Below are 49,047 nucleotides of genomic sequence, written 5' to 3'. Positions count from 1 at the left end.
ACAAGACGAAGCCCTCGGGGTCGGAGTAGTAGCGCCGCCCCCCACGGTCATGCCAGCCCACCTTGACCACACCGTCGCCGGCGGCGTGGACCCACCTGCCGTCAACCGTAAAGGCCCCGGTCCAGAGCTGGCCGTCGTCGATGTCGAGGCGGTAGCGCTTGCCGTCGAGGTCGAGCCAGCCGCGCACCATCTCGCCCCTGGCGTCGTAGTAGTAGGTCCGGCCGTCGAGGGAGGCCCAGCCGGGCGTGACAGCCCCCGAGTCGTCGGCGCGGTACCACAGGCCGTCAACCGTGTACCAGCCGGTCCAGAGGTGGCCGTCGTCGATGTCGAGGCGGTAGCGCTTGCCGTCGAGGTCGAGCCAGCCGCGCACCATCTCGCCCCTGGCGTCGTAGTAGTAGGTCCGGCCGCCAAAAACCTGCCATCCAGGTTCAGAGGTATCTGGGGCATTGAACGGCGTAAATGCACTCTGGTCAACACCACCAATTATACCAGGAATGGAAGCACTACTTGTATACTGCCACCCATGAAACGACGGCTCATATGGATTGGCAAATGTAAGTCGATAGTTATACTGCGCAACCCACGAAGTCAGCCGCCAGATCTTAGGAGAATTGAGCGGTCCCTGAAGATAGCTCGTGTAGCTGTATACGTTAACATTGCCAATGCCGTAAGACTTAAGCGTATCAACATAGGCTGACACAATGGATTCGTAGACGCTGACTTCAGTTGGGGGCGTATGGCCTGTCCACGTCCACTCTTCAAGGTCATAAAAAATCGGAAGCGTGGGATCAGCCCCATATCGGTCAATCAGTGCCGCCGTCCAAATCGCCTCTTCTTTTGCAAAAGCATCATCATAGGCGTAACTATACAGATAGAGACCATATGGAATCCCGAGTCTTTCGCACTCTGCGATGTTCCTGGCTGCATAATCATCCTCATTACCAGTACCATACCCGATGCGAATGATTGCCGCGTCCACCCCTGATGCTTTAACCTGGTCCCAGTCAATTACGCCCTGCCATTCAGACACGTCGATAACGCGCGCCGCATGATCAAGATAAACGGTCCCATCACCATTATAAAACGTTGTATCGTCCCAATATGGAGACGTCGCAAAGCTCTGAATCCCATCTGCAGCAGACATTTGGCGGGGGTTGGGCATGTCGTCATAGTACTTACTGGCGTAAGCCTTGAGCTCCTCGTAGCAAGCATCTAAGGACAGAGACTCTGGCAGATACAGAGTCTCGTGCTCCCGGGGGGGCTCCTCCGCAGAGTCAGACACTTCCGTGACAGGCTCATTCACGCTCGTGCCGATAGCATCACCAGCCTGTTTAACATCGTCTCCTTGTGCACCGTTTTCCTCAGGCACCTCCAATGCATCAAGCACTTCTGTAAGCTCATGCTCACAATCCGTGTCGAGCATACCGTCAGGTTGTTCTGCTGCAGAGAGCTCGCCCCCATGCGACAGGATTTCACTCGCAAAGGCAGGAGATGCGCCGGCCATAAGAAGAGCGGCCACCAAGAAGAGACTTACAGATATTCTCATAGAGAAGTACATGCTCACTCCTCATCACGCGTTGGCTCCGAACAGAGATATGACGCATTTTGGGCATCATTAGGCAAGTATATACATACATTGCGGGATCGAACCGCCATCAGTGGTTAACGTCTGCAACGGGATGGACTGAGATGGTTGATCGGCTAGACAAGCTCATCAACCCCTTTTGTAATGATGCCCTCGGATGGGGGCATCTTATTGAAACAGGGCCGTAAAAGTCCAAACAATCCGTTCCTGTAGGAATAAACTGCCGGCGCGTCCTCGATGAAGAAGCCCGGGGTGAAACTCATAGAGTACGCGCCAGCAAACTTGATGAGAACAATGTCTCCCTCGGCAAGTTCCGCGCTGTCGTGGAGCTCGCACATCCTGTCGCTCTCCATACAAGTAAACCCGCAGAGTTCCTGTTTGGCGACAATCCCCTGAGAAGCAGTAAAGAGCTCCATGGGATACGAGGTCTTCTTCATCTCGTGGTCGATGTTCAGGCGGGAGAGCTCGCTCACCACGAACCGCGTTCCTCGGACGTCCTTGGCATCGACGACGCGGCCGACGTAATACCCGGGCGTGCAGATGACCGCCCCGCCGGGCTCGACATAAAGCGAGACGCGATTCCTATCCAAGCCCGAAAGCTGCTCAGAGATGGCGCGCGCATATTCCTCGTACTTGCCCTCGTTACGCTTGCCGCCACCGTAATAGCCTCCGCCCATGTCGACGTAGGCGAGGTCTTCGGCGAGGGCATAGTCATCGATGATCTTTGCGGCATGGGAGGCGAGCACGCGATACGTCCCTGGGAACCGGCCGTACGTCGTCACGTGCATGTGGAGGCCCACGACGCGAGCGCCGGGAATCCCCCTGATTTCACTGATTGCCCAGGCGAGGTCGCCGTCCTCATAGCAGAAGCCGAACCTGCCCGGCTCCGAGCCACCGATCGTCTGTCCGGGACAGAACCTCTCGAGGTCGATGTTAGCGCGCACCCCCACTCGAATATCCGCATCCCCTTCCTCAGAGAGCTCCCTCAGCCACCTGATCTCCCGGCGGGAATCCACGTTGACGACAGAGCCGCTCCGGACGGCGAAGCGGAACCACTCCCTCCCCTTCACCGGGCCGTTGAAGATGATCTGGTCCGGTGAGAAGCCGCGCAACAGGGCGAGGTGATACTCCTCGTCGGAGACGACCTCTGCCATGCACCCGCACTTCCGGGCCTCGTCGAGAATCCACGGGAAGGGATTTGTCTTGACCGAGTAGCCCACGCACGACCTCGGTCCCCATGACTCGGCCAGGGCGCGAGAGAAATCGAGGAGGTTCTTCTCGAGCTCCTCCGCGTCAAAGATGAAGCAGGGCGTGGCCAGCCCCTCGAGCTGCTCTCTGGAAAACATGGACCCCCCTTGCCCTAGCAGTACGCAGCCGAGTCGCCGTAGCGCTCAACGAAGAAGTCGGAGAACCTATTGAGGGCCATCTCGGTCTTGTAGTCCTCAAAGAGCTCCCTCGGGCCGAACTTGGGCTCATAGCCGAGGTTTCTCCTCGCCTTGTCGACGTTCATGAAGTAGTTGACGCAGTCGTGCATCTCGGGTCGATAGTCTTTCTTCGGGGCGGGGTCACCGGCGCCAAAAACGTCGATGATCGTCGAAACGAGCGTGTCCAGGGAGGTCATGCTCCCGGTGCCAACGTTGTACATTCCGCTTACGCCGGGGTCGGCGAAGAGCTCTCGCCAGGCCATCTGGCAGAAGTCCTTCACGTAGATGAGGTCCATGCCCTTCTCGGGGTCTCCCCAGACCTCGAGGTCCCTGCCCTCGAGAGCGCGCTTGATCATGAGGCGATACGAGCTGGTCGCGGGCTTGCCGTCATGGTAGAGGGTCTTGATCTCGGGCATGTAGCAGTAGATGTTGGGGAGTCGCAGCCCAAAGAACGCAATGCCGTACTCCCGCTCGTAGTTCCTGCAGATGTCCTCGGCGGCGCACTTAGTGATCGCGTAGACGGAGTGGTCTCCCGTAAGGGGGACGCGGCGGGGCATGTCGTCCATAAGCTCCGTCAGCTCGTTGAAGTACCCGTCGTAGTCCGAGATCGTCTGGGTATAGATGATTCTCGTCGCTCCGCTGCGACGGGCGTACTCGAGAACGTTGAGCGTCCCCATGACGTTGGACTGCACGTACGCGCGAGGGTCATAGCCCTCCATGTAGGCGGGAAGAGCTCCCGCAAAATGCACGACGGCATAGACGCCCTCGTCGGGAAGCGACCCAAAGGTGGACTCGTCATCGATGTCAACCTGCGCATAGGAAACCTTGCCGGGGTACCTTGCGCCGAAGAACGCGACGGGGTGCCTTCCCGTGGCAACGACCTCCCATTCGTCGGAGAGCTCGGAGGCAAGGTGGTCGGTCGTGTAGAGGCCGAGCGTTCCTGTTGCGCCGAAGACAACGATTTTCTTCTTGTCCATCATCACTCCCTTGGTTGGTATTCCTAAACTCCCAGTGAATAGACCAAAATCCCGCCCACGATAAGCGCGAGGGCAAGCGCCTTCCTTCGCGTAATCCGCTCCCCAAAGATAACCACACCGAAAAAGGTAACGTAGATGTAGCTGGTGGCCTCGAGTATGGGGCCTAAGGACAGGGGCACCACCTTATAGGAGACGACGGAGAGCAGGGTCGCGCACACGAAGATGGCGTACGCGAAAATGACTTGCGGATTGAGATATTCTGCCAGCACGGAGTCATGCTCCTTCATCGCCGACTTCTTGAGGAGAACCTGCGAGACGGCGCTTATGAAGACGCCGAAGAGATAGATTCCGGAGAAGACGAGAAGCCCGGCGCTCACTTCTCCTCACCGTCCTTCTCGTCCCCGTCGGTGGAGTACAGGACGACACCCGCCATAACAATCGCGGCTCCCACGACCATGCTGGCGGTAACCTGCTCGTGGAAGAACATAAAGCCCCAGACGATTCCCCAGACGACGGTCACCGCCTTATTGGCAAACGCGACAGAAAGCGGGAGTCGCTTGATAATCTGCTGCCACGCAATGGCATAGACAAAGAGCACGAGAAGCATGCACCCGTAAAGCGCGACGAACTCGAAACTGAGGAAGGGCTGCGAGGAGGCAAGCTTGCTGAATATGCCCGAAAGCGAGTAGACGAGGAGGAGCACGTGAAGGGCAGCGAAGATGCCCGCACTCGCCCGCCGCCTCACACCATTGCCGAAGCCTTCACTCATGGCTGCGCCAGACCCCGTCATACGCGACCATCTCGCTGTGATACAGCAGGTTCGACCCGTCCTCGGCCCTCACCCGAACGACGTCGAAAAGGCGGTTCGTGACATCATCTATCTCCTCGTACGAGCCCGCGGCAAGGTAGATCCTTATAACATAGGGCTTGTCGCCCACTCCATGGCGGATGAACTCGCCGGGGGCATAGTACGAAAGGACGTCACGCACCTCGGGCATACTCTCCGCCTCCTCAAGACCCTCGATCGACGCGATGGAGCCCTCGTACCCGTGAAAGTAGAGTCCGGCGCTCACGCGGTCCAGATACGGGGAATGCCCGGCCAGCCTTTCGCGAACACGATCTCGATCGTAGACGTAGTCGAGAAGAAGCTCCTCAACCGAAACGTCCGAGGCGAGCTCAAGAAGCTCGTGCTCGTACCCAAAAATTCTTCCGGCGCACTCGCACACCTGTAGACCCCGGCCCTCGCTCCAGAAGAACTGCATGCAGAGTGGTCCGTCTTCCATCCCGACGTAACGCGCGACCCTGGAGACTATGTCGCGGGCTTCCTCAATGACAATGTCCGTGAGTCGGCTGGGATACACGATCCTGCTCACGTGGGGTGTGGCGTGAGCAATCTCGTGCGACTTTTCGCGGTCCGCGATCTCAAGGACCACGGGCTCGCCGTCGACGATCCAGTTCATCATGTTGAACTCAAACCCGTCGTTGTACTCCTCCGCGATGATGTAATCCGCGTCAGAGAACGAGGAGGTCTCGTCAAAGTACTCGATAGCCTCCTCGGGCCCGTCGATGACGTGGATGCCGTGGGAGCCGTAGGCGTCCACCGGCTTGACGACGCACGGGAAGCGGAGGTCTTCAAGATCCTCCGGCGCGGTTTCCCTGCGCACCATCACCGACTTGGGATGCGGGACCCCCAGCTCATCGAACATGCCCTTCATAAGCACCTTGTCGCGTAGGAAGCGGAGATGCTCGGAGTCCAGATAGGTGGGGAGACCCGTTCTTTCGGCAATCGCGACAAGGTTCTCGGCGAGGACGTCCGAAAAGGACGAGATGATTCCGTCGGCACGTTCTCGCGCGCACATCTTCGCCACAGCCTCGGTGTCCCTCACGTCAATGGTGTACGCCTTGTCAGCCACTCTCTTTGCGGGTCCGTTCTCGTAGCCGTCGCACACTATTACATAGATGCCACGACGCTGAGCCATTCGAACGAGCTCAACAAACTCGTCCATAGACCCCAGAACAACGAGGCGATGACTAGTCTCACGCATCTTCGTCTCCCCCATCCTCGATAACTTCCTTAAGTACGTACTGGGGCGTCTTGCTCACGGTCATCGTGAGCCGACCGAGATACTCGCCGATGAGTCCAAGGAAAAGGATGATGATGCCCGAGCAGAGGATGATCGTCACCATGAGCGAGCTCCATCCCGTCTGGATGGAGGGGTCAAGCAACTTCTGCACCACGAGCAGCACCGCCCAGACCAGTCCGAGCAGACCGAGGACCGCACCGGCGATGGAGGCGAGCCTGAGCGGAACCATCGAGAAGTTGAGTACCGTTGACCACAAGCGGACGAGGGTCCTGAGCGTATACCCCGACGTGCCAACCTCGCGCTCGAAGTGCTTGACCGTGACGTTGACCATATTGTGGGTCGTACGAAACATGAGGCCTTGGATGTAGACGTAGGGCCCGTCATACTTGATCATCTCATCGGAGACGAAGCGCTTCATCACGAGGAAGTTACTCGCCTCAATGCCCTTGGGACGACCGGTGAGCACCCTCATAGTCCACAGCGTGAAATCGGACCCGAGACGACGCCACAGAGCCTCCTTGTGCTGCGGGTACTGGGCGAAGACGACATCATGCTCGCCCTTCTCAATCTCATCGAGCAGCAGTCCGCACTGGGAGGGATGGGTCTGCATGTCGTCGTCCATCAACATGACGTAGTCTCCATGAACGTACCTGAGGCCGGCGATGATGGCGCTGTGCTGGCCAAAGTTCTTGGCGAAGTTGACGCCGATAATTGACGGGTTATCTTTGCAGAGCGAGCGAATACGGTCGAAGGTTCCGTCGGTCGAGCCGTCGTTCACGAGTACAAACTCGTAACGATACCCCTTCGAAACGAGAACGTCTCGGGTCATGGTAACGACCTTTTCGATAGTGAGCTCGGAGTAGTAGCACGGAATGACTACCGAGACGAGTCTCCCCCCTGCCTTGAGGTTACTTCCTGCCATAGAACTCCCTGACGGCGTTGATGACGGCATCGCGGTCGCTCTCGGCCAGCCCGTAGTACAGGGGCAAGCGCACGAGACGATCTGATTCGGACGTAGTGAAGGTATCCTCGCCCGCAAAGCGCCCATAGCGAAGCCCGGCGGGAGAGGAGTGCAAGGGCACATAGTGGAAGACGGCACTGATCCCGCGCCTCCCAAGGAAGGAAATCAGCTTGGTGCGCTCCTCGAGATCTCGACACTTGAGGTAGAACATGTGCGCGTTATGGGCGCACTCCGCAGGCACCGTTGGAAGATCCACGAGACCGCGCTTCGCGAGAGGGAGGAATGCCTCGTGATACGCATCCCAGGTTGAGAGGCGGTCCTCGTTGATCTTGTCGGCAACCTCGAGCTGGGCCCAGAGGTACGCCGCATTCATGTCGCTCGGAAGGTAGCTGCTTCCGTACTCCTCCCAAGTGTACTTGTCCACCTGACCGCGGAGGAAGCGCTGCCTGTTGGTCCCCTTCTCGCGGACAATCTCAGCGCGCTCGTTGTACTTCTCGTGGTTGATGACGAGCGCACCTCCCTCACCCATCGAGTAGTTCTTGGTCTCATGGAACGAGTAGCAGCCAAAATCGCCGATGGTCCCAAGCGCGTGCCCCTTATAAGTGCTCATCACCCCCTGGGCGGCATCCTCCACGACAAGAAGGCTGTGGCGGCGGGCGATGTCCATGATCGTGTCCATCTCGCAGGCGACGCCGGCATAGTGGACGGGAACGATGACGCGCGTGCGGTCAGTAATGGCAGCCTCGATCTTTGCCTCATCGATGTTCATGGTGTCAGGGCGAATGTCGACGAAGACGAGCTTAGCGCCCACGAGCACGAAGGCGGTCGCCGTGGTGGAGAAGGTGAAGCTAGGGAGAATGATCTCATCTCCGGGCTTAATGTCACAGAGAATCGCCGCCATCTCGAGCGCCGTCGTGCCGCTTGTCGTGAGCAGTGCCTTCTGTGCCCCGAACCTCTCCTCGATCCACCCGTCGCAGCGCTTTGTAAAGGAGCCGTCGCCGCAGATCTTGCGGTTGACTGTCACGGCCTCGCGCACGTAGTCGAGCTCCGTGCCAACGTACGGAGGGACGTTAAACGAAATCATCTCTGGTTACTCCTCGGAAAGGATCCTGCGGTTGCCGTACATGCTCTCGAAGTACTGCCGATAGGAGCCGCTCGTGACATGGTCGACCCAGCGCTGATTGCCCAGGTACCAGGAGATGGTGCGGCCGATACCGTCTTCGAATGGGGTCTCGGGCTCCCAGCCAAGCTCATCGTAAATCTTGTCCGGAGCAATTCCGTAGCGACGGTCGTGACCCTTGCGGTCCTCGACATGCCTGATGAGGTCCGAACTGATGGCCGGGTCACCGAGCCGCCCGGAGAGCTCCGAGATAATTCGTTCGACGATGTACATGTTGTTGCGCTCGTTGTGGCCGCCCACGTTGTAGACCTCTCCGACGCGTCCCCTCTCGAGCACGAGATCAATCGCTTTACAGTGATCCTCAACGTAAAGCCAGTCGCGTACGTTGAGTCCATCCCCGTAGACCGGAAGAGGCTCGTGAGCCATGGCGTTGTGAATCATAAGGGGGATAAGCTTCTCAGGGAACTGGTAGGGACCGTAGTTGTTCGAGCAGCGAGTAATGTTGACGGGAAGCCCGAAGGTGTCCGCATAAGCGAGGACAAACATGTCCGCAGAAGCCTTGGAGGCGGAGTAGGGGCTGTGGGGGGAAAGCGGGGTACTCTCACGGAAGAACGCGTCAGGCTCGTCGAGCGAGAGCGTGCCGTAGACCTCGTCAGTGGAGACCTGGAGGTACCTGTGGTCGCCCGGTCCGCTCTCGCTCGTCCACGCGTCGCGAACCGCGTCGAGCAGCGAGATGGTTCCGAGCACGTTGGTGACCGCAAAGACCGAAGGATTCTCAATCGAGCGGTCGACGTGGGACTCAGCGGCAAAGTTCACAACGTAGGTGGGATCATACTCGGCAATCAAGGCACGCATACGCGCGCGATCGCAGATGTCTGCGTGAACAAAGGTATAGCGCGGGTCGTCCTTGACGGGGGCAAGATTCTCCAGATTGCCCGCATAGGTAAGCGCGTCAACGTTCACCACACGCACTCCATCATGGTTAGCAAGGACAAACTGAACGAAGTTGCTCCCGATGAATCCTGCGCCTCCGGTAACCAGATAGGTCTTCATTTATCGAATTCCTCCTAGAAGGGCTGCTTGCTCGCGATACGCCTGAGATACCTGCCGTATTCGGCCTTGTCGTGTCGATCTGCCGCTCTGAGGACGTCTTCGCGGGTGATCCAGCGCGCATTGAAGGCGATCTCCTCGAGAGCAGCGATTTTCACGCCCTGGCTCCGTTCGATGACGCGAATGAACTCACTCGCCTCATAGAGGGAGTCGACGGTACCGGTATCGAACCAGGCGAACCCGCGGCCAAGCGTCGTAACGCTAAGCATCCCCTTCTCGAGGTATATGCGATTAAGGTCCGTAATCTCGTACTCGCCGCGCGCGGAGGGCGTAAGCGACTTCGCGTATTCGCAGACGTGGCTGTCGTAAAAGTAGAGGCCGGTAACCGCATAGTTTGATTTGGGGTGCTCGGGCTTCTCCTCAATGGAGAGGGCACGGCCGAACTTGTCGAACTCCACCACGCCAAAACGCTCCGGGTCCTCTACGTGATAGCCGAAGACCGTGGCACCGCGCTCACGACGAACCGCGTCGGCAAGGTAGCCGGTCATGCCGCTGCCGTAGAAGATGTTGTCTCCCAGAACGAGAGCGCACGAGTCTCCGTCGATGAAATCCTCGCCGATGACGAAAGCCTGCGCGAGACCATTTGGCTCAGGCTGGACGGTATAGCTCAGTCGGATACCAAGATCACTCCCACTCTTAAGCAGGCGCTCAAAGTTTGGAAGATCTTCCGGAGTCGAGATGATAAGGATGTCCCGAATGCCTGCCATCATGAGAACAGATAGCGGATAGTAAACCATCGGCTTGTCATAGACAGGAAGCAGCTGTTTTGAAGTCACCGAGGTGAGGGGGCTGAGCCGCGTACCAGACCCACCGGCAAGAACGACGCCTTTCATCAATTCTCCAACCTATTAGGCTATCGATGACAGATATTGTACTGGGAGTAAGGTTAGCACAGACAACAAAAGAGGATTCGCCTCCATCGATATCATCGTAAAGCACACAAGCAGAGATATGGAGTTGAACTACAACCTTTTCGAAAATTAGATCATTTGGAGCTGGAGGGTTTTCCCAAGCTCAAGCAACAGCTTCTTATCACGATCAGATACTAGAAGTATCAGCGGTGGAATCAATTCCTCAATTCGAAAAAACACGTAAACACTGATAGATTTGATGCGAGAATCGCAAGCTTCCACTCAAGAACGCATTCCTGAAACAGACTCGAACTCAACAAGGGGAGTACCCAAAACATAAACGAATGGATATGCGCTAGTCCCCCATTGCCTTCAGCCATCCTGCCCCTGTAACCTAATTATTGGCGACCCGCGTCCCCGGGTTCATGGACGACGGCCGGTCGTTGCCGATCGCCTCGTGGTGCCTGGCGAGCCTGGCGGCGTTCGCCTCGGCATCCCGCCTCATAGGGCAATGAGCGCGAACAGACCACCCATGTTCTTGCGATAGTCAACCCCGAACTCGCGAGCCAAGGAGTCGGCGAGCGTCTTCTGGCATGCCGCCGCGTCCATCGGCGCCGTGGTGTAGCGCAGGTGCAGGAGCGGCCAGACCTCGAAGCAGGGGTTCGACCAGAGGGCGTGGAACGTGCAGGCGGAGTCCGACGCCGCCGCACACTCCCTCTCTACCCGGTCGAACTCGTCCGCCGGGAAGTCGTCCTTGTCGAACACGAGCCAGACGTGGTCGAAGGGGTCGGGCGCGTATCGGCAAAGCTCCTCAGCGTACTCGAGCAGGCCGAGCGTGTGCTTGCCGCTGCCGCTGCGCCAACCGCGCCTTCCGGCCGCCATGGCCTAGCCCCATTCCTCGATGCGGGTAAGGTGCGGGTCGGCCCCGTAGCGGCCGGAGAGGTACTGCTTGTCGAACGCCGCGTTCTTGCTGACGAGGTTGCCGTTGGGCTCGTGCAGGTCGGAGAGCGACCAGAGCTGGCTCGCCTCGCTCTCGTCGCGCGCGGCGAACCAGATCTCGTCGCGGCGGAACACGTCGTTGCGCATGGTGGACACGTCCTGGCTGGTGAAGATCAGCTGGGCGCCGCCCTTGTTCACCTCGGGGTCCTTGAACAGGAGGATCACGTAGCGAAGGAGCTTGGGGTGAAGCTTCGCGTCGAGCTCGTCCACGAGGACGGTGCCCCCGTTCTCCAGCGCGCTCAGGAGGAAGCGGGCGAGCCCCATCAGCTTCTGCGTTCCCGCGGACTCCTCGGAGAGGCGCAGCTCGTAATCGGAGCCCCCGACCGAGTGCCGGACGTACACGCGCTGACGCTCGCCGTCCCCGTCGCGCTCGACGCGGAACCCGTCGACGTGCACGTCGACCGCCTTGAGGAAGCGGACTATCTTGGGAGAGTCCCTCTCGTCGAGCATGTCCTCGAGAACGTGCTCGAGGTAGCAGCTGTTGTAGTTTAGGTAGATGCAGTCGAGGAACCAGCTCGCTGCCTGGTGCACCGACTCCAGGTCGCTGTTCATGTACAGATACGAGAGGTACGGTATTGTCGGGTTAAAGTTCACAGATACCCCCGCGCGACGCAGGGACGGTCCAAGCTCAAGCTCCTCAGCCATTCAATTGAACAGCGTCGCCGAGCGGGAGGCCCCCACCTTACGCCGGAATAAATCCTCGCTGACTATCTCTGACGCACTGACCGCGAGTCCATAGCGATACTCATAGTCGCCGACACGGTAGTAGACCTCGAACTCCGAGGGCTGACGAGAGTGTGCGGCATCAAACGCAAACGGAGAGCAGCGCAGGAGTCGAGGCGTAGATCCCTCCGGCACGCCCTTGCCACGCATTAGAGAGAAAATCGGTCGCGCAACGGCGTTTTTGACGTATCCAAGCGCCTCGAGGAGGTTGGATTTGCCGCCAGCGTTAGGCCCGTAGACCGCGGCAACTGGAAGAAAACTCTGCGCATCGGAACTCGTTCGAAGGGACCGTGAGAACTCCTTCATGGAAGACGCCTACATCGTGAGCGTTGTCTCATCACGATAGGACCGGTAGTTGCTGAACGTAAACTGGCAAAGCATTTGCTTACCTGTCTCTCTAAAACGTCATTTAATCACAAATTTCAACTATTTATTCTAATTAAAACGCTTATATAGGTTCAATCAAGCTCTTTTACTGTCGGTAGCATCAACTCAGCCTTCGTCCAGAGATTTGCATTCCATAACGGGAGCCGTTCACGCGCCGAAAGCTGTGTTGATTACGTCACCATAGTTGAATTGCTATGAGAAGCCCTCCTCTAGCGACAAGGCAATAGCCAATAGCGCCGCAACAACCTAGCCGTCTCTGAGCAAGCCTCCTGTTCAAGGCTCCAATTTGGAAAATGGATTCGCGCCTACCCTCAACGGGTTCACCGAAGACATAGAAAACGGGACGAACACCGTAAAACCCTCAGGGCTCGCGATTCATGAAGCACTACGAAAATCACTTTGAAATTATATCAGTTTATTAAACAACATGTAATAGATGTAGCTTGCCGATTTCCGACAGGCAAGAATCAACTGATTGGAGGATTTACAATGACGGGCGATAAACGGGCAACATTGGTTGCAGAGGGACTCATAGACTATCTCAAGAGTAAGGGCTGGCATGCCTGCACCTACAAGGAGCTCGCCGAACACCTCAACAGGTACCACAAGGAAGTGCTTGAAGGCTCAGATCTCCGCCCCTTCCACTACCGCAACCTGAGCGACCCTCTCGGCAGGCTCATGAGGAGGTGCCGGGACGCCGGACTCCCCTACCTCTCCGCCTTCGTGGTGAGGTCCGACTCCAAGCGGAAGCATTTTGAGGGCGCGCCGGGTCTTGGGTTCTACGACATGTACGAGACGCTGGGCAATCCCGGCGCTCCGGACAACGAGCAGCGCCGAAGGATCGCCGACGAGGAGCGGGCCAAGAGCCGAAGCGTCTCGCGGGAGGAGTGGCGCAAGGCATTGTGCGGCAAGGTAAGCGCCTAAGACGCGCGGCACGCACCTGTTTATAATCAACGAAATGTGGATTGGAGAGTCATGAAATCGCAGCGGATAATTATCTTTACCTGCTCGGCAATTTGCGTCTGTTCGCTCGTGCTTTTTCTTTCGACTCTCCCTCCCATTCCTCCCCTTTCTGACAATGCTGCGAACGACCTTCTTCTTGGTATCTTCAGCGGCGCACTCGTTGCGATACCCGTTGCCTACATCGAATATCGAGAACGGTTGCACGAGCTTGATCAGCAATTCTTCCCTTGCGCTGCCGAGCTGCTAAACACCGTTGCGGGGATTTACGAAATTACAGATGGCGAGCCTTTCTCCAATAACCTCCTGATCGAATTGCTCGAGAGCATGGAGAGACGCCGTTACTTACACGCCCTCTCTCCGCAGGGGGATGCAGACCACATCAACAGTGGCCCTGAATTCAGGCGTCTCTTACCCGACTGCGACGAAAACGCTGCCAGAGAGGTAGCGCTCCGGGCAGTGAAATGCAAAATCTTCGAATTAGACCGGTCTTCCTGGGCATATCTCAAGCTTCGAGACTATCGCTACCAGAGGCTCAATTCGCTTGGGCGGGCATACGGCTACATGCTCTGTCGCTTTAGTGCCAGGCAGCGGCAGGTTAACAAGCTTCTAGATCAAGCAGAGGCAATTCGGGAAAAGACGGAGCTCCATGCATCTGATATTGGCAACATCTGCATCTTCAAAAACTGCGAGTATAAAGACATGCTTGAACAATTCGAAGACATCCAATCAATCGTTGATTATGCACATGAGCATGGATGCTCATTATCTGTAGTCCTGCGCTCGGCTGTTTCACTGCAAAACGCTTGGATTAGCCCAGCTCGAGCAGACCGTCAGCACGAGAGGAATAAGGCGGCCACGGCATTCTTTCAGTTGTTTTACCCTCTCGTCTCTTCGTCATCTTGGCTAGAAAAGGGAGAAGTTCCCTCGGAGCCGTGGTGGTAGAGACACGCTCATATCTGCTAGCTCAAGCTGATGCAAGCTGAATGGCGTAGGGGAACGGCGTACCGTAAGAACGTTGCAGGTTGGCTGTCTAGCGTCGTTGGCGTTCGTCTCATGAGCGAAGCCGATATACGGTGGCAGAGCCCCTACCCTCGCTTGCTCTCAGCCCTCAGACGTTTCTCGAGGAAGTAGATTCTCACGCCTTGGTACTCGCTCTTCTTGGTTGTCTCGGACTCGAGGGCGTCCAGCTGCTTTTTACAGTGCGCAGGCACAGACTTTCCTCTTTCGTCAAGCCTTTTGAAATAGCGTCCCAGCTCGTCAATTACTGTCTTGCGATTCTTTCTGAGCGTCTCTTGATTCAGGTTGAGCGTCTTAGTCAGGTCGTCCATTATCTCCGACCGCTCGCTCCTGATTCTTCCATCTCGGAAGTATCTAATGTCCACGAGAGTCTGCGGCTTGAGCGGGTTCACGGTCATATGCTTGTTCCCCCGAGCCCGGTCACAGGTCAGCCCGTTCTTGTCGCGCTCAAATCCGTCACACACGACGAGCTTGTTCCCGTAGTCGACCGAAAGCGGGTCGTCGGAACCACGCCCCTCCGCCTGAGCGTCGTATCTGGGGTGGCCTTGACCTCTTTGATCTTGAGCTCCAGCTCTATTGGCGCAGCGCCCTTCTGAATCGGAATCATAGGCAGTCGACAATCTCAAGCTCGAGCGCGGTACGGGCGGCAACGAGGTCCGTGTCGTTCGGCCCGATCCCCCGTTCAAGGTCGTCGAGCATCTTCTCCGCAACGGCAAAATCGGGCTGCTCCATGCGGCTCAGCTGGTCGAGCTTGTCGTAGAACTCGTCAAACTTTCGCTGTATCTCCTCGGGGCGCTCGGGGGCACCCATAACGCTTTCGAGCGTGCGCCCCACGTCGCTCCCATACGTCTGGTCCGGCGGTAGCTCGGCACTCTCGCTCATGCCGCCCTCGCCCCCGCTGAGAACCCGGACGTGCTCCGACCTCACCGACGAGACGACTATGGGGGCATGAGTGGTGACGATGAACTGCACGTTAGGAAAAATCGAGCGAAGGTCGCCGAGAATCTGCGCCTGCCAGAGGGGGTGCAGGTGGAGGTCGACCTCGTCAATAAGCACGACACCCGGGCTTTCCAGGACCCGCTCGCCCAGCATGGGGTTGAGCAGGGCCATGCGGTACGCAATGACCGCGATCATGCTGAGGGTGGTCCTGTATCCGTCACTCAACAGGCCCATGGGCATTCTTCTGACGCCGCCCTCGCCGTCGAGATACGTGACCTCGATGTCGTCGGTGTCAAAGTTGTAGGAGACCTCGACGTGATCCTTCTTGGTGATTCTCGCAAAGCACTGCGCGACAGCCCTTCTCACAGCTGCATAAAGGGCGCTTCTCCCGTCTGGCGAAAGACCCTGCGCCCGCCGTGCGTCCTGCACGGCCATTTTGAAGAACCAGGAGAGCATTTGATCCTCGTTCGTCTCCGCGTCAAGCGCGTCGCGATAGCAGTCCAAGCGAGAGAAGCGCTGCTTGCGCTCGGACTTGCGGCACTTCTTGGCCCACAGGCGCCCGGTTCCGTAGTACGACACGACGGGGAGCACGAGATTTGTGTCTCCCTCCTGTACGCGTTGGGCTATCTCCTCGGACCAATTGACCATAAAGCCGGCGTCACCGTAGGTTGTTTTTCCCTTTGAGGTGGTGAGGCTCCTGGTCCAGGTGCCGGACTGCATATTCTCCGAGATGTCCCCAGAATCCGTCGGCGCGACAAAGCCCCGAGCCGTGACCTCAACCGGATACTGCCCCTGCAGGTCAATCGTCTCGCCGTAGTCAAAGGTCTTCACGCGGACGTCCGAGCGAAGAATCGACCTGGTTGGGATGTTGTCAAACTTTATGAAAAGCGTACCCACCGCGACCGATGCGGCCGACAGGAGCGACGACTTGCCGGACCCGTTGTTGCCAATGAGGACGGTCATGTGGTCGTCAAAGTCTATGGAAAACTTCTCAAAGCGGTGGAAGTTCCTCAGGTCCAGGCTCTTGAGGCGAAGCACGAGCTCCATGGGTCCCCCAGACTATTGGGCGGTCGGTTTGCGTCCCTTTTATCAGTAGGGTGACAAGACAAGAAATGCGCGCCTTGTCACGCCGCGTGGGGCCCCGGTTGCCCGGGGTCCCATTCGTATTGTGAGGCGAGCCGCGCCGCCCGCCGTTCTTCTCGTCCGTCGTTCTCCCCTCTGAATTAACGCGCTAAATCGAGCAAGCGCGTTATTCTCAACTGCGAATATAGAAATCTGTGCCTAATCGAGCGCGTTAATTCGCGTCTACCATGAGTGCCTCGAACGAAGAGGAGTGTGTGGGACGCGGTTCTTGGGATATCGTGCACACTCTGGAGGTACCTGCGTACCAAAGTTCGCCAACGAGGAAATCAGCGCTGAGGACCTCGCCCTTGATCACCGCATGGACATTTCCGGCTCCGTCTATGCGCGCATGAAGGAGCTTGGAATCACTCAGAACGAGCTTGCCGAACTCTGCGACATGGACAGAAGCCAAATCTCACGCATTATCACCGGCAAGCAGAACATCACCCTGAGCACGCTCGCAAAGCTTGAGGTCGCCCTGTCCTTCAGGATGGACCAGGGGTTCACGTATCAAACAAAGCAGCTTTTCGTTCACGGTTTCTCAGTTTCTGTTCCGAAGCAGAAAGAGCAATCGAAACTCAACTGGAACACGTCCGACTGGACAACCACCACTAACTTCTCGGTGGCCAAGGTACTTACGTTTCAAGGGGAGGCGGCATGAGCAGCGGCGTACTCGCTCCTATCGTCATAGACCACCTCTGGGTCTCCGACATTCAGTTCAGCATCCTTGGCGACCCAGCAGAGAACATGAGGCTCAACGTTCAAGAGCAGCACCGCATAGAAGCTGCGACGAAGGACGAGTCGGGCAGCTATCACCTCGAGGGGTCGCTTCTCGTTACCGCCGACCTTGTTGACGAAGCCAGTCCCGAAAGACCCCTTGTCCACTCCCATGCCGAGATTCGCATCTGGGTGTCGGTTCCTGCAGCGATTGACAAAATCGGGGAAGATCCGCAGCGCTATCTAGCGGCAAACGCCATATCCATTGCCTATTCGCACGCTCGCTCCTCAATCATGGTCCTGGCCGGAATGTCGCCGATCCAGTCCTTTATCCTGCCGGCCGTTCTCCCCTACTCCATCCTCGACGAAGGCGCGAACGGTGAGCCGGATTCTTCTGAGGAAGAGTGAGGGAGCCATCTCCCGAACCTCGTCGCGCCAAGTGGGGCCTCGGTTGCCCGGGGTCCCTTTCGTGCTGGAGGGCGAGCCGCGCCGTCCGCCGTTCTTCTCGTCCGTCGTCCGCGCCTCTGAATTAACGCGCTAAATCGAACAAGCACGTTGTTTTCAACTGCGGATATAGAAACCTATATCTAATCGAGCGCGTTAATTCGGGACCACCATGAGCATAGAGACGGGAGATGGGTCATGGTTCCGCATCACAGAGAGATTCCGGACGTCCTGGCCCAAAGGATCTTCAGGGAGGCTGGAATTCGTTAGGACGCGCCGAGAGGAGCACGCATGCGCTTTGGGGTTTACGAGTTCGAGGTGTTCCAGGAAGAAGGCTACTACCTTGCCTTTCCCTACGACCTTGAGGGAGGCACCCAGGGTGAGAGCTTCGAGGACCTCTGCCTCATGGTTGCCGACTGGCTCAAGGTGACCATTGAGGAGTACGAGGTGAAGGGCCTCGAGCTCCCTGCGCCCACGTTCGGGAACGTGACGCGTCACGGGGGCACGAACATGGTCTTTGGCGTCTCCGCCGGTTTGGAGACCATTGAGAAGGTGACGGCGTCCGAGGCGGCGCGCATGCTGGGCGTCACGCAGGGCCGGATCTCGCAAATGGTCAGGGACGCGCGCCTCTTTGGCTGGAGGGAGGGACGCAACTCCTACGTCTCGCTCGACTCGGTGAGGGCGCGCCTCGAGGAGAGGCCGCGCGCGGGCCGTCCGTGCAGGGCCGTGGTTGGGGCGTAGGCCAAGGCGCCGCGCCCTACCCGAAGAGCTCCGCGTCCAGCGCGGCGAGCTCGGCCGGCGGCGCGGACGGGTCGCAGCCGAAGGACTCCGCCACGGCGCGCGCCTGCAGGCGACGTAGGCCGGCAGCGTCCTCGTCGCCGGCGGCCTCGTAGAGGCGCGCGAGGCGCTCGAGCGCGTAGCAAACGCAGGCGGCCACGGAGTCGCCCATGCCGGAGAGCACCATCATGGTCACGAGCGAGTCAGGCGCGAGCGAGAGCGCCGTCGCGTGGTCGAGCTCGAGGAGCTCGCCGATCTCCTGCTCCGTGGCAACGAAACCGTCCTTCTCGCCCGCCGCCGCGCGACGCAGCGCCCAGGAGACCCCCTCCACGAACTGACCGATTATCTCCAGGACGTAGTCCCTCTGCAGCATGAGCGCTCCTCTCGACGGCTCACAGCATAGCGCAGCGCGCTACAGGAGCGCGAGGGTGCGGCGACAGTTGGCGGCCACGGGCCCGAAGAGGTGCTCGCGGAGCTCGTCGGCGCCGGGGAGGTCCGCTGACTCCTCGAAGACCTCCTCCATGGAAACGGGAATCTCCTGCGCGAGGTCGGCCACGAGGGCGCGGCATGACTTCAGCGTGAGGCCCGCGCGATTGAGCAGCGCGGCGAGCTCGGGATCGCCCGCGCCCATATAGCACTCGAGCGCGCCGGCGCCGATGCGCCCCACGCGGTTCTCGCCTCCGACGGACATGGCAAGGCGCAGGCGGCGTCGCAACTTCTCATAGGCAAGGCCGGAGGCGACGTCGTACATGGGGGCGAGCATGGCGGCACCGCCGGCGCCCAGCAGCAGGGAGTAGTTCTTTGCGTGAGCGTCGGGCGCCCCGACGAGCGCGTTAAAGAAGAGCTGGTGAGAGAATGTGAGCAGGTTAAGCTTGCGACGGCTCGTTCCCGCCAGCAGTGGCAGTATGTCGCGCACCGACGGACCGCCGTCCTCGGTGTACTTGCAGTCCGGCATGACGGAGAGCGCCTGGCAGAGGTCCTCCTGGTGCAGGCGCACCACCCTGCCCGAAGCGTCTCTCACGCGGTCGTAGCGCTCAACAATCAGCGCGGGCTCGTCCTCGAAGAAGCGATAGTCCACATGCGCCGTGGCCACGCCGCAGCGCTCGGCCGTGCGCATGCACACGTACTCGTTGAGCGCCTGCAGCCTGAAGCCGACGACCCCGTTCTTGAATATGTGCGTGGTGGGCGCGGCGCCGCGGCACTCGTACCAGCGGCCGCCCTCCCCCGCAAGCGCGAACTTCCCTTGGTTGCCGCCGAGCGACCACCGCTCCTCGAGGCCCATCCACGAGACCTCGGGTTCGTCGCGCACGGTCTTGAGACGCAGCGCAATCTCGCGGTCCGTGAGCTCACGAAGATCGTCGCCGCGCGCGAGCGCCTCGTCCACGCGATCCGGCGCACAGAGCTGCACGGCACCCGGACAGTCAAGGCCAATGTGTGCGAGCAGCGTCACGGGGTTGTTGGCACTCACCCCGAGCTCGCGGCCAATGGCGCGCCGCTGGAGCTCGCTGTCTGGCAGCAGACCAAAGAGGTAGGGCCGCAGCACGTCGGGACCGTAGACGCGGTTTGAGACGGGCATAGAGAGCGAGAGGGGCGGACCCTGGTAGCCCTCGTCATAGGTGAACGTCATGAGACCGTGCTCGTCTTGGTGGACGGTCCCGGCAGCCACGCCGGAAACAAGGACGCGAAGGTCGAGAACGGCCATGGCTAGATCGCCTCCTCAGGAAGCGAGATTCCCATGTCATTGACGATGAAATCCCTGAGAGCGGCGCCGTAGTCGAGAAGTCCGAACTCACGGTTTCGACGTGTGGACACCGGCGCGACAAGGCTCCTCTGGGGTATCGGCGCAGAAGCGGCAACGCTCACAGGCGACGCGATCTTCTCGCCCTGCGCCGCGAGCGAGAGCCCAAGGGCGTCGAAGACCGCGAGCAGCTTGTCGAGCCTGATTCCCGTGGCGTCGCCCAGCTCGAGCGAGGCGAGCAGCCGCTCGGAGACGCCAGCCGCCGCCGCGAGCTGCGCGCGCGTGAGGCCCTGGGCCTCACGTGCGCGGCGCACGTAGATCCCGGCCTGACGGGGTGCTGAAATGGGCATGGTGTCCACGTTCTTCTCGCCTCCCTGTGCATGCAAAGTTTTGCGTATTAGTCTATCTGCAAAGTTTTGCATGTCAAGCGAGCCGGCTCATTTGCCGAGACGGAGCGTTTGCAGAAAACATCGCCAAAAACCGGAACGTTTTCTGCATTTGCTCCGTCTCGCCGAACATGGCGGCGAGAGAAGCGGGGGAGCCGAGAAGAACCGCGCTCCCCTACTCGCTGCGGAGGGCCTCCACGGGGTCGCGACGGCTGGCGGCGCTGGACGGGATGAGGCCCGCGACCAGCGTGAGCGCGACGGAGATGCACACGAGCGCCAGCGCCGAGCCCGCGGGGAGATTCATGATCCCGGCCACGTCGAAGTCCGCGAGGACCCAGGCGTTCACGGGCACGGACACTGCCACGACCACGGCGATCGCAAAGACGCCCGAGATCAGTCCCTCGATGAAGGTCTCGGCGTTGAAGACGCTCGCGACGTTGCGCTTGGAGGCGCCAATCGCGCGCAGGATGCCGATCTCCTTCTTGCGCTCGAGCACGCTGATGTAGGTGATGATGCCGATCATGATGGAGCTCACCACGAGCGAGATGGAGACGAAGGCTATCAGCACGAGCGAGATCATGTTCACGATGTCGGTGACGCTGCCCATGATGACGCCCACGTAGTCGGTGTAGGTGATCACGGCGTCGTCGTTGCCGGCGGCGCGCTGCTCGTCGTTGTAGACGTCGATGAGGTCGACCACGCGCTCCTTGGCCTCGAAGTCCTTGGGGTAGATCTGGATCGCGGCCGGGTCGTCCGGCGTGGCGTAGCCGAGCGTCTGGAGGTTGTTGTCGTAGGTGAGCTGGGACGCGTTGGCGTAGCTCTCCATGAGCGAGGCCAGGTCCTCGGCGTCCATGTTGAAGTGAATGGAGCTCGCGAGCGCCTGACCGTCCACGGAAAAGGCGCTCTGGAGCTGCGCGAGGCCGCCGGCCACCTGGTCGGCGTACTGGGAGAGCAGCTGCGTCATGGCGCTCTGGAGCTGCTCGGAGACGGCCGCGCCGATCTGCGCGGACATCTGCTGCACGAAGGACTGCAGATACGGCGCGAGCTGGCCTGAGACGTAGTCGGAGAGGATCTCCTGGACGCGCTCGCGCACGGCGGGACCGGCGACCTCCTCGATCTGCGCGAGGGTGGCCTGGGCCTCGGGGGTCTGGAGGTAGGTCGCGAGGTGCGCGACGAGCTTCTGCGCGAGGTCGGGGTCGTCGGGGTCGATGCCGTCGGCCTGCTTCATGAAGCCGCCGATGAGCTGGCTGGCGAGCTCGGTGACGTCCTCGACCTGCTCGGGCGTGAGCGCGGGGTCCGCGAGCTCGTCGTCGAGGATCGAGGAGAAGTCCGGCGCCGGCGCGCCCGCCACGAGAGAGTCCATGTCGATCTGGCCCGCGACGCCGGAGAGGTCGATGTCGAGGCCGGAGAGGTCCAGGCCCGAGGGGTCGAAAGCGCCCTGGAGCGCGCTCGTGTCGAAGGAGAAGGCCGAGCGCAGGCCGTCCTCGTCCACGGAGAAGAGGCTCCCCAGGTCGACGCCCTGGCGCGCCTCCTCCTGCAGGGTGTCGAAGGACTTGCCGGTGAAGATGTCGACCTCGGGGTCGGCGAGCTGCTGCTGGACGATCTGGGAGTCAGCGGCGCGGTCCATGAGCACCTGGGTGAGCGCGGGCGTGTAGGCGATGCCGGCCGAGAGCGCCTTGGCGTCGGAGCTCTCGTTGGGGCGCACGACGCCGACGACGTGCAGGTCGAGGCCGGCCTCGACGGCGCTCGCGACGAAGTCGGCGTCGGAGGACATGTCGGTCCAGCCGCCCGTCTCGGCGTTTCTGCGGTAGAGGTCGGAGGGGCTCAGCACGCGGAAGTCGAGCGCGAGGGCGTCGTCGTAGGTGAAGTCGACGTCCGCCTCGTCGATCTGGGTCTCCCCCGCCGTGCCGCTCATGGCGGAGTTCACCATCTCGGTCAGGTCTGCCGGGTCGAGCACGCCGATGCCGTAGAGCGTGTAGTCGGAGATGCGGCCGCTCTGGGTGAGCACGAGCACGCACTCGTCGGCGGCGGTGGCCCAGCGGCCGGCAACGACGTCGTACTGGGACTCGAGGAGCTCCTGGTCGTCGATCATCTCGTTGAAGACGCTCATCCCGCCGCCGGTCATGCCCGCCGTGGCGGTGCCGGACGCGCCGCCGGTCATGGCCGTGGAGAGCGCGTTGGGGTTGAGCTGGACCGCCCCGTCAGAGGTGTCGGCCTTGTAGACGAGCGGCGTGAGGCCGTAGTCGTACTGGATGGCGTTCACGTAGGAGTCGAGGTCGTCGGGGTCGGACTCGAGGTAGCTCTTGAGACCGGAGAGGTCGTTGGAGCCCACGGAGGCGAACATGTCCGTGAGCATGGTGAACTCGGGGATCTGGTCGGGGTCGTCGTCCTTCTCGCCCGCCTGCGCCTGGGCCGCGTCCTCCGAGAGCATGCCGGAGATGTCCATGCTCTGCTTGGTTATGGACAGCGGGTAGCTGGAGAGGGTGTCCTCCTCCACGCGGGCGATGTAGTCGTTGACGCCGTTGGCCAGCGCGAGGATCGCGGCGATGCCGATGATGCCGATCGAGCCCGCGAAGGCCGTCATGATGGTGCGGCCCTTCTTGGTCATGAGGTTGTTGAACGAGAGGCCGAGCGCGGTGAGGAAGCTCATCGAGGTGCGGCGGGCGGCCTTGGCCTCGCGACGCGGGGCGGAGGCGGGGTCGAAGGGGTCGGAGTCTGCGGTGACGCGGCCGTCGGCGAGCTCCACGATGCGCGTGGCGTAGCGGTGCGCGAGCTCAGGGTTGTGCGTGACCATGACGACGAGGCGGTCCTGGGCGACCTCCTTGAGCAGGTCCATGACCTGCACGGACGTGGCGGAGTCCAGGGCGCCGGTGGGCTCGTCGGCGAGCAGGATCTCCGGGTCGTTGATGAGGGCGCGAGCGATGGCGACGCGCTGCATCTGGCCGCCGGAGAGCTGGCTCGGGCGCTTGTTCACGTGGTCGGCGAGGCCGACGCGCGCGAGGGCGTCGAGGGCGCGCTGTCGGCGCTCGGCGCGGCCGACGCCCGAGAGCGTGAGCGCGAGCTCGACGTTGGCGAGGATCGTCTGGTGCGGGATGAGGTTGTAGCTCTGGAACACGAAGCCGATGCGGTTGTTGCGGTAGGCGTCCCAGTCGCGGTCCTTGTACTCGCGGGTGGAGATGCCGTCGATCACGAGGTCGCCGTCGTCGAAGTGGTCGAGGCCGCCGACGATGTTGAGCATCGTGGTCTTGCCGGAGCCGGAGGGGCCGAGGATTGCCACGAACTCGCTGTCGCGGAAGGCGACGGAGACGTGGTCGAGCGCCACCTGCGTGAATCCAGTCGTGACGTATTGCTTGCAGATGTCCTTGAGCTCGAGCATGGGGGTCGGGTCCTTCCGGGGCGTTCGGCAACGTTTCTACGGTACCCAACTTGGGTCGCGGGATGCGCCGATCTTCTCGGCTTCAGCGCGAATTCACGGAGCCGGGGGCGCGGGCGGCCAGTACGCGATTTCCCACGTTTTGGGCGGGCGTTTCGTTGGAAGTCGCGTATTGCGCTGCGTCGATACGTGATTTCCTGCGAAATCGAGGGCGGAAACAATGGAAACCGCGTACTGGACGAAAGACCGAGAGGCTTCGCAAAACGGGCGCTCGTGATGAATCGAGAGGTCGGGTCATGCAAAACTGACGCTCGTGATGAAGGAATTAGAGGCCGAGCGGGCCAAGGAACGGTGGTTCGTATTCTTATATTTCTTTTACCTCGCCATATGTTGTTTCGAACTTGTCTCGAAATGGGTGGAGGTCGAAAAGACTCATCACGAGCGAGCGTTTTGCATTCGGGCACGTCGAAATTCATCACGAGTGGGCGTTTTGCAGAGCGAGACGGCTCGTCGGCGGCGGAATCATCACCCGAACGCGGTCGTGGGGTCGGATAACGTGCAGATGGCGCTAGTACGGCGGAGGTGGGCGTGGAAGTGGGTGTCGGAGCCGCCGGGCACCTCGGTGAGGCCGGAGCCGACGAGCTCGAAGGGCGCGCCGGCGGGGCTGGCGAGAAACGCCCGGATGACGGCGTCGTTCTCCTCGGCGAGCACGGAGCACGTCGCGTAGACGAGCCGGCCGCCCGGGGCGACGTGCGCCGCGGCCGACGCGAGCAGCTCGGCCTGGAGGGCGGCGAGCTCGGCGGGCGCGGACGGGTCGAGCGACCAGGCGATCTCCGGGTGGCGGGCGAGCGTGCCGGTGCCGGAGCAGGGCGCGTCGAGGAACACGAGGTCGAAGGTGCCGAGGTCCTCGGGCAGCGCGCGGCCGTCGGCGCAAACGCGGCGCACGTGGTCAGCGACGCCGGCGGCCTCCATGCGGCGGCGCGCGAGCTCGGACTTGCGCGGGCTGACCTCGACGGCCGTGATCTCGCACGGGCCGCCCGCGGCGATCGCCGCATTTTGGAGCAGCAGCGTCTTGGTGCCGCGGCCCTGGCCGACCTCGAGCACGCGCTCGCCGGGCGCGGGCACGCAGGCGAGGGCGACCTCCTGGGCGGCGAGGTCGCAGGGGATGACGTCGGCGCGCTCGACGAGGCCCGACGGCGCGAGGCGAGACGGCGCGCCCAGACGGTACGACCGCGGCAGCGGGCCCTCCTGCGGCTCGCAGCCCGCCTCCTCGAGAGCGTGGAAAAGTGCCTGTCCCCTTTGCACGTTGGCGGCGACCCAGGGGGCGGCGGGCTCGAGGGCGGTCAGGGCGCGGGTGCCGACGCGCTCGGCGAGCCACTCAGGTAGCGCGCCAACGAGCGCCAGGTCAGAGGTGTCATAGGTGCCCGCGACGACGCGGGCGCGCGCGTCGGCGACGGCCGCGACGTCCTCCTCGGCAACGCGGCGCAGCACGGCGTTGGCAAGGCCCGCCGCCCGAGGCGCGACCGAGCGGACGAGCTCGACGCCCTGGCTCACGGCCACGTCCGAGCGCGTGCCCAGGTAGACCAGCTCGAAGGCGGCGATCCGCAGCGCGTCGCGGACGCGCGGCTCGAGGCGCGCGCCGCGTCGCAGATGGGCGTCGACCATGACGTCGAGCGCACCCTCGGCGGCGGTAACGCCCATGACGAGCCTGACCGCCAGGCCGCGGTCGCGCTCGTCCAGCTCCGACAGCGCCTCCGAGCCGCGCAGCAGGTCGCGCGCACGGGCGCCGCGCCGGCGCCGCTCGCCCGCGAGCGCGAGCGCCGCGCGCCGGGCCGCGGAGAGCCGCGCCACTACGCGCGCCCCCAGGTCAGGCCGTCGCCGCGCAGGCCCGCGGCCCACGCGGAGGCCTCCATCTCACGCTTGCCGTCCGGCTTCACGCGCAGGACCTCGAGCGAGCCGTCGGCGCAGCCGAGCCAGACGCGCCCGCGCCCCACCGCGACGCCGCCCGGCGCCACGTCCTTCTCGCCGACCCGCGCGGCGCACACGCGCACGCCGCGACCGGCCACCACGCAGCGGGCCGGGGCCGTGTCACCGGAGGCCTGCACGCGCAGGGCGTTGGCGCACGCGCCGTCCGCCGGGTCCAGCATGAGCTCGCGCTTCTCGATCTTGGCCGCGTGCGTCACGAGCGCCTCGTCCTGCTCGACCCAGACGGCCGTGCCGTCCACCACGGAGGGCAGCGTCTCCACGAGAAGCCCCGCACCCACGCGCGCGAGCTCGGCCGCGAGGGCCTCGGTGTCCTTCTCCCCCACCGTCACGCTGGCCTGCGCACAGTACGCGCCGGTGTCAACGCCGTGGCCGATCCGCATGATGGAGACGCCCGTCTCCTCGTCGCCGGCGAGGATCGCGCGCTGGATCGGCGCCGCGCCGCGCCAGCGCGGCAGCAGCGACGCGTGCACGTTCACGCAGCCGCCGGGCGCCATCGCGAGCACCTCGTCGGGCAGGATGCAGCCGTAGGCCGCCACGCAGAAGACGTCCGCCGCGGCGGCGCGCAGGGCGTCGGCGACCTCCGGCGTGATGCGCGAGGTCTCGACCACGGGCAGCCCCAGCTCGAGCGCGCGGGCCTTCACCGGCGACGGCACGAGCGCCCTGCCGCGGCCGCGCACCGCGTCCGGGCGCGTGAGCACGAGCGCCACGTCGCACGTCTCGGCCAGCCGCTCGAGCGACGGCACGGCGAACTCCGGCGTCCCCATGAAGACGACACGCAGCCTGGTGTCAGCCATGCGCGCCCCCTAGGCCTCGGTGTCGCCCGGGCGGGCGCCCGCGGCAAGGGCGGCCTCGTAGGCGCGCTCGGCCTCGGCGCGCGCCATCGGAGCCAGGTGGTCGAACATCGTCACGCCGTGGACGTGGTCGATCTCGTGCTGCAGGCAGACGGCCATGAGGTTGTCCGCCGCCTCGTACTGCATGAGGTCACCGTCCAGGTTGCGGGCGCGCACGACCACGTGGCTCGGGCGGCTCACGCGCACGCTCACGCCCGGGAACGACAGGCAGCCCTCGCTGCCCTCGACCTCGGGGCCGTCGGCGGTCACGACCTGCGGGTTGATGAGCACGTAGGGGTTCTTCTTGGAGTTCTTGCCGGCCCAGTCGACGTCGATGACCACGATCTGGCGCATCTCGCCGATCTGCGGGCCCGCCAGGCCGCAGCCGTCGGCGGCGTACATGACCTTGAGCATGCGCTTGGCCAGCGCGCGCACCTCGTCGTCGATCTCCTCGATCGGCGCGCACTCCTGCGCGAGGCGCGGGTCCGGCGAGAGCACGATCTCCTTGAGCTCGTTCATGGTCCTCCTTCTGCCGCGGCGGGCGGTCCCGCGCGGCCGTCGCTACATCATGTCGTACGCGTCAACGTCCACTGCCATGTTAATACCCCGGCGGCGCGGGATGCTCGCGGCGCACGAGCCGAGAAGCCCGCCCAGGTCGGCGTCGGCCGGCGCCTTCACCATGACGTGGCGGCGGAACTGGTCCTTGGCGCGCGCCCGCAGGCAGTCCGCAGGGCCGAGCACCTCCCAGCCCGCGGCGTCTCCCAGGCGAGCGCGCAGCGCCGCTGCGAGCTCGTCGGTGACGGCGCGCACGTCCTTCTCGGCACGTCCCCAGACGGTGACGTTGGCCAGGCGGCTGAACGGCGGGTAGCTGGCGCCCGCGCGCTCGGCGAGCTCGGCGTCGAGAAAGACCGCGCGGTCGTGGGCCGCCACGGCGCGGATGGCGGGGTGGCTCGCCCAGTAGGTCTGCACGATCACGCGGCCGGGCCGCTCGCCGCGGCCCGCGCGGCCGGCAACCTGCTCCAGCAGGTCGTAGGTGCGCTCGGCGGCGCGGAAGTCCGGCAGCTTGAGCACCGTGTCCGCGTTGATCACGCCCACGAGCGTGACCTCGGGGAAGTCGAGCCCCTTGGCGATCATCTGCGTGCCCACGAGGACCGCGCACTCGGCGGCGTCGAAGCGCTCGAGCAGCTCCTGGTGGGCGCCCTTGGCGCGCGTGCTGTCCGCGTCCATGCGGATGACCTCGACGTGGTCGGGCAGCAGCATGCGCAGCTCGTCCTCCACGCGCTGGGTGCCCACGCCGTAGGCGGCCAGGTAGCGGCTCCCGCAGTTGGGACAGCTCGTGGTGGGGTCCGGGAAGGCGCGCACCGGCCAGCTCCGCCCGCAGCTGTGGCAGACGAGCCGGTGGCCGCGCTCGTGGTAGGTCAGCGCGCACGAGCAGTGCGGGCACTCGGGCACGCAGCCGCACTCGCGGCACATGAGGAAGTTCGCGAAGCCGCGGCGGTTGAGCAGCAGCACCGCCTTCTCGCGGCGGCGCGCGACGTCGAGCAGGGCGTCGGCGAGCGGGGCCGAGAAGACCGAGCGGCCGCCGCCGCGGAACTGCTCGGCCATGTCCGCGACCGTGACCTCGGGCAGTCGCGCGCCGCCGGGCCGCTCGCGCATCTCGACGCGCGTCCAGCGGACGCCGCGGAACTCGCCGGCGCGGCAGCGAGCGAGGCTCTCGAGCGAGGGCGTGGCCGAGCCCAGCACGAGCGCCGCGCCGCGGGCGCGGGCGAGCTCGGCGGCCACCTCGCGCGCGTGGTAGCGCGGCGACTTGTCCTGCTTGTAGGAGCCCTCGTGCTCCTCGTCGATGATGATGAGGCCGGGGTCCGCGAGCGGGGCGAAGAGCGCCGATCGGGCGCCCACCACGACGCGGGCCCGCCCGCTGCGGACGAGGTCCCACTGGTCGAAGCGCTCGCCGGCGGAGAGGCGGCTGTGGAGGACGGCGACCTCGTCGCCGAAGCGGCTGCGGAAGCGGCCCACGGTCTGGGCCGTGAGGCTGATCTCCGGCACGAGCACGAGCGCCCCGCGGCCGTCCGCGAGCGCGCGCTCGATGGCGGCGAGGTAGACCTCGGTCTTGCCGGAGCCGGTCACGCCGTCAACGAGCACGACGTCGCCGCGGCCGACGGTGCGGGCGCGCTCGATCGCGTCGAGGGCGGCGAGCTGGCCGTCGGTGAGGCGCTCCGGGCGCGGCGCGGCAGCCGAGGAGAGCGTCGTGTCGTCGGTGCCGCGCACGCGTCGGCGGTGCGTGACGTCCACGACGCCGCGCTTGGCGAGCGCCGTCACGGCGGCGGCCGCGCCGGGGATGGTGGCGGAGAGCTCGGCCACGCGCTGCGGGCCCTGACGCAGGGCCTCGATCACGGCGCGCTGGCGGGAGGCGGAGCGCACGGGCTCGTAGTCGTTGGCGGCGGGCGTGAGGGCGGCCCAGCGGTCGTCCACGGCGCCGGTGCGCTCGGTCTGGAGCTCCCAGGGCGCGTCGTCGGCCGCGCGCGTGACGCGGACCTTCTGCCCCGGGGCGAGGAACGGCCGGACGGCCTCGGCCGGCGGGCAGGCGTACTCGCGCGCCATCCAGGCGGCCACGCGGGCGGCGACGTCGTCGAAGGCGCTCGGCGCGAGGACCTGCTCGACCGCGCGGATCTTCTCGGGCGCGACGCCGGCGGACGGCTCGTCGCGGACCGCGACCACGTAGCCCACGGCGGCGCGATTGGCGAAGGTCACGAGCACCGTGGCGCCGACGACGGCGTCCGCGGCGAGCTCGGACGGCACGGCGTAATCGAAGGCCGCGTCCAGCGCGCGCGTGGGTATGTCGAGCACGACGCTCGCGTAGGGCATGGTGGCGGGCCTCCGTTCTTCTCGGCAGTCCATTGTACCGCGGGCGCGGGGCCGGCCCCGGCTGCGGCAACATGGCGCTCGTGAATTCACGAGAGGCGTCTTTGGTGGCGTTTGGGCGCAGAAACCCCCGCTCGTGAATTCACGAGCGGGGGTTGGAGACAAAAGGCCGAGAAGGACGGGGCGCCGACGACCTTCATGCGTGGGGAAGCGCGCTAGACAACGGACGGCCCATACACCAGGGCAAGCACGTCCACCGTCTCCCCGTCGTAGCGATATACGATGAGAAACGTCGAGATGGCGATTTGGCGAAGCCCCTCCCCGTACAGGTCGGTGAGGCAGGGCCTCACGCGAGGAGAGCCCATCTCGGGAAATGTCTGGAGGCCGGTCAGCGCATCCCTGATTCGCGCGAGAACGCGGTCGGAGTACACCTCTCCGAGCGCCGAGACGAACTCCTCGGCGATGCGCAGCCTCGCACTAGGCACGCTTGCTCCTCAGCGCATCCGCGGCGTCGAACGCCTCGTCGACGGACGTCACGAACCGGCCGGCATCGATGTCCGCCAGGCCGCGGCCGACGGCCTCCGAGAGCCGGGCCTCGAAGGCGGCGTCCTCCCGCTCCTGGGCGATCCGACGCTCGAAGGCCTTCTCGCTGCAGAACACGTAGGCGCCGGCGCCCTGCTCGGTGATGCGGACGACCGAGTCCCGGGCGGCATCCTTGACCTGCGAGGGGTTGCGCTGAAGCGTCGTCATCGAGTAGATGGGTTCCATATGGGAGCATCCCTTCTCGTCGCTGCGGCAAGCTACGTATTAACAGATAATCGTCTGATATATTAGCAGATTTACAAGGGGCCTGCGCACGGGACGGAGCCCCGGCTGCGGCAACTTGGCGCTCGTGAATTCACGAGAGGCGTCTTTGGCGACGTTAGCGTGCAGAAACCCCCGCTCGTGAATTCACGAGCGGGGGTTGGAGACAAAAGGCCGAGAAGGACGGGGCGTCGCGGCGGCGCCGAGTTCACAACGCAAAGAGCTTCAGTTCCGACGCTTCTTGACAGCCTCGCGTATGCCGTCCTTGGCCGAGCGGGCAGCGCTCCCCCACCCGCTCGATAGGCGCTTGCCCCGCGCGGCCATCGCGCCCATCGGCACCGAGACGTTGATGCCCAGCAGCATCTTTGCCCCCAGGAAAAACGCCAGGAGCACTAGGATCGGAATGACACATGAGGTCACAATCATGAGTGCAAACTGCTCGATGAGGTTGTTCACCTGCTGAGTGAAGCCCTCAATGGCACCCGTGACTCCGTCAGCGACGTTGCTCGGGATGTTCACGATGAAGTCTACGATATCGAAGCCCTCCTCGGATCTGGCCTCCGCCTCGGCCGCTGCCTCCGCAGCGGCCTCTGCCTGCTGCGCCTCAATCGAGAGCTGATAGGTCTGGTCGAACATGTCGGTCACGGCAACGCTCGCGGGGACGATTAGGACCAGGACAATGCCGACCACGGTCAGGCGGATAGCAAAGTTGGCAAACCCAGCTGCGAAGACTGAACGTCTGAGCACTACGGCGCAGACCGCGAGCAGGGCCGCTATGGGAATCAGCCCGCCGAAGGTCACGACGCCAAAGACCGTAAGCAGGTACTTCTCAAGATAGAGCACGCCGAGCACGATGCCGAGCGACGCGCTCATATCCATGAGCTTGTCGGAGAGCGCGGAGCCCGTGTCGTCAGGCAGAGCGGAGATACCGGCAGAGAGTGCCGTCGAACTCGCAATCATAGCCGTGACGTTGGCCTTCTTCTCGTCGATGGTCTGCGTGATGCTCGTGTAGGTCTGCGGGTCCGAGAAGTGCGGTCGCGCCAGAAAGAACGAGCCGAACGCAGCCAAGACGAGAAGGACGCAAATCGGAACCCGAAAGCGTTCCACAAAGGCGAGGACCGGATCAGCGGCTCCCTCAACTACAATCTCGCCCTCAATGGGGAACCCGTCCTCCTCGAGACTGCCCGGAATAGGCTCCCTCAGCTGGGTCTCGCTCATGTTCGCTCCCTCCTCGTGAGACGCCGGCCTCGAACTGCCCTTCACGGCCACCATGATATACGTTGCGAAGCGCTCTCTCCTCGCCGCGAGAGGCGAAGAGAGAGCGACATTTATGCCGGTAAAGCGTCGAACGCTCCCACGTCAGGAAAAGGGCGCAGCCCCAAAGGGGCCGCGCCAGAATGCAATCGAATTGAAGCTGGAAGGGCTGCCTACGCGAGCGCCTCCACGGCGGCGCGGAGCTCGTCCACGCGGTCGCAGCGCTCCCAGGTGAACTCGGGCAGCTCGCGGCCGAAGTGGCCGTACGCGGCGGTCTTCTCGAAGATCGGGCGGCGCAGCCCCAGGTCGCGGATGATCGCGCCCGGACGCAGGTCAAAGACCCGCTCGACGGCCTTCTCGACGACCGCGTCGTCCACCGTGCCGGTCCCGAAGGTGTCCACCATGACCGAGAGCGGGTGGGAGACGCCGATCGCGTAGGCCAGCTGCACCTCGCAGCGGTGCGCGAGGCCCGCGGCCACCACGTTCTTGGCCACCCAGCGCGCGGCGTAGGCGGCGGAGCGGTCGACCTTGGTGCAGTCCTTGCCGGAGAAGGCGCCGCCGCCGTGGCGACCCATGCCGCCGTAGGTGTCGACGATGATCTTGCGGCCGGTGAGGCCGGTGTCGCCCATGGGGCCGCCCACCACGAAGCGCCCGGTGGGGTTCACATAGATCGTGGCGTTGTCCCATGCGATGCCCGCGGCGTCCAGCACCGGCGCGATCACGTGCTCCACCATGTCCTCGCGCACGGTGTCCATGCTCGCGATGGCGGCGTCGTGCTGCGTGGAGACCACCACGGCCGTGACCTCCACGGGCTTGTCGTCCTCGTAGCGCACCGTCACCTGGGTCTTGCCGTCCGGGCGCAGGTACGGCACCGTGCCGTCCTTGCGCACGGCGGACAGGCGCTCGGCCATGCGGGAGGCCAGGTAATGCGGCATGGGCATGTAGACGTCCGTCTCGTCCGTGGCGTAGCCGAACATCATGCCCTGGTCGCCCGCGCCCACGAGGTCGATCGGGTCGGTGGTGCGACCGGCCTGCGCGTCGAAGGACTCGTCCACGCCGGCCGCGATGTCCGGGCTCTGCTCGTGGATCATGTTGATGACGCCGCAGGTCTCGCAGTCAAAGCCGTACTTGGCGCGGTCGTAGCCGATGCGGCGGATCACGTCGCGCGCGATCGTCTGGACGTCGAGGTAGGCCTCGGTGCGCACCTCGCCGGCGACCACCACGGTGCCCGTCGTCACGAAGGTCTCGCACGCGCAGCGGACGTTGTCCACGTTGGCGGGGGTGCCGCTCGGGGCGACGTAGCCCTCGGCCTGGAGCTGGGCCTCCTTGGCGAGAAGGGCGTCGAGGATGGCGTCGGAGACCTGGTCGCAGATCTTGTCGGGGTGGCCCTCGGTGACGCTCTCGGAGGTGAAGAGGTAGCTGCGCGGTGCGATGGAACGAGAGGTGGTGGTCATGTGTGTCCTTTCTACGATCCCGGCGGCCGTTACCATTCCGCCGGCTGGCCCGTACATGATACCCGCGCGGCGCGGCGGCGGACCCGACTGCGCCGTCTCGCCACAATTCCGCGCGCCCGTCCCGGCCGGCGGCGCGGCGGCCGGCGGCGCGACGCCTGCTTTGCGATTGGTAACGCTTTTCGCCCGGATTTCGTTACCAATCGCAGTGTGGGCCGGGCCGCTTTGCGATTGGTAACGCTTTCGGGCCCGATTCCGTTACCGAACGCATTTCAGGTAGAGAGCAGCCTTGTGCCGCGACGGTGGATTCGCGGGCGAGAAGGACGGCGGGCCCGCGGCGGGCGCCGGCGACGGGAAGAAGCCCCCTCACGTGCAACCGCATGAGAGGGGATACCGTGCGCGTCTCGCTTGCCATACTCACCCGCGACCTCAAGCGCCTGCTCAGGAGCCCCGTGGCGCTTCTCGTCACGCTGGGCGTCTGCCTGATACCGTCGGCCTACGCCTGGCTCAACGTCCTCGCCAACTGGGACCCGTACGAGAACACCGCCACGGTGCCCGTCGCCGTGGCGGTCGAGGACACCGGGTCGGACGTGCCCGGGCTCGGCCCCGTCGACGCCGGCGCGCTGATCCGCGAGCGCCTGGAGCAGAACCACCAGCTGGGCTGGACCTTCGTCGACGAGGCGACGGCGCTCGAGGGCGTGCGCTCGGGGCGCTACTACGCCGCGTTCGTCATCCCGCGAGACTTCACCGAGACGCTCGCGGGCGCCGTCAGCGGGCACGCGCGGCCGGCGCGCGTCTCCTACTACGTGAACGAGAAGGCCAACGCCGTCGCGCCCAAGGTCACCGACACGGGTGCGACGACCCTCGAGGACCAGGTCTCCTCGGAGTTCGTGCGCGTCGCGGGCGAGGCGGTCGCCGGGCGGGTGCAGGCGGCCGTGGGCGGGGCGACGGACACCGCCGACGAGACGGCCGGCGACGCGCTTTCCATTCTGCGCGGCGCCGAGGGGGACCTCTCCGAGACGGCCGACGCGTTCGACGCCGCGCGCGGGGCCGTCGCGCAGGGGCGCGCCGCCGTGGAGCGCACGCGCGACGCCCTCGACGACGCGTCCGGCGGCGCCCGCTCCCTCGCACGGGACCTCGACGGTGCGCTCGGCACGCTCGGCGACACGCGCGCGAGGATACGCAGCTTCGCCCGTGACCTCTCGGCGGATTTGGGGACGGGCGCCTCGACCCTCTCCGCGCTCGCGTCGCAGGCGAGCCACGACGTGGGGCTCGTCGCCGGGGACGTGGGCTGGGCGCGGGGCAAGCTCGACGCCGCCGCTTCGGAGGTCGAGGCGGCCGGGGGCACGCTGCGCACCGTCGGCTCGGCGCTCGGGCGGGCCCGCGACGCGCTCGCGGCGCTGCCCCTGAGCGGTTCGCAGGCCGCGGCCCGCGACGCCGCCGTCGCCGCGCTCGACGAGCAGGTCCGCGCGCTCGACGAGCTCGCGGACTCCCAGGACGCCCAGGCGGCCGGGATGCGCGCCGTCTCCCAGGAGGTCGCGGTGGGCGCCGAGGGCATGGAGGGGTTCGCGGGGTCGGTGGCCGACGCCGCGCAGACGGGCGCCGACGCCCTCTCCGGGCTCCGGGCGGACCTCGCGCAGGACGTCTCCCCTGAGCTCGCGGCCGCGCTCGACGCGCTCGGGGACGCGGGCGGGCGACTCGCGGGCGGCGCCGACGCGCTGCCGGCCCTGATCGGCCAGGCCCAGGGGACGCTCGACCAGCTCGACGCCGTCCTCGAAAGTGCCTCCTCGACGCTCGAGGACGGCGCGGCCACGCTGCGGGACGCCTCCGCCGACGCCGGCGCCCTCGCCGACGACCTCGCCGCGCTGCGGGGCGCCGCGGACCCCGCGCTCGTCGCTGACGTCCTCGAGCTCGACCCCGCCGAGACCGGGGCGGCCCTCGCCTCCCCCGTCGACCTGGTCACCGAGGCCGTCTACCCGGTCGCCAACTACGGGTCGGGCGTGGCGCCCTTCTACACCAACCTCGCCTTGTGGGTCGGCGGGTTCGTCCTCGTGGCCGTCTACAAGCTCGAGGTCGACCGCGAAGGCCTGCCCGGCGGCGCGGCCCCCGTCACCGCGACCCAGGCGTTCTGGGGGCGCTGGCTGCTGCTCGCCCTTCTCGGCCAGATCCAGGCCGTGGTCTGCTGCGTCGGTGACCTTGCGCTCGGCGTGCAGAGCGTCTCCCCGGCGGCGTACGTGCTCGCGGGCATGGTCGCCTCGCTCGTCTACGTCCTCGTGATCTACGCCCTCGCGGCAACGCTCAAGCACGTGGGCAAGGCGCTCGCGGTGCTGCTCGTGGTCCTGCAGATACCCGGGGCCTCCGGGCTCTACCCCATCCAGATGCAGCCGGCCTTCTTCCAGGCCCTGGGCCCCTGGCTCCCCTTCACCTACGGCATCAACGCCATGCGCGAGGCCGTCGGCGGCTTCTACGACGGCAACTACGTCCGCGACCTGCTCGTCCTTCTCGCCTTCGCGCTGCCGGCGCTCGCACTGGCCACGCTCGCGCGGCCGCGGCTGCTCGACGTCGACGCCTTCTTCGACCGCGAGCTCGCCCGCACGGACCTGCTCGTCACCGAGCGCACGGGCGAGAGGGACGGGCGGCTCGGGGCGGTCCTGCGCGCGCTCGGCGAGTCTGCGGCGACGCGCGACGCCCTGCTCGAGCGCGAGCGGCGCTTCGAGCGGCTCTACCCTGCGCGGGTGCGGCGCGGCCTCGCGGCGCTCGTCGTGGCGCCAGCCTGCGCGCTCGCCCTCGGCGCCGCGCTGCCCGGGGCCCGCCTCGTCCTTCTCGCCGCGTGGGCGGCCTCGCTCGCCGTCACCTGCTGCTACCTGGTCGGTCTTGCCTACCTGCGGGAGCGCCTGCGCGAGCGGGGCGAGCTCGGTCGGATGGGGCGCCGCGAGCTCGTGGATGCGGCGCTGGGCGAGAAGGGCGGTGAGCGGTGATGCGCGCCTCCCTGGGCAGGGTCCTCGCGTTCGCGCGCCGCGACGCGCGGCGGCTGCGGACCGGGCTGGTCGCGGTCGTGGTGGTCGTGGGCATGGTGGCGGTCCCCTCGTTCTACGCCTGGTTCAACATCGCCGGCAGCTGGGACCCCTACGGCAGCACGGGCAACGTCCGCGTGGCCGTGGCGAGCGAGGACGCGGGCTACGCGGGAGAGCTTCTGCCCGTGAGCGTGAACCTCGGCGAGCGCGTGGTCTCCGAGCTGCGCGCCTCCGAGACGATCGACTACGTGGCGACCTCCCCCGAGGACGCCGTCGCGGGCGTGCGCTCCGGCGAGTACTACGCGGCCGTCGTGCTGCCCGAGGACTTCTCGCGCGGGCTCATGACGATGCTCTCCGGCGCGCCCGAGCGGCCGCGGGTGCGCTTCTACCAGAACGAGAAGGCCAACGCGATCGCCTCCATCGTGACCGGCAAGGCGGAGGACGCCGTGCGCGCCGACATCGACCGCGGCTTCGCGCGAGCCGTCACGACGGTGGGGGCGGGCGCGCTCGAGGAGCTGGGGCGGGCGCTCGACGGCGACGGCGCCCGGAGCGTGGCGGCGCGCCTCGACGCGGCGGTCGCGAGGTCGTCCGAGGCGCTGCGCGGCTCCGCGGGGGACGCGCGCGAGCTGTCCGGGCTCCTCTCCGCGACGGAGGGACTGGTCACGGGCGGCGCCGAGACGGCCTCCGCGGCGCTCTCGCCGGTCGAGGGCGCGGGCGACACCCTGCGCGAGACGGCGTCGGGCCTCGAGGGGGTCGGCACGGCGGCCGACGACGCGGCCGCGTCCGTGGGCGACGCGCTCTCCTCGGCCGAGGGGAGCCTGGACGAGGTGGGCGACGCGATCGACGGCGCCCTCGACGCCGCGGGCGCGCAGCAGGACCGCCTCCAGGGCGCCCTCGCCGACGCCCGCACGGCGCTCGACGACCAGGCCGCGTCCCTCGAGGGGCTGCAGGCCTCGCTCGATCAGGCGGACGGCCTTCTGGCCGACCTCCAGGGCAGCCTCGGCGCGGGCAGCGCGGGCGCCGAGCGCGTGGCCGCGATCCGCGCCGTCGTGTCGGGGCTCGCCGAGACGGCCGGCGACGTGGCCGCGGAGCTCCGAGACCTCTCCGACGGCGTCGGGCGCACGGCCGCGGACCTGGCGAGCGGCGCGAAGGACGCCGAGGCGGCGCGCGAGGAGCTCGCCGGGCTTCTCGCCGACGCGCGCTCGGCGATACGCGACGCGCGGGACGGCTACGACGAGGACGTGCGCGGGGCCCTCCAGGGCCTGGCCGACCGGGTGGGCGACGCGGCCGAGGGCGCCGACTCCCTCCGGGACGACCTCGCCGCCGCGCTCTCCGCGGCCGAGGGCGCCTCGTCGGGCGCCGGAGACGCGCTCGGGCGGGCGCGTGGTGCGCTCGACGACACGGCGGAGCGGCTCGACGCGGCGGCGGACGGCCTCGACGCGCTCCACGCGCACCTGCGCTCGGCGCTCGCCTCCGACGACCTCGAGCAGGTCAGGGCCGCCCTGGGCTCGGGGACCGGGGCGCTCGCCGACTTCGTCGCCTCCCCGGTGAGCGTGGAGCGCACCGCGGTCTACCCGGTCGAGAACAACGGCTCGGCCATGGCGCCGTTCTACACGACGCTCGCGACCTGGATCGGCGGCGTGGTGCTCGCCGCGCTCGTGCGCGCCACGCCGTCGGCGGCCGCGCTCGCCGAGACCGGCTGCTCGCACGCGGAGGCCTACCTCGGGCGCCTCGCGCTCTTCTGCGCGGTGGGCGTGGCGCAGGCCGCGCTCATCGCCGGCGGCGACCTCGCGTTTCTCGGCGTCCAGTGCGCGCACCCGGCGCTCTTCGCGCTGGCGTGCGTCGCGTCGTCGCTCGTCTACGTGAACCTGATCTTCTCGCTCACGGCGTCCTTCGGCGACGTGGGCAAGGCCGTGGCCGTGGTCCTCATGGTGGTCCAGGTGGCCGGCTCCGGCGGGACCTTCCCGCCGCAGATGCTGCCGCCGGCGTTCCAGGCGCTCTACCAGTGGCTGCCGTTCGTGCACAGCGAGGGCGCCCTGCGCGCGGCGATGTTCGGCCTCTACGGGCTCGACTACTGGCGCGAGCTCGCGGTCCTTCTCGCCTACCTGGTGCCGGCGCTCGTGCTGGGGCTCGTGGTGCGCCGGCCGGTCATCCGCCTCGGCGCGTGGTTCGAGCGGCGCCTCGAGGACACGCGCCTCATGTGAGCCGCGGGCCCTCGTCCTTCTCGCCCGCGCGGTATACTGATTGCGTATGTGACGAGAAGCACCATCGAGAGGAACGCCATGTCCGAGACCCCCGTTCGCGTGCGCTTTGCGCCCTCCCCCACCGGCAAGCTCCATGTGGGCGGCGCGCGCACCGCGATCTACAACTGGGCGTTTGCCCGCGCCAACCACGGCACCTTCATCCTGCGCATCGACGACACCGACCCGGAGCGCTCGACCGAGGAGAACACCCAGATCATCCTGCGCGCCATGCGCTGGCTGGGGCTCGACTGGGACGAGGGTCCCGAGGTGGGCGGCGACTTTGGCCCCTACTTCCAGACCGAGCGCGCCGAGATGTACCGCGCCGCCGCCCAGCGCCTGTGGGACGAGGGCAAGGCGTACCCGTGCTTCTGCACGCCCGAGCAGCTGGCGGCCGACCGCGCCGAGGCGCAGGCCCGCAAGGACCCGTTCCAGGGCTACCAGCGCCGCTGCCGCGACCTCTCCCGCGAGGAGGCACAGCGCCGCATCGACGCCGGCGAGCCCTACGTCCTGCGCATCAAGGTGCCCGAGGACCGCGGCGACGTCGTCGTGCGCGACGCCGTCCACGGCGAGGTGAGCTTTGCGGCGCGCGAGCTCGACGACTTTGTCATCCAGCGCACCGACGGCACGCCGACCTACAACTTTGCCACCGTCGTGGACGACGCCGCGATGGGCATCACCCACGTCATCCGCGGCGACGACCACCTCTCCAACACCCCGCGCCAGGTCATCGTCTACGAGGCCCTGGGCGCGCCGGTGCCCACCTTCGCGCACATCTCCATGATCCTGGGCGCGGACGGCAAGAAGCTCTCCAAGCGCCACGGCGCCACCAACGTGGAGGAGTACCGCGACGCGGGCTACCTCTCCGACGCCTTTGTCAACTACCTGGCGCTTCTCGGCTGGTCGCTCGACGGCGAGACCACGATCATCCCGCGCGACGTGCTGGCCTCGCAGTTCTCGCTCGAGCACGTCTCCAAGAACCCGGCGACCTTCGACCCCAAGAAGCTCGACTGGATCCAGGCCGAGTACATCCGCTCGATGAGCGACCAGGAGTTCGCGGACCAGATCATGCTGCCGGAGCTCGTCCGCGCCGGGGTCATCGGCGAGAGGGCCGAGTTCGACGAGGACTGGATGGGCGCGCTCGTCGCCATCGTGCGGCCGCGCACCAAGTTCCCGGCGGACGTGGTCACGGTGACGGCACCGGTCTTTGCCACCGCCGACACGCTCGTCTACGACGAGAAGAGCGTGGCCAAGGGCCTCGCCCGGGAGGGCATGGGCGCGGTGCTCGACGCCGCGCACGCGGCCCTCGACGCACTGGACGCCGAAGACTGGACGCCGGAGGCCATCGACGCCGCGCTCGAGGCGCTGCCCGAGCGGCTGGACGTGAAGAAGCGCCTCGTGTTCCAGGCGGTGCGCGTCGCCGTCTGCGGCAACCTGGTGAGCCCTCCCCTCGGTGAGACGATGGCGCTCGTGGGGCGCGCGGACTGCCTCCCGCGCATCGAGCGCGCCCGGCTGCTCGCCGGGTAGGCATGCGACCCGCCAAGGCCCGCGCCCTGGCGGGTCCTCGGTCCCGCGTTTCACCGTTTTAGGCAGATTTTGGCCGAGGGGCACAGTATCCCGGCCTCTCGAGCCAAGAAACCCGCAGCTCAGAGATTTGGTCGATAGCTCGATACTTCGCATGAGCTTCAAAAACTGCCTAAAACTGCAACTTTCGACATGCGACCGCAGCGCGGCCCGAACCACCGCCACCCTAAGGAGACCCATGGCGCCCACGCCACAGACCCTTGCCACGACCTCGGCGTTCGAGGTGCTCGGACCCGTCATGGTGGGCCCGTCCTCCTCGCACACCGCCGGCGCCCTGCGCTGCGCCCGCGTGGCAGCCTCGCTCGTGGCGAGCCCCGTCGCACGCGTGCGCTTCACGCTGTGGAACTCCTTCGCTCACACCCACCGGGGACACGGCACCGACCGGGCGCTCGTGGCGGGCATCCTCGGGCTGGACACCGACGACGAGCGCATCCGCGACGCGTTCGAGCTGGCACGCGTGACCGGCCTCGAGGTCGCCTTCGACGTGGCGCCCGACGACACCTCCGTCCACCCCAACACCGTCGACATCGACATGGAGTGCGAGGACGGCACGCGCTGCCAGGTCCGCGGCGAGAGCCTCGGCGGCGGGCGCGTCCGGATCAGCCGCGTCAACGGCGTGGGCGTGGACATCACCGGCGCCTACGCGACGCTCTTCGTGGCGCACCGGGACGCCCCGGGGCTTCTCGCCTCCCTCACGCGCCTGCTGGCGGACGCCGAGGTGAACATCGCCTTCTGTCGCACCTACCGCACCGAGCAGGGAGGCCGCGCGTACTCGGTCTTTGAGACGGACGGGGCGCCCGCCGGGGCGGTCCTGCCCCGGGTGCGCGCGCTGCGCGACGTGAGCTTTGCCACGTTCATCATGGTCCCCGGCTCCGCCTCGGCGACGGCGCCCGGCGTCACCGCCGAGGAGCTCTTCGACGACGGCAGGCAGCTGCTGGAGGCATGCGCCGAGCGCGGGCTCTCCGTCGGCGGCGTCATGGGGCTGCGCGAGCGGGGCCTCACGGGGGCGGAGCGCGCCGAGGCCGCCATGAGGCGCGTGATCGACGTCATGCGCGCGGAGACGAGCGCGCCGCTCTCCTGCCCCGCCTGCTCGCTCGGCGGCTTCATCGGCGGCGAGGCACAGCTGGTGAGCGCGGGCGCCGAGCGCTGGGCGGGCGCGCTCATGGGCACAGTTCAGACCGACGCCGTGGCCCGTGCGATGGCCGTGCTCGAGCGCTCCGCGGCGATGGGCGTGATCGTGGCGGCGCCGACGGCGGGCTCGGCCGGCGTAGTCCCCGGCTGCGTGCTCGCCGTGGCCGACGCGGTGGGCGCGGGCGAGAAGGACGTGGCGTCGGCGCTGTGGTGCGCGGCCGCCGTGGGCCTCAACATCCAGACGCACGCGTGCGTGGCCGGGGCCGAGGGCGGCTGCCAGGCCGAGGTGGGCTCGGCGGCGGCGATGGCTGCGGCGGCGCTCGTGGAGCTTCTCGGCGGCTCGCCCGAGCAGGCGCTGACGGCGGCGTCGCTGGCGATATCCAACCTGCTGGGACTCGTCTGCGACCCGGTGGGCGGCCTCGTGGAGGTCCCCTGCCAGGCGAGAAACGCGATCGGCGTGGCGGCGGCGTTCTCCGCGGCGCAGCTCTCGCTCTCCGGCGTGCGCTGGCTCGTGCCCTTCGACGAGGTCGTGGCCGCGATGGCCGAGGTCGGCCACGCCCTGCCCTCGCGCCTGCGCGAGACGGCGCGCGGCGGCCTTGCCGCCACGCCCGCGGCCCGCGCGGCCTGCGCCGGCTGCCGCGGCTGCGCGTAGCGGGCAGTGACGACTTTCTCGATTCCCCGCGCAGACAGTCGCTTTTACTGTTCGCAACCGAGAAATCATGCCAATATTGCGCCAAAACTGATAGCCTGCTTAAAGGCAGTAACGGAAAAGGGTCGGCACCCGAAGACGTCGATTCTGAACGCCGACAATCTCGTTGAGACCTCCATTTTGGATGCAATATCTGCGTCATAAGAAAGGAGGCATCGATGGAAATACACCTCCAGGAGATGAGGAAGCGTGCAGGCCTCAAACAGGCGGAGATTGCGAAAAGGCTTGATGTGAAAGTGCTAACCTATGGCCCTTGGGAGCGCGGCGGGGCGATGATGTCCCTCGAGCAGGCCTACAATTGCGCCGTCTTTCTCGACTGCTCAATAGACGAGATCGCGGGCATGCCGGTGCTCGGCCCCTCCGAGTTCCGCGACCCGCGCGATGCCGAGCTCCAGGACCGCCTCCTCGACACAGCCCGCGACTTCGCGGGCATGAGCCAGGATGTGGCCGAACGTGATCTTCCTACAGCGGAGGGGGCGAGGTAGCGTAGATGTCGCTTATCGACGAGTACATCGAGGAGGGGGAGCGCTTTCTCTCCGGCGAGGAGGAGGGCAGCGCCAAGGCCCTCGTAAAATTATTCTGCGGAGCGATAGCTGATGACGTCCCAACCTACAAGCACGGCCTCGCGCTCTATCGCGCCACAGTCAACGGAATGCCCGCGTACACCGACGGCGACGCGCGCAGAGACGTCGAGGTTCTGGTCGCGAAGATGCGGGCGCTGCGCGACAGGAGGGAGCACGAGCTTGAGGTGGCCAAGCTGAACGCTGCAGCGAGGGGAGCCACCGTCATCCTCAGCGACGTCGGGAACAGCAGGTCCGAGGCGTCCGCCGTCGTAAGCGTCACGATTTCCCAGGTGTCCGAGGCGGTCGACGCGGAACCCGGACTGACGGACGCGCAGAAGTCAGAGCTCCAGGAGCTCCTGGCCCAGGCAAAGGGGGCGGCGGCAAGGGGCGACAGAGGACTCTTCTCCCGCATCGGCTCCAAGCTCATGGAGGGCGTGGAGAAGGCCACCCCCGGCCTCATTGTCAAGGTGCTGGAGTTCCTTCTCGGCCTCGCGACGGGAGGCCTGTGATGGCAACTCTGGACAGGGGCTACTCGACGCTCCAAGCGCTACGAAAAAAGGCTGGATTCAGAAGTGCAACAGCGTTTGCCGAGAAGATCGGAATGAACGCCTACACATACACAAACTATGAGCAGGGAAAGGCGAACTTCACGCTCGAGAAAGCCTGGGAGTTCGCCGACCTTCTCGGCTGCTCCCTGGACGAGCTCGCCGGCCGCCAGTGGCCCCCCGAGGGCGCGTCGGCGCCCGCCGACCCCATGCGCGAGGAGCTCGTGAGGTGCTACGACGCCTCCACGGCCGAGAACCGCCACTCCCTCGTGGTCGCGGCGCGCAACGCCGCGCTGGCCTCGGGAGAGGCTGCCGAACGTGGAGCTGATACGGAGGCGGTGTAGGTAAGCGCGAAGACGCTCTTTCATCACCGGGAACAAAGGAAGGTGGATGCCATGTCAAACATCACACGCAGGTCTCTCGTCGCCGCGGTCGGCCTGGGAGCGCTCGGGCTGGTCGGATGCTCGGAACAGGACGGCCAGACGACGGGCGACCAGGGTAAGAATGAGCCCGGAGCCCCGTCCGTCGAGGTGACCGAGAGCGGCTTCTCCTCTCCACACATGGGGTTCGCGACTGCATGGGCAGTGGCCCGCAACACTAGCGACGCCTACGCAGTCGAGATGCCGCAGATCGAGATCACGGCCTTCGACTCCGACGACGCCGTCATTGGCTCCGACACACAGCCGCTCACGCTGCACACGAACCTCACGGCGGTGCCGGGTCAAACCTTCGCCGTCGCGTCCATCTTCGACGTCGGAGAGGGTTCGATAGCCCGCATAGAGGCGCGCGCAATTGCTCCCGAGGAGGGAGATTTCTTCGAGTGGGAGGGTGACGTCCCCACGTTCGAAGTCACGAGCACGTCGGAGACCTCCGACGAGGTCCTGGGCGTCTCTGCCTCTGGTATGGTCTCGAACGGGTTCTCGAACGCCGCGGACGTGCAGGTAGTCGCGATCCTGCGCGACGGCGACGGAAACGGCGTTGACGCCGCCTTTGGGTGGTCAGACGGCGTTGCGGCAGGCGGGTCCGGCTCTTTCGAGGTCCACTTCACCCAGGCGGCAGACTTCGCGACGGCCGACTACTACGCCCTGGCCGAGTATCAGGAATAGGGGAACAAGGGGGCATCGTCCTCGTGCTTCTCGCAACGGAAGGCCTGTGATGGAAGCTCTAGGCAAATCCCTAGACAAGGCGGTCGAATGCCACGACGCCTCCACGGCGGAGAACCGCCACTCCCTCGTCGTCGCCGCGCGCAACGCCGCGCTGGCCTCGGGAGAGGCTGCCGAACGTGGAGCTGATACGGAAGGAATGAGCGCGTGATGGGATTCCTCAGCTGGCTGTTCGGATCAAACAGAGGCAAGGGGAAGGGTCGCTCCCAGGCATGCACGACCGAGAGCCGTCCAATTCCCTCCCCTCGCCGACCCGTTCGCGAGGAGATTAATATCGATGGCAATTGCCAAACGAAGATATTCACTTACCTCGGAGTCGTCTTCAAGGGAATCAAGACGGGCGACGAGTTCTACGTCGACGTCGTAGACCATGATGTGGAGCTTCACAGCCGGTCGACCGGAACAACCATCGACACTGTCGAGTGGGGAACCACCGCCGTCTCGTACAACGGAAGGGTGTTCGGGTCGCTCGGAAGTGGCCTTGATTACCTCAAGGAGGTCGTCGCAGCAGGGTTCAGGCTCCGCCTCAAGGTCAAGAAGGTTGGAATGTATTCCGCCGGAATACCCGAGCTTGCTGCCATGACAATCGACACGAGAGCGCTGAGAGAGTGGTGGGACCAACAGTCGAAGACGTCTGCCCTCATCCCGATTAACGAGGCGAATCTCCTGGCGGCCGTTGACGAGAGGAGAGAGGCGAATAGACTTCGGACCATATCCGGAAGGGCTGGCATCGAGGTGACCGACGAGTCTCTCATGGCCACCCTATATCCCACGCGCGAAAGGTGGCTTGGCGGCGACTGGCCGAAAAGGAGCGCGTACTTCTCGCCCACCTTCGAGGTCCTTCCAACCAGAGAGGGATCCCAGGCGAAGCCGCACATTCTCATCCGGAACGGGAAAACAGGGCTCTATGAGGTTTCCGCAAGGAACGCGAAGGCATACCGGACAATCTCCGAGAACATTGATCGCCCGTGCAAGGGAAGAATCGCCTGCGACTACTACGACGAGGGTACTGATGGCGTCAGAATAATCCTCGTCTTTGAGAGCTCGGTCGGCGGAGCCGAAGGAACGGCGGAGCTCTTCCATCAGGCCTCGGGAGAGGCCGACGAAGGAGGCGGCCTAGGTGACGGAACGCCCGGTAGCCCAACATGAAGAAATTTTCTTCATGTTCAATTAACGCTTGCGCCAATGATTTGTTATCCTCTTATCGAATCATCCTTTTCGGTTAGCGAGGTATACATGAATATAGCAAACCCTGGCATGCAGTCCGTCGTAGACGCGCTTGGCGGCGAGGAGGGTCTCGCTGTCCTCGTAGAGGCTATCAGGCGGGCCGTCGAGGACAGGACCGCGGACACCGTCGAGTACATGGTCGAGGATGCCGGAGACATGGACTCCGTCCCCCACATCGCGAGGGATCTCGCGGCAATAGCCGTCAAGGGCAGACTCAAGACGCTAGGATTCGACGCGTCGGTCAGCCGCCGGGGCAGGAGCCACTGGAAGGACTTGCTCGCCACGGAGAGTGGCGTCCGAGTGACCGTGGCCAAGGTCGCCGTGGAGGGCACACGCCCCAGGAGCACGCCGTTCAAGGACAGCTTCAACTCGAACGGGCAGTTCCGTCTCGAGCTCGTCGGGGACGAGCTCGTACCCTCGCCCCCGACCGGAGAGCAAGCGAGCGCGATCATCACCTACCAGACGGCAGCAAAGCCCGGAAGGCCATCAGCTCTGACTCTGGCCTCCGTCGGCATCCTGCTCCCCGGAATCACAGAGGAGACCGACGAGTACCTATCACTCAGCCACCTCGTCCGTCGCGGCCGGACGGTCGAGCCCGCGGCAGTCGACATGCCCGTCGTCACCGTCAAGAGGGACGTCGAGAGGAGGGCGTCGGGCGATGGCCGATAGGGCGAGGAACAGCGTGCGGCGCGTCCGGGAGGCCCGCATGATGACGGCGAAGAGGCTCTCCGTCGAGTCCGGGGTCTCCCAGTCGACCATCTCCAAGGTCGAGAGGGGCGGCGCCGCTCTCACCGAGGAGGTGGCGGGCAAGCTCGCCAAGGCGCTCTCGACCACCCCGGAGGTGCTGATGGGCGGCACCGGCCACGTCGGCACCACCGTGTTCTTCAGGTCCATGAGCGCCGCGACGAAGTCCGCGCGGAGCGCCCAGGACGCGAGGTCGGAGATGGTCGACTCCATCGTGGCGGAGCTCGACTCCATCCTCGACTTCCCGAGCTTCGACGTCCCGACGATCGGCGCCGGGTCGGTTGACGAGATCTCCGGCGCCGACATCGAGCGTGCCGCGAGCGACCTCAGGGCAGCCTGGGGCCTCGGTGACGGACCGGTCGCCAACCTCGTCGCCTCCGCCGAGGCGCACGGCGTCGTCGTGTGCATGTTCCCGTTCGGGGTCGAGACGCTCGACGCCCTCTCGAGGATGGGGTCGACGAGCCGCCCCGTTGCGATGGTCAACACGGAGCTCGGGAACGCCTTCCGCTGGAGGTTCGACGTCGCCCACGAGCTCGGCCACATGGTGCTTCACCGCGGGATCCCGGGAATCGAGTCCATCCCGTCTGACGTCAGGAAGGTGGTCGAGTCCCAGGGGCACCGCTTCGCGGGGGCGCTGCTGCTTCCCGAGGGGCCCTTCAGGGACTCCCTCGTCGGCCTCTCGCTGGAGGACTTCAAGATGGCCAAGCTGACGTGGGGCGTCTCCATACAGGCGATGGTGAGGAGGGCGTACGACCTCGGCCTCCTCGACGAGTCGCAGTACACCTCCAGACAGGTCGCCATAAGCCGCAAGCGCTGGAGGAAGTCCGAACCCTACGACGGGGAGAGGATGCCCGAAGCCCCGACGCTCCTCAGGACGTGCGTCTCGCTCGCCGTGAGGGAGGGGCTGCTCGACGTGAAGGCCCTCATGGCGAGGTGTGGGGTGCCCGAGGACGTGTTCGAGGACGTCGTCGGCGTCCCTCGAGGCTTCGTCTCCTCCGGCGGGTTCGGGGCGGCCTCGAAGGTCGAGGTGAGGCCGAAGGGCGACCTCCGGTTCGTCTGACGTGCCGCTTGCTGTCATTTCGTGCGCGAACGTGTCACAAGATGTGTTTTCGTGCTGCAAAGTGTTGCAAAGGATGGGGAGATGGGTAAGAATGCAACCAACAGTACCCCGCACGCGACCCGTCCGACTGGCGGAGCGAACCAGGCGGGGTCGTCTTTTATTCCGATGAAGAGCCCTCTTTCGCTCAGGGATCAGCTCTCCCTCATGAAGGGTCGCGGCCTTCTCGTTGAGGACGAGGCCTCTGCCCTGAGTCATCTCGCGGAGTCCAACTATTACCGCCTTCGAGGGTACTGGCTCACGCTCGAGTCGGACGGCGCTTTCATTCCGGGAACGACTTTTGATGACATCTGGGAGATTTACCTGCTCGACGCCGAGCTGAGAGACTGGGTTTGGCGAGCGCTCGCGCCCATTGAGGTGAAGGCGAGGACATCGTTTGCCTACCATATGTCGATGGCCCTCGGCCCGCTCGCCCACGAGGACTCGAATAACTTCCTTAGCTCAAAGAGCCACGCGAGGTCAATGGGGAACTTCAAGAGGGAGCGCGACAGAGCGCTGGATGATGGCGTCCCCTGCGTCGTCCACAACATGGGGAAGTATGGCGATCTCCCTATATGGGCGGCCGTCGAGGTCATGTCAATGGGGACTGTCTCGCAGCTATACGGAAACCTAGCGGATTCGGCCGCATACCCGAATGGGACGAGCGTCAGAGCGGCCGTCGCCAGGGACTTTGGGGCTAAGCCCTTCATCCTCAGGAGCTGGCTCAGACATCTGACGTACGTTCGCAACATCTGTGCCCACCACAGCAGGCTGTTCAACAGGGTCATGACCACGCGACCAACGATGATCAGCCCCGACTCGGCATACAAGGGGGACAAGCAGTTCCCCACGCTCCTGGTCATCCGGAGAATCTTCGAGTCCTCGTGGCCTCAACGATGGGATGACCTAGGGACGGAGCTCTCAGCAATCGTCGGCCGACACCCAGGCGTCAGCCTGGCGCCCATGGGGTTCCCGATTGACTGGAAGAGGCCTCTGAGAATCAGGTAGCACAAGAGCGCCCCGCGCGTCCTGCCAGACGACACGGGGCAAGCGCCAGCCAAGGGAACACTTGAAAGGCAGGTACATTATGCCACGCAGGAAGAGAAGGACGCCAGAGCCCGACCGCACCTCGTGCGTGATCTACGCGCGGTTCTCGAGCGACAAGCAGCGCGACGAGTCCATCGAGGACCAGGTGCGCGTGTGCTCGGACTGGGCGGCGGGCCACGGCCTGACCGTGGTGGCCACCTACGCCGACCGCGCCCTCTCGGGCACGAGCGACGAGCGCCCGGAGTTCCTGCGCATGGTCGCCGACGCGCGCTCGGGCAACTTCGGCACGGTGCTCGTCTACAAGCTCGACCGCTTCGCGCGCGACCGCTTCGACGCCGCCGTCTACCGCAAGCGCCTCGCGGAGTGCGGCGTGGCGCTCCAGTCCGCCATGGAGTCCATCCCCGAGGGGCCCGAGGGCGTGATCCTCGAGGCCGTCATCGACGGCTACAACGAGTACTACTCCCGCAACCTCGCGCAGAACACGCTGCGCGGCATGATGGGCAACGCCGAGGGCTGCCTCGTCAACGGCGTGCGCGTCTACGGCTACCGCACGGGCGCCGACGGCCGCTACGAGGTCGACGAGGACGAGGCTCCCCTCGTCCGCGAGGCCTTCGAGCGCGTCGCCGCCGGTGAGGGCCGCAGGTCCGTCGTGGAGTGGCTCAACGCCTCCGGCTCGCGCAACACGCGCGGCAACCCCTGGACCACCAACTCGCTGCGCGGCGTGCTCACCAACGAGAAGTACCGGGGCGTCTACCTCTTCAACGGCGTCAGGGTCGAGGGCGGGATGCCGCGCATCGTCCCCGACGAGCTCTTCTCGACCGTCCAGGCCCTCATGGACCACCACCCGCAGCAGAACCGATTCGCCCTCTGCGGGAGGCTCTTCGACGCAGCGACCGGGACCCCGTACCGGGGCACGAGCGGCACGGGCTGCTCGGGCCGCCGCTACCTCTACTACTCCGTCCCCACCGGGGGCGGCCACGAGCGGCGCTACCCAAAGGACGAGGTCGAGGAGGCGGCCGTGAGCGCACTCGCCCGGGCCTTCGCCGACCGCGACCTCTCCGAGCGGATCGCGCGGGCCGCGGTCCTGGCCATGGAGAGCG

General features: G+C 65.2%; 45 protein-coding genes and 1 pseudogene (1 of these 46 only partly in view). 18 read left to right on the top strand and 28 right to left on the bottom strand.

The annotated features are described in order from the left end of the window. From INF26_RS03970 to INF26_RS03910, 13 genes are all read right to left on the bottom strand, one after another. A partial coding sequence (locus INF26_RS03970) for a GH25 family lysozyme (protein ID WP_269747146.1) occupies positions 1 to 1,558 on the bottom strand: 1,558 nt, incomplete at its 3' end. A gap of 143 nt (positions 1,559 to 1,701) precedes the next feature. Further along, positions 1,702 to 2,931, bottom strand: a complete 1,230-nt coding sequence (locus tag INF26_RS03965) for a type III PLP-dependent enzyme domain-containing protein (RefSeq protein WP_193529404.1) — start codon at positions 2,929 to 2,931, stop codon at positions 1,702 to 1,704. 14 nt (positions 2,932 to 2,945) lie between these two features. Then, positions 2,946 to 3,986, bottom strand: coding sequence for an NAD-dependent epimerase/dehydratase family protein (locus tag INF26_RS03960; RefSeq protein WP_193529403.1), 1,041 nt, complete (start codon positions 3,984 to 3,986; stop codon positions 2,946 to 2,948). 23 nt (positions 3,987 to 4,009) lie between these two features. Further along, complete coding sequence (locus INF26_RS03955) at positions 4,010 to 4,363, bottom strand: multidrug ABC transporter (RefSeq protein WP_193529402.1); 354 nt, start codon at positions 4,361 to 4,363, stop codon at positions 4,010 to 4,012. Then, positions 4,360 to 4,755, bottom strand: coding sequence for a transporter (locus INF26_RS03950; protein WP_193529401.1), 396 nt, complete (start codon positions 4,753 to 4,755; stop codon positions 4,360 to 4,362). Before INF26_RS03950 ends, INF26_RS03955 begins: the two co-directional genes overlap by 4 nt. Then, on the bottom strand, positions 4,748 to 6,046 hold the full coding sequence (locus INF26_RS03945) for an ATP-grasp domain-containing protein (protein WP_193529400.1): 1,299 nt from the start codon (positions 6,044 to 6,046) through the stop codon (positions 4,748 to 4,750). The genes INF26_RS03950 and INF26_RS03945 overlap by 8 nt, the downstream gene beginning before the upstream one ends. Further along, complete coding sequence (locus tag INF26_RS03940; RefSeq protein ID WP_193529399.1) at positions 6,024 to 6,992, bottom strand: glycosyltransferase family 2 protein; 969 nt, start codon at positions 6,990 to 6,992, stop codon at positions 6,024 to 6,026. The genes INF26_RS03945 and INF26_RS03940 overlap by 23 nt, the downstream gene beginning before the upstream one ends. Beyond that, positions 6,979 to 8,115 carry a dTDP-4-amino-4,6-dideoxygalactose transaminase gene (gene rffA, locus INF26_RS03935; RefSeq protein WP_193529398.1) on the bottom strand — a complete coding sequence of 379 codons (1,137 nt, stop codon included), beginning with the start codon at positions 8,113 to 8,115 and terminating at the stop codon, positions 6,979 to 6,981. Before rffA ends, INF26_RS03940 begins: the two co-directional genes overlap by 14 nt. A gap of 6 nt (positions 8,116 to 8,121) precedes the next feature. Next, entirely contained in the window at positions 8,122 to 9,204 is a 1,083-nt protein-coding gene (rfbB, locus tag INF26_RS03930; RefSeq protein WP_193529397.1) for a dTDP-glucose 4,6-dehydratase, read from the bottom strand. A gap of 14 nt (positions 9,205 to 9,218) precedes the next feature. After that, positions 9,219 to 10,094, bottom strand: coding sequence for a glucose-1-phosphate thymidylyltransferase RfbA (rfbA, locus tag INF26_RS03925; protein WP_193529396.1), 876 nt, complete (start codon positions 10,092 to 10,094; stop codon positions 9,219 to 9,221). A 519-nt stretch (positions 10,095 to 10,613) separates the two neighbouring features. Further along, the gene (locus tag INF26_RS03920) at positions 10,614 to 10,994 is read right to left on the bottom strand and encodes an RloB family protein (RefSeq protein ID WP_193529395.1); all 381 of its coding nucleotides are present in this window, start codon (positions 10,992 to 10,994) and stop codon (positions 10,614 to 10,616) included. Between the two features lie 3 nt (positions 10,995 to 10,997). Further along, the gene (locus INF26_RS03915; protein WP_193529394.1) at positions 10,998 to 11,663 is read right to left on the bottom strand and encodes an AAA family ATPase; all 666 of its coding nucleotides are present in this window, start codon (positions 11,661 to 11,663) and stop codon (positions 10,998 to 11,000) included. Between the two features lie 93 nt (positions 11,664 to 11,756). Continuing rightward, positions 11,757 to 12,140: an AAA family ATPase gene (locus INF26_RS03910; protein ID WP_193529393.1), complete on the bottom strand. Its 384-nt coding sequence runs from the start codon at positions 12,138 to 12,140 to the stop codon at positions 11,757 to 11,759. Positions 12,141 to 12,734: 594 nt separating this feature from the next. On the opposite strand from INF26_RS03910, the gene INF26_RS03905 reads away from it, so the two are divergent. Both INF26_RS03905 and INF26_RS03900 read left to right on the top strand, forming a co-directional pair. Then, on the top strand, positions 12,735 to 13,145 hold the full coding sequence (locus tag INF26_RS03905; RefSeq protein WP_193529392.1) for a hypothetical protein: 411 nt from the start codon (positions 12,735 to 12,737) through the stop codon (positions 13,143 to 13,145). Positions 13,146 to 13,196: 51 nt separating this feature from the next. Further along, on the top strand, positions 13,197 to 14,126 hold the full coding sequence (locus INF26_RS03900; protein ID WP_193529391.1) for a hypothetical protein: 930 nt from the start codon (positions 13,197 to 13,199) through the stop codon (positions 14,124 to 14,126). 143 nt (positions 14,127 to 14,269) lie between these two features. On the opposite strand, the gene INF26_RS03895 is transcribed toward INF26_RS03900, so the two are convergent. Both INF26_RS03895 and INF26_RS03890 read right to left on the bottom strand, forming a co-directional pair. Beyond that, positions 14,270 to 14,599, bottom strand: coding sequence for a hypothetical protein (locus INF26_RS03895; RefSeq protein ID WP_193529390.1), 330 nt, complete (start codon positions 14,597 to 14,599; stop codon positions 14,270 to 14,272). A 205-nt stretch (positions 14,600 to 14,804) separates the two neighbouring features. After that, positions 14,805 to 16,187, bottom strand: a complete 1,383-nt coding sequence (locus tag INF26_RS03890; protein ID WP_193529389.1) for an AAA family ATPase — start codon at positions 16,185 to 16,187, stop codon at positions 14,805 to 14,807. A 304-nt stretch (positions 16,188 to 16,491) separates the two neighbouring features. On the opposite strand from INF26_RS03890, the gene INF26_RS03885 reads away from it, so the two are divergent. The 3 genes from INF26_RS03885 (at position 16,492) to INF26_RS03875 (ending at position 18,164) form a co-directional block, all read left to right on the top strand. Continuing rightward, entirely contained in the window at positions 16,492 to 16,923 is a 432-nt protein-coding gene (locus INF26_RS03885) for a helix-turn-helix domain-containing protein (RefSeq protein WP_193529388.1), read from the top strand. Beyond that, positions 16,920 to 17,387 carry a hypothetical protein gene (locus INF26_RS03880; protein WP_193529387.1) on the top strand — a complete coding sequence of 156 codons (468 nt, stop codon included), beginning with the start codon at positions 16,920 to 16,922 and terminating at the stop codon, positions 17,385 to 17,387. The genes INF26_RS03885 and INF26_RS03880 overlap by 4 nt, the downstream gene beginning before the upstream one ends. A 327-nt stretch (positions 17,388 to 17,714) precedes the next feature. Then, positions 17,715 to 18,164: a type II toxin-antitoxin system HicB family antitoxin gene (locus tag INF26_RS03875; protein ID WP_193529386.1), complete on the top strand. Its 450-nt coding sequence runs from the start codon at positions 17,715 to 17,717 to the stop codon at positions 18,162 to 18,164. Positions 18,165 to 18,180: 16 nt separating this feature from the next. Here INF26_RS03875 and INF26_RS03870 read toward each other — a convergent pair whose 3' ends face one another. The 12 genes from INF26_RS03870 to metK all read right to left on the bottom strand — a co-directional run bounded on the left by INF26_RS03870 (position 18,181) and on the right by metK (position 32,887). Further along, a complete protein-coding gene (locus INF26_RS03870) occupies positions 18,181 to 18,573 on the bottom strand; it encodes a hypothetical protein (RefSeq protein ID WP_193529385.1) in 393 nt (130 codons plus the stop codon). A gap of 39 nt (positions 18,574 to 18,612) precedes the next feature. Next, positions 18,613 to 19,902: a type II toxin-antitoxin system HipA family toxin gene (locus INF26_RS03865; RefSeq protein WP_193529384.1), complete on the bottom strand. Its 1,290-nt coding sequence runs from the start codon at positions 19,900 to 19,902 to the stop codon at positions 18,613 to 18,615. 2 nt (positions 19,903 to 19,904) lie between these two features. Continuing rightward, a complete protein-coding gene (locus tag INF26_RS03860; RefSeq protein WP_193529383.1) occupies positions 19,905 to 20,288 on the bottom strand; it encodes a helix-turn-helix domain-containing protein in 384 nt (127 codons plus the stop codon). A gap of 211 nt (positions 20,289 to 20,499) precedes the next feature. Next, positions 20,500 to 23,700: an ABC transporter ATP-binding protein/permease gene (locus INF26_RS03855; protein WP_193529382.1), complete on the bottom strand. Its 3,201-nt coding sequence runs from the start codon at positions 23,698 to 23,700 to the stop codon at positions 20,500 to 20,502. 522 nt (positions 23,701 to 24,222) lie between these two features. Then, on the bottom strand, positions 24,223 to 25,548 hold the full coding sequence (locus INF26_RS03850; RefSeq protein ID WP_193529381.1) for an RsmB/NOP family class I SAM-dependent RNA methyltransferase: 1,326 nt from the start codon (positions 25,546 to 25,548) through the stop codon (positions 24,223 to 24,225). Then, complete coding sequence (fmt, locus tag INF26_RS03845) at positions 25,548 to 26,462, bottom strand: methionyl-tRNA formyltransferase (RefSeq protein ID WP_193529452.1); 915 nt, start codon at positions 26,460 to 26,462, stop codon at positions 25,548 to 25,550. Before fmt ends, INF26_RS03850 begins: the two co-directional genes overlap by 1 nt. A 24-nt stretch (positions 26,463 to 26,486) precedes the next feature. Beyond that, positions 26,487 to 27,032 carry a peptide deformylase gene (gene def / locus INF26_RS03840; protein ID WP_193529380.1) on the bottom strand — a complete coding sequence of 182 codons (546 nt, stop codon included), beginning with the start codon at positions 27,030 to 27,032 and terminating at the stop codon, positions 26,487 to 26,489. Between the two features lie 42 nt (positions 27,033 to 27,074). Next, the gene (gene priA, locus INF26_RS03835; protein ID WP_193529379.1) at positions 27,075 to 29,378 is read right to left on the bottom strand and encodes a replication restart helicase PriA; all 2,304 of its coding nucleotides are present in this window, start codon (positions 29,376 to 29,378) and stop codon (positions 27,075 to 27,077) included. Positions 29,379 to 29,590: 212 nt separating this feature from the next. Next, positions 29,591 to 29,860, bottom strand: coding sequence for a type II toxin-antitoxin system RelE/ParE family toxin (locus INF26_RS03830; RefSeq protein ID WP_193529378.1), 270 nt, complete (start codon positions 29,858 to 29,860; stop codon positions 29,591 to 29,593). Next, positions 29,853 to 30,143, bottom strand: coding sequence for a hypothetical protein (locus INF26_RS03825; RefSeq protein ID WP_226371823.1), 291 nt, complete (start codon positions 30,141 to 30,143; stop codon positions 29,853 to 29,855). Before INF26_RS03825 ends, INF26_RS03830 begins: the two co-directional genes overlap by 8 nt. Positions 30,144 to 30,404: 261 nt before the next feature. Continuing rightward, positions 30,405 to 31,397, bottom strand: coding sequence for a hypothetical protein (locus INF26_RS03820; protein WP_193529377.1), 993 nt, complete (start codon positions 31,395 to 31,397; stop codon positions 30,405 to 30,407). 209 nt (positions 31,398 to 31,606) lie between these two features. Further along, positions 31,607 to 32,887: a methionine adenosyltransferase gene (gene metK, locus INF26_RS03815; protein WP_226371822.1), complete on the bottom strand. Its 1,281-nt coding sequence runs from the start codon at positions 32,885 to 32,887 to the stop codon at positions 31,607 to 31,609. A gap of 392 nt (positions 32,888 to 33,279) precedes the next feature. Here metK and INF26_RS03810 point away from each other — a divergent pair, with 392 nt between their 5' ends. From INF26_RS03810 to INF26_RS08650, 13 genes and pseudogenes are all read left to right on the top strand, one after another. Beyond that, positions 33,280 to 35,862 (top strand): YhgE/Pip family protein, encoded by a 2,583-nt coding sequence (locus INF26_RS03810; RefSeq protein WP_193529376.1) that lies wholly within the window; start codon positions 33,280 to 33,282, stop codon positions 35,860 to 35,862. Then, on the top strand, positions 35,862 to 38,102 hold the full coding sequence (locus INF26_RS03805; protein WP_193529375.1) for a YhgE/Pip domain-containing protein: 2,241 nt from the start codon (positions 35,862 to 35,864) through the stop codon (positions 38,100 to 38,102). The genes INF26_RS03810 and INF26_RS03805 overlap by 1 nt, the downstream gene beginning before the upstream one ends. Positions 38,103 to 38,180: 78 nt before the next feature. Beyond that, positions 38,181 to 39,665, top strand: a complete 1,485-nt coding sequence (gene gltX, locus INF26_RS03800; protein ID WP_193529374.1) for a glutamate--tRNA ligase — start codon at positions 38,181 to 38,183, stop codon at positions 39,663 to 39,665. 235 nt (positions 39,666 to 39,900) lie between these two features. After that, positions 39,901 to 41,505, top strand: a complete 1,605-nt coding sequence (gene sdaAA, locus INF26_RS03795) for an L-serine ammonia-lyase, iron-sulfur-dependent, subunit alpha (protein ID WP_193529373.1) — start codon at positions 39,901 to 39,903, stop codon at positions 41,503 to 41,505. Positions 41,506 to 41,720: 215 nt separating this feature from the next. Then, positions 41,721 to 42,047 carry a helix-turn-helix transcriptional regulator gene (locus INF26_RS03790; RefSeq protein ID WP_087226589.1) on the top strand — a complete coding sequence of 109 codons (327 nt, stop codon included), beginning with the start codon at positions 41,721 to 41,723 and terminating at the stop codon, positions 42,045 to 42,047. Between the two features lie 5 nt (positions 42,048 to 42,052). Continuing rightward, entirely contained in the window at positions 42,053 to 42,634 is a 582-nt protein-coding gene (locus tag INF26_RS03785) for a hypothetical protein (RefSeq protein ID WP_087226587.1), read from the top strand. Next, positions 42,634 to 43,014, top strand: coding sequence for a helix-turn-helix domain-containing protein (locus tag INF26_RS03780; RefSeq protein WP_087226584.1), 381 nt, complete (start codon positions 42,634 to 42,636; stop codon positions 43,012 to 43,014). The genes INF26_RS03785 and INF26_RS03780 overlap by 1 nt, the downstream gene beginning before the upstream one ends. A gap of 51 nt (positions 43,015 to 43,065) precedes the next feature. Continuing rightward, positions 43,066 to 43,776, top strand: coding sequence for a hypothetical protein (locus INF26_RS03775; RefSeq protein ID WP_193529372.1), 711 nt, complete (start codon positions 43,066 to 43,068; stop codon positions 43,774 to 43,776). A gap of 204 nt (positions 43,777 to 43,980) precedes the next feature. Next, positions 43,981 to 44,982, top strand: a complete 1,002-nt coding sequence (locus INF26_RS03770) for a hypothetical protein (RefSeq protein ID WP_087226578.1) — start codon at positions 43,981 to 43,983, stop codon at positions 44,980 to 44,982. 87 nt (positions 44,983 to 45,069) lie between these two features. Then, positions 45,070 to 45,729: a hypothetical protein gene (locus INF26_RS03765; RefSeq protein ID WP_087226574.1), complete on the top strand. Its 660-nt coding sequence runs from the start codon at positions 45,070 to 45,072 to the stop codon at positions 45,727 to 45,729. After that, positions 45,719 to 46,864, top strand: a complete 1,146-nt coding sequence (locus INF26_RS03760) for an XRE family transcriptional regulator (RefSeq protein ID WP_087226571.1) — start codon at positions 45,719 to 45,721, stop codon at positions 46,862 to 46,864. Before INF26_RS03765 ends, INF26_RS03760 begins: the two co-directional genes overlap by 11 nt. An 81-nt stretch (positions 46,865 to 46,945) precedes the next feature. Then, positions 46,946 to 47,908 carry an Abi family protein gene (locus INF26_RS03755; protein ID WP_193529370.1) on the top strand — a complete coding sequence of 321 codons (963 nt, stop codon included), beginning with the start codon at positions 46,946 to 46,948 and terminating at the stop codon, positions 47,906 to 47,908. 79 nt (positions 47,909 to 47,987) lie between these two features. Continuing rightward, a pseudogene (locus INF26_RS08650) lies at positions 47,988 to 48,773 on the top strand (recombinase family protein); the annotation flags it as partial. A gap of 161 nt (positions 48,774 to 48,934) precedes the next feature. Here the strand turns inward: INF26_RS08650 and INF26_RS03745 are convergent. Continuing rightward, positions 48,935 to 49,047: the 3' portion of a hypothetical protein gene (locus tag INF26_RS03745; RefSeq protein WP_193529369.1), read on the bottom strand. 220 nt of this gene lie beyond the right edge of the window; only the last 113 of its 333 coding nucleotides appear in the window; the start codon falls outside the window, past its right edge — the gene reads right to left on this strand; it ends in the stop codon at positions 48,935 to 48,937.

The organism is Thermophilibacter gallinarum (assembly GCF_014982725.1).
Lineage (GTDB): Bacteria > Actinomycetota > Coriobacteriia > Coriobacteriales > Atopobiaceae > Thermophilibacter > Thermophilibacter gallinarum.
Note: the sequence above shows the minus strand (reverse complement) of the source record. Positions and strands in the feature narration are given on the sequence as shown.

Coding starts and splice junctions, on each gene's coding strand:
- INF26_RS03965 (WP_193529404.1), bottom strand. CDS start 2,931: ATGTTTTCCAGAGAGCAGCTCGAGGGGCTGGCCACGCCCTGCTTCATC.
- INF26_RS03960 (WP_193529403.1), bottom strand. CDS start 3,986: ATGGACAAGAAGAAAATCGTTGTCTTCGGCGCAACAGGAACGCTCGGC.
- INF26_RS03950 (WP_193529401.1), bottom strand. CDS start 4,755: ATGAGTGAAGGCTTCGGCAATGGTGTGAGGCGGCGGGCGAGTGCGGGC.
- INF26_RS03945 (WP_193529400.1), bottom strand. CDS start 6,046: ATGGGGGAGACGAAGATGCGTGAGACTAGTCATCGCCTCGTTGTTCTG.
- INF26_RS03940 (WP_193529399.1), bottom strand. CDS start 6,992: ATGGCAGGAAGTAACCTCAAGGCAGGGGGGAGACTCGTCTCGGTAGTC.
- rffA (WP_193529398.1), bottom strand. CDS start 8,115: ATGATTTCGTTTAACGTCCCTCCGTACGTTGGCACGGAGCTCGACTAC.
- rfbB (WP_193529397.1), bottom strand. CDS start 9,204: ATGAAGACCTATCTGGTTACCGGAGGCGCAGGATTCATCGGGAGCAAC.
- rfbA (WP_193529396.1), bottom strand. CDS start 10,094: ATGAAAGGCGTCGTTCTTGCCGGTGGGTCTGGTACGCGGCTCAGCCCC.
- INF26_RS03920 (WP_193529395.1), bottom strand. CDS start 10,994: ATGGCGGCCGGAAGGCGCGGTTGGCGCAGCGGCAGCGGCAAGCACACG.
- INF26_RS03915 (WP_193529394.1), bottom strand. CDS start 11,663: ATGAACAGCGACCTGGAGTCGGTGCACCAGGCAGCGAGCTGGTTCCTC.
- INF26_RS03910 (WP_193529393.1), bottom strand. CDS start 12,140: ATGAAGGAGTTCTCACGGTCCCTTCGAACGAGTTCCGATGCGCAGAGT.
- INF26_RS03900 (WP_193529391.1), top strand. CDS start 13,197: ATGAAATCGCAGCGGATAATTATCTTTACCTGCTCGGCAATTTGCGTC.
- INF26_RS03895 (WP_193529390.1), bottom strand. CDS start 14,599: ATGACCGTGAACCCGCTCAAGCCGCAGACTCTCGTGGACATTAGATAC.
- INF26_RS03890 (WP_193529389.1), bottom strand. CDS start 16,187: ATGGAGCTCGTGCTTCGCCTCAAGAGCCTGGACCTGAGGAACTTCCAC.
- INF26_RS03880 (WP_193529387.1), top strand. CDS start 16,920: ATGAGCAGCGGCGTACTCGCTCCTATCGTCATAGACCACCTCTGGGTC.
- INF26_RS03875 (WP_193529386.1), top strand. CDS start 17,715: ATGCGCTTTGGGGTTTACGAGTTCGAGGTGTTCCAGGAAGAAGGCTAC.
- INF26_RS03870 (WP_193529385.1), bottom strand. CDS start 18,573: ATGCTGCAGAGGGACTACGTCCTGGAGATAATCGGTCAGTTCGTGGAG.
- INF26_RS03865 (WP_193529384.1), bottom strand. CDS start 19,902: ATGGCCGTTCTCGACCTTCGCGTCCTTGTTTCCGGCGTGGCTGCCGGG.
- INF26_RS03860 (WP_193529383.1), bottom strand. CDS start 20,288: ATGCCCATTTCAGCACCCCGTCAGGCCGGGATCTACGTGCGCCGCGCA.
- INF26_RS03855 (WP_193529382.1), bottom strand. CDS start 23,700: ATGCTCGAGCTCAAGGACATCTGCAAGCAATACGTCACGACTGGATTC.
- def (WP_193529380.1), bottom strand. CDS start 27,032: ATGAACGAGCTCAAGGAGATCGTGCTCTCGCCGGACCCGCGCCTCGCG.
- priA (WP_193529379.1), bottom strand. CDS start 29,378: ATGCCCTACGCGAGCGTCGTGCTCGACATACCCACGCGCGCGCTGGAC.
- INF26_RS03825 (WP_226371823.1), bottom strand. CDS start 30,143: ATGGAACCCATCTACTCGATGACGACGCTTCAGCGCAACCCCTCGCAG.
- INF26_RS03820 (WP_193529377.1), bottom strand. CDS start 31,397: ATGAGCGAGACCCAGCTGAGGGAGCCTATTCCGGGCAGTCTCGAGGAG.
- metK (WP_226371822.1), bottom strand. CDS start 32,887: ATGACCACCACCTCTCGTTCCATCGCACCGCGCAGCTACCTCTTCACC.
- INF26_RS03805 (WP_193529375.1), top strand. CDS start 35,862: ATGCGCGCCTCCCTGGGCAGGGTCCTCGCGTTCGCGCGCCGCGACGCG.
- gltX (WP_193529374.1), top strand. CDS start 38,181: ATGTCCGAGACCCCCGTTCGCGTGCGCTTTGCGCCCTCCCCCACCGGC.
- sdaAA (WP_193529373.1), top strand. CDS start 39,901: ATGGCGCCCACGCCACAGACCCTTGCCACGACCTCGGCGTTCGAGGTG.
- INF26_RS03790 (WP_087226589.1), top strand. CDS start 41,721: ATGGAAATACACCTCCAGGAGATGAGGAAGCGTGCAGGCCTCAAACAG.
- INF26_RS03785 (WP_087226587.1), top strand. CDS start 42,053: ATGTCGCTTATCGACGAGTACATCGAGGAGGGGGAGCGCTTTCTCTCC.
- INF26_RS03780 (WP_087226584.1), top strand. CDS start 42,634: ATGGCAACTCTGGACAGGGGCTACTCGACGCTCCAAGCGCTACGAAAA.
- INF26_RS03775 (WP_193529372.1), top strand. CDS start 43,066: ATGTCAAACATCACACGCAGGTCTCTCGTCGCCGCGGTCGGCCTGGGA.
- INF26_RS03765 (WP_087226574.1), top strand. CDS start 45,070: ATGAATATAGCAAACCCTGGCATGCAGTCCGTCGTAGACGCGCTTGGC.
- INF26_RS03760 (WP_087226571.1), top strand. CDS start 45,719: ATGGCCGATAGGGCGAGGAACAGCGTGCGGCGCGTCCGGGAGGCCCGC.
- INF26_RS03755 (WP_193529370.1), top strand. CDS start 46,946: ATGGGTAAGAATGCAACCAACAGTACCCCGCACGCGACCCGTCCGACT.